Source organism: Paenibacillus sp. J31P13, assembly GCF_056269295.1.
In genome coordinates this window covers 576,715-634,385 of the sequence record NZ_JBWDNR010000003.1, presented here as the reverse complement: position 1 = coordinate 634,385, position 57,671 = coordinate 576,715, and the positions used below count along the sequence as shown (strand labels likewise).

The window sequence follows — 57,671 nt, the reverse complement described above, 5'->3', positions numbered from 1 at the left end:
AAAGGGAACCTTCTGGTTGATCAAAATCGCGAAGATTAGAGAAAGGAACAACGTAATTGGAACACTAATAAAGGTATACTTGAGCGTCACTACAATGGAGTTCCAGAACTGCTCATCATGGAGGAGCTCCTTGAAGTTATCCCCGCCTATAAAGACTGGCGAATTGATAATGTCATAGTCCGTAAAGCTGTAATACAACGATGCTCCCACTGGATACAATGCAAAAACTAGAAAACCAATAATCCAGGGCGAAATAAATAAGTAAAAGTACTTGCTCTCACGCCTTTGCCCTTTGCTGCGCTTCAGTAAAACCGCCCCCTCTTCATTTTCTGAATAAATCCCCATCCCGTTCTTTCGACTCCAAAATGTTTAACCCCTTAAACTTTTACTCCGAGCGACCCCACATTTCGAACTCGCCAGTCCTATGTTTAGTATGGTTAAACCTTTTTGTCTTTCGACATAAAGTTAAAGCGGTTAAACTTTAAGAAGATTGTATACCATAATTTGTTTCTGTGCAACCATCTTTTGTATAAAAAAAAGAGATGGAGCCGCCTCACAAGACGGCTCCAAGGCAAGGAAAAAGCAATTGTATAAATCGGTCTTATTTCTCTGTTATTTCTTTCAATTTCAAGAGCATGGTAACCGCTTCAGCACGAGTGGCAACGCCATTTGGTGCAAATACATTACCGCTGCGTCCCTGTATGATGCCAAGCTTCTTCGCTGTTTCGGCTGCTTTCTTAGCCCATGCAGGTATAGCACTGTCATCAGCAAAGCCTGTTTTACCGGTCGCGTCTGCGTCAATACCGGCAACCTTGGCAATCATGACAACCATCTCTGCTCTTGATATGCCTGCATTTGGACGGAAGCTGCCATCCTCATAGCCTGTAATAATACCAGCTTCTACTGCCTGTGCTACTGCCTTGACAGCCCATGAGCCGATTGCAGATTTATCCTTAAATTGCAGCTCACTGCCGTTTGTTTGCGGCTTCAGCATTTGCATCAGCATAACAGCAAACTCCGCACGTGTTACCGAAAGATTCGGCTTAAACGTACCGTCTGTATAGCCGTTCACAAAGCCTTCTGCAGCTGCTTTTTGAATATTTAATTGAGCCCAGTGACCTTCAATATCCTTGAAGCTCACTTGAGACTTACTCACTGCTAGTACAGCAAATTTCGTGAAGTGATCAACCTCAACCTCAATTTTATTGCCGCTCACCTTACCGCCAATGAATACCCATTTCTTCGCTGCCTCATCGAAGTAGAACACACCTGCTGTTTGATTCTCTTTCAACAGCGCTGGATTGAATTCAAAGACAAGAGTAACACGCTTGCTGAACTTGCCGGAAGAATCTTTCAGGACCTCAAATACCGAGCTAAGAGGAAGTTCTTCCTTCGAGAATAGCTTTGTCGTATCCAACAGCTCTTCAATGGTCAGTAGAATCTGCTGCTCCGTTGATCCTGCTGGAATAATGACTTTGATCTTCTCACCTAGGCTTACCTTTGCCGAATAACCAGCAGGTATGGTTGCTTTACCTTCTGTGGATACAACCTCAGTCACGACTGTTCCGCCAGTATTCCCAGTTGGAGCGCTAGGGGTAGTAATGTTTCTCGCATGACTAGCCTTTGAGAAATTATTCGCTTTATCAAATGCGATTATATAATACTGATAAGCTGTTCCCGCACTTAATCCAGCATCACTGTAGGATGTTTGCGTTGTCGTTGCAAGCTCAGTTCCATTGCGGAAAACCTTATAGCCTGCTACTCCCAAATTGTCAGTAGATGGAGACCATGTCAAATTAATTTGAGAGCTGGATACGGCTTCTGCTTTTAGATTAGTAGGATCAGAAGGACCTTCCGCATCAACGATGGTCGGTGTCCACCAGTTGCCAGATACGACAATCATGCTGAGCAAACGAAGATTGTTGCCGAAATAAAGATCCTCTTCCGTCTTAACAGCAGCATTATAGTCCCATAGTTTATTAAGCCACTCTTGATTGGAAGAATCGATCATAGCACTGACCATTAATGGAGCAGAGAAGGTGATATCCTGATAATCAGCTATCGCTTCCGATCCATCCAACTTATAGCCAGCCAACATATTTTCCGGGTCATTATTGGTTGTTTTACGAATCCACGTATTTAATGTAGTTAACTGCTCTTTTGCCCGTTTTTCCCCTGTTATGAGGTAGTCTGTTCCAATCCGCCAAGGTGTACGTGATGAATTATAGCTGTAATCGCCATCCGTATCGGATTCTAAGAAGGACGGTGGCGCAGGAATAAAGCTGCCGCTGTCCGTATCCTTCACGACAAAGTCTGGTAGCAGACCAGCGTTCGGACTGAAGTTCTTATAAAGACTTTCCATCACATTATAGGTTTTGTCGACTACCTTATTCCAGCGGCTATCGCCGGAAACAACAGCAAAATCTTTCATATGCTGCAGCATGAAATCCGAAGGACGCGTAGCATTTTCATACTCACCGCTTGTGGCCCAGTCGGCAATTCGTAGTACCCAATCCTTTTGATTGACTTCACTATCCATAATGGCTTTTATAACTTTTCTAGCCTGAGCCAAATAATCGATTTCCCCGTCATTGCCCCATTGCTCACTCGCAAGAAGAAGCGCATAGGCAATATCCAAATCTCCATCCGTAGCTGAATCCACACCGTTAATGTCAATAATTGCTGTACCATTATCGGCCTGCTGCCAAGCCATCAGGTCTGGATTGATTTCACTTGGATGTGCTCTGAAATAACGATACATGCCGTCAAAATATTTTTTGGCATCCCCATCATGACCCGCCATGAGGGCTGTAATCAGCATGCCGTAGCCATGAGCTTCGGATACTGTAATCTCGTTTTCCTCAAACCAGTCTCCATCCGCATACCACACATAATATTGACCTGGCATATAAGGATTTTCTTTCAAATACTTTGTTTTCCACTCGTCATACAATCTTGATACGGTATTGTCCAGATCAGATTGCGTGACATGGTTTGGCTTAATACTATTATCGATATATGCCGTGTGCTGAGGGAAAGCTTTGAATGGACCTTCGCCCGCAGCGGATGCCTTCGTCTTCACGCTTATCGAATTACTTGCAAGCGATTCGATTCCCTCATGATTGAACGCCTTCATTTCATACGTATAAGTCTTTTCTGGAGCTAATCCAGTATCAGAATAGGATAGCTTCGAGCTTAATGTTGAGCCAACTTTCAAGCCGTCACGATACACATTATAACCTGCGACCACGATGTTCCCTGAAGAAGCTGCCCACGTCAATTCCGTCTGATAAGGCGATACAGCCTTACCGGATAGGCTTGAAGGTGCGGAAGGCGGCTCATTCTCTGCCCCATTTTCAATCGTCGCTACTTCAACTGGATCGGAATTATCTCTCGTTCCAACAGCTTTAACGATAAAATCATATTTTTTATAAGGATTAATGTCTTTAATTTCAAGGCTGTATGCCGTTTGATCCCCTGTTGCTGAAACATATTCGCTCCAGTGCGTGGACACTTTATCGTTCTTCTCATAGATTCTAAATCCTCTAATCGGCTCCGTGCCAGTAGAAGGTTTATTCCAAGATAGAACCGCTTTGTTTCCGTCCAGCTTCACCTTGACATTCTCGACCTTGCTTGGCTTAGTGTCTGTTCTTTTGATTCCATAGTTATCATAAGCCTTTAAACCATTACCAACTGTGTCAGCAGTCTTTTCATCTGAAACAGCTGCTGTGAAGGCTGTAAAAGCAAGCACTTTATCCGAAACAGACACATCCGTAAACATCTTCTTGAATGGCTGCGCATCAATTTCTGCAAAGTAATCATCGTATGGAATAGGATTGCCGTTCTCATCTTTTATTTCTTGCGCATCGCCGTTTTCGTCAATATAATGCTGATTATTTTTCTCGTAAAATTTATTGCCGAATGCATTGGACATCAGATAAACGGTCCCTTTCGGGTCAATCGCATTCCCATCCTCATCCACTTTAAAATCTTTAATGATCTCATCATTCAACATCTGGAATGATCTCATATACATATGATCATGGGCCTCGAATACCATATCGATCCCCATTTCATCAAATGCTGGAATTAGATGTTTTTTGTAAAACTGAACACGATCATCTTCCCATTGCGCTGAATTGTCTCCAGCACCGTAAGGTCCTTTATGGAAAGTTACGAATTTCCATTTCTTGTCGCTTTTCGCTACTGTGTTTTTCATCCATTTCACTTGGTCCCAGAACTCATTGTCAGCCCAATCCACTATCCCATTCTCATCAAGCGCGCCTTCATATTGGGAATTGAATACCATGAAGAGGGCATCACCATATTCGAAGGAATAGACTGAACCTTCATCCGTACCGGCTACCGTTTGCTTTGGCAGGTTGAAATGGTTATAAAAGTTATTATTAGGCGTTGTTACATCTCCGTCATAATCATGTACTTCATGTCCGCCAAGAACAGGAACATAAGGAACTTTAGTCAGAGAATCCTGTGCCAAGCCCAGCATCCACTGCCATTGCTCCTCCAAATCCCCATTGTCTACTAAGTCGCCAGCGCTGATCAGAAACTTAGGATCGCCAATAAAATCAGCTGCTTTTCTAAACGTATCTGCCCAAGGCTCAAAGTCTGACTCCTCAGAGGCCTGTGAATCCGATCCCGCAATAAAGCGAAAAGCTTGGTCGGCTGCTGCATCCGTTGTGAATGAGCCTATCGTGCTCCATCCACTCTCTTCACCGTTGCCAACACGGTATTTATAGGCTGTACCTGGAGTCAATTGGTTTGCAATTGCTTTATGGCTGATAAACGTCGTGAATTCATTAGCATCACGATCATCTTCAGTCACGTAGGTTTCAATTTCTTCTGCCGTTCCTTTATAGGACATGACTCCCTCGGCCGGGAATACATTCCCCTGCACTTTAGAAGCCTCAACGACTTGAATAACGGATTCTGTCATGGTGTCGGTATACCAAGCTAGAGCAATACTCGTCTTCGGATCACCGTTAAATGTCATATTGATCATTTTCGGCATGAAAGGCGAATCTTGCGTTTTAAAGCTCCAAGCTATATCACGGACCAATGACGTATCGTCAGTCCCCTTAATCAATGCTTTCGGTATAGATACCGTATACGTTTTGCCGTATTTAAAACCCGGATGATTGATTTTCAGCGTATTTCCATCCACAATCTCCAATGCAGCATCAGCTAAGGCAGCATTGTCATTATCAACAATGCTCACAGTAGTAGCAGCATCGAGAGTGAACGCCTTATTAAACTTCACAGTCAATGGAGCATCTACGGATACATTCCCAGCGTTATCTTTAGGAGACTTAACCACATCAATAATGGGAGCATTGATAGCAGAGTTGTCTATACGCTCTCCTTGAACCACAATATTTCTGATTCGGCTTGAACCTCCGCCTCCAATCCCCTCATCATTGCCTCTTGTGTTCTGTCCCGAGCTCACAACCCAGCGAATATAGAGAAGCTCTTGATTATTCGCTTCATTTGGCAATGCAACATTTTTTAATTTGCATGCATCGTCAGAGGAGCAGTTATACGATGAAATGATCATTTTTAGAGAAGCATTCGGCACATCCGTCCACTTCGTCCGATCCGTACTTATTTGAACTTTAAAATCACGCGGTCCTGAGCCTGATGAATTTTGCTCAGACGACAAGGTTAGATTTTTGAACCCTTTAGTCGGAATAGTTGCCAGCCAATACTTACTGCTGTAGTCCCCGCTCCAACCTTGATAACTAAGGCCTTTCTCGCTCTTGCTGTATTCTTCCAGAGTTCCACCGACATTTTGGAACAAGGAAGCCTCCCCATAAGCTCCGCCAGTTGCTAAGGAGATACCGTTATCCCCTTCATTCTGGAATATCCATTCCGCAACCTTCTCAGCCCCGACTGCCTTTACTGCCGGTTCATCAGCAGCAGCGGCGAAGCTTGAGAAAGTAGTCGTTAACATCATGAACGTCAGTAACATACAAGTCATTACATGAAATGATTTTTTCCATTTCCTTCTGCTATGCATATACTTAACCTCTTTTCTTTTCCATAATGAAAACCGTAATTTCAATGAATCTTTAAAGTCATCACTTTGAAAACGCTATCATAAATATTTGTTGCCAATAGCACCACAGCTCCCGCATCCAACCTTGGCTTCACCCCCCTCATTCACAAAAATTTGTTTTTCACCTTTTGAAAGTTTAAACGCTTTAATCTTCAAAAAAGAGTTTATCCTGTAAGTCAAACTCTGTCAATCACTTCCAAAGTCGTTTTCTTCAGATTAAAAGAGAAAAACAGCTGCTTATTATAGAGTTTTCTCTGAATCCCTTACTTTTTCCTATGATTATCAGGTGATAGAATATTCGATTATTATTTTAAAGTTTAAGCGTTTAAATTATTGTAAAGGTTGAAAGATGTCGAAAAACTAGCAAATTTCGAATAATGAGCACCTTTTTCACACGAAATAAAAAAGCTTTCAAAGTTGCTGCATAAGCAGCAAGCTTTGAAAGCTTTTTTGATAACACTTTTCTTTTGCCCAACTCTATTAAAGCCCTTGCTAGCACGAATCATACGATTAAGTCTTCCGAGGCGCTGCCGTAGATTCTCTCACAATTAATGTAGGATCGAACTCCATCGTCACATTGCGCTTGGAAGGGTCCTTAATTAATTTCAACAAAATATCAACGCCCTGCCGCCCTATTTTCTCAAACGGCTGGCGAATCGTTGTCAATGTAGGTCGGAATTCCTCCGCATAGATCTGATCATCGAATCCAACAATTGAAACATCTTCAGGAATGCGTATTCTCTCATTTTTAAAGGCATCCATTACACCAAGCGCAATAAAGTCATCCGCCGCGAACACCGCAGTAGGCAAACGACCAGATTGGATCCAGCGCATAGCAATGCTATGGCCAGACGGAATACCAAATGTCCCTTGCTCGATATGGAAAGGCTTTAAACCAGCCTCCTCAAGCGCGAATAAGTACCCCCGCTCACGCTCACGACTGCTTAAGTACGGATCGGGGCCGCTAATATGGGCAATCTCCGTATGTCCTAGGTCAATAAGATGCTTTGTCGCATCATAACCGCCCTTGAAGTTATTGACGACTATAGAAGGAACTGATGGATTTCTTTGCTGATTATCGAGAATCACAAATGGAATCTTTCTTTTCTTAAGCTCCATTACATAGATGTCTGCATTTACAGGCGATAACAGGATTACACCGTCTACACGATCTTCTTGGAACATGGAGCGCTGAAATGAATCCTCATCTCCTTGCGAGATCGATAGCGCTAAGAAATAACCCTGCTCTGCCAAGCAATCATTGATTTCTTTCACAACCGCATCCAAAACCGTATCATGCAACGTGGTCAGCGTTAGTCCGATAATGCCTGTTTTACCGCTTGCAAGGCTTCGGGCTGAAGCATTCGGATGATAATCCAAATCCTTCATAGCCTGCAATACTTTTTCTTTGTTTTTTTGACGTACAGATGTTGAATTATTGAGTACCCTGGATACCGTCACGACCGACAAACCCGATTTTTTGGCAACATCGAAAATACTAACTTTCATTAACGAACCGCTCCTGTTAAACGCTATTTCTACTAACATACCACATTTGACGTAAGATTTCACATAAGTCGTATTCTGAATAACGATAGTGTGCAAAAACAAAAACGCCGCACCTGCAGGTGAGCTGCAAGCATGACGTTTTGGTTAGGTGAAAGCGATAAGAACAGGCTTCTCGCAAAAGTAGATTTAAGGCTTAACAACAGATACTAGAAGCTCATTTGGTCCTGAAATGACAGTCACTTCTGCCGGTAATTCCACATCCTTAACAAGCAAGGACTCACCGATTTCCATACGGCTTATGTCAAATTCAATCGTCGTCGGCAAATGTCTAGGCAGCGCCTCTACCTCAATAAACGAGCTTTGAATTTGCACGATTCCACCCTCTTTGGTGCCAATCGGTGTACCTTTGAGCTTAACAGGAATCTTCGTCAGCACGACTTCATTAGTCTGTACTTGCTGGAAGTCGATATGCAGTAAATCACGCGTTACAGGATCACGCTGCATATCCTCAAGCAACACGGACAAGGATGCTTTCCCTTCGAGCTGCAATTCAATAAAACCAGAAGCCCCTTGTCTCAACCATTTTTGAAAATCTATTGTTGAAATATGAATCATTTCGTTTTCCGTATTTTTCCCAAAAACGATGCCCGGCAAGCGGCCGCCTTTGCGCAAATTTCTAAGTCCTGATGAATTTAAATGTTCCCGTGTCTCTGCTTGTAAACATGTCGTCATGTTCTACTCGCTCCTTTTCAATTATCCATATTTGCGTTCTAGTTTTAGTCGCACAAACTCCCCATAACGGGGATATAAAAAGAAACATAGCATCACCACCTCCATGCTCTGCCGATTGCGGCACAAGACATTTAATGTAAAATTTACCCTTAAATATACGCGAAGGCACCCCACTCGAAATGAGTGGAATGCCTATAGGTTCAATACACCATATCATAGAAACATATCTTTGTCTAATGCCTAATATATTCCAAACTAATTAATGGCAGGAAATTAAAATAACCCCCACCTGAGCCATAAGATGAGGGCTTAAATAAGTTAATTATCGTTATAAATATTTTTGTAAATTGCGGAAGCTAATAGCCAAGCTTTCAAAGGGATCTCTCCTGCAAACGTCCTGCTCCACGACGTACCATTCTACGCCAGTTTCCCTGCAAGCCTCAATAATAGCTTGAAAGTTCAGGTTGCCTTCCCCAATTTCAGCAAATACCGGATTAGAATCAACTATTTCCAAATCTTTTAAGTGAATAACCCCCATGCGGCCCTTCACCTGATGAATCGCTTCTACGGGATTTACTCCACCGACCTGTACCCAATACGTATCTAGCTCGAAGCCTACTGCAGCCGCATCCGTTTCTTCCTGCAAGATTGCCATTCCTGTTCGACCATCATACTTCTGGTATTCAAAATGATGATTATGATAGATAAATTGCAAATCATGCTCTTGAAGCCGTTGTCCAAAATCCGTTGCTATTTGGGCAAACGTTGAATAGCCCTCTGCGCTGCCTCGGAATTCATTCGGTATGCCCCCAATCCCGACATAGGAGCAATCCCACAGCTTATGCTTCTGTACCTCATTGTCAAAATCATTGACTAAAGAATCGTAGCTAACATGTGTCGCGCATATGCGAAGCCCGGCTGCGTCTGCCAATTCCTTTATTTTTTCTGGAGCAATGGGGCCTACTCCCGAAACCTGTATGGCTTGATAACCTATATCCTTAACCTTGCTCAGTGTTTGTTCCAAATCAGCTTCCGTCTGGCAATAATCCCGTAATGTATACAACTGAACGGCAATATTAGATAGTTTCAAAACTTCTTCGCCTTCTTTCCCACTAGGTTTGGAAATCGCTTACCTTTTCATAGACTATTGTAGCATCATAGATGAAAGAGCTGCTTTACTAAGGTTAACTAACTATAGGCAGCTACTTGATTATAATTGATCAATATACGCTCAATCGTACCTATAACCAAAAAAACGTACCCCTACCTTCACCTTTCTTTCCCATCAAAATCTTATTAATTGACTCAATATCCTCTGATACACCCAATATCTCTTTTGATTTCATTTTGTACAACACATAAAAAAAGTCGGCATTCAACTTTATTCTCTCATCCGGCAGGTTATAGGACATGAGATGAACTCTGTCTTTGGGGTCCTCAAGGCCCTCCACAGGCCTTCCTCGATTGTCCCCTAGTCCATTATGTATGACTAATAGTAAGTCACCTTTTTCTCTTTCCAAGTACCCTTTTACAATGACGCCTAAAATAAATAGGAGCAGTAAGCTCACACCGAGATAAAATAATTTTTGGTTAAGTGATTTAGTCATAGCCTGGCTCCTTTGTCTTCTACTCATGCTGGCTGTTATTCTTATATGAAGGTTTTTATGTATTACGTTTTTTATTCGTAATTTTGAATACCAGCATCAGCATCAAGCTTAAAAAGAGGAAGAATACGACCATCCCAATTAATGTGCTGGTCATACTTTTTGGATAATTGATTGGCGTATCCGAGAGAAAGAGATCATACGAAAACATAAGAATACCCCATATCACTGCTGCAATTGCGCTCCTAATCATAATATTCGATTTTCTCATTATTCTACCTCCCCGAATATGGTACAAATGCAGCCAGAGCAGTCTCTCATGTTGAAAGATTATACTAATAATAAAGGCTTATCAGATTCATATCAATGTATTTTATTCTATATTTTACCTTTTTCCTTTTAACCATTTTTGTTTGATTGATATAAAAAAGGACTGCAACAGGTCACTTGCTCTATACCTGTTACAGCCCTAATCGCTAAATTAATAACTCTATTTCTTACTCTTGTACCTCAAGCACTGCAGCATAGGCTGCACGATCATCGCCTGACCATTCCCCGCTTACAACCAAGACATAGGCTCCTTGCTTAGATGGAAGAATGAACTGGTTCTTCTCTTCAACTAAAGGGGTGAGTATGTCGTTCTCCCAAGTGCCTACCTTTATTGTTTGAGGTTCTTTGCCCTTAAACTTCAAGGCTAAAGCTGCATGTGGTTTTACGATATTTACCGTAGCGTTCTTTACTAAATCGGTCGGGCCAGGGGCATCCGCTATCGCATGATCCCATTGGTAAGACCCTGTTAAAAATAAAATTTCGATTCCTTCTACGACTCCCATTGCATTCGGTGGTTCACTGAATTGTTCTGTGAAATTAGAAGGTGTCTTAGCACATCCCACTACAATAGCAACTATCAGCATTAGACTTGTAACGAGTATCACTCGCTTGCTCATAAGCTCACCTCGCTACTAGTAACGAAATATAATTACCAATTGTTGCTAAAACGAGAGTCGAATTAATCATTAATTACACTTTTTAGCTGCTAAACTGAGCTTTGTGCAATCGGCTATAGACACCACCGGCAGCGACGAGCTCCTGATGGCGCCCTTGCTCCGTAATACCTTGTTCTGTAACCACAATGATACGATCTGCATTCTTAATCGTAGCCAGTCTATGAGCGATAACTAGCGTTGTACGTCCCTTAGAGAGCTCAGTGAGCGACTGCTGAATAATGGCCTCTGTCTCCGTATCTAGTGCAGATGTTGCTTCATCGAGTATTAGGATCGGCGGATTCTTAAGGAACATTCTTGCGATTGAAAGCCGCTGCTTCTGTCCACCTGACAATTTCACACCGCGTTCGCCGATAACCGTATCCATGCCATTTGGCTGTGACCGAATCAATTCTTCAAGCCTCGCACGACGAGCTGCTTCCCATATTTCTTCCTCAGAAGCTCCAAGCTTGCCGTATAGAATGTTCTCCCGAATGGTTCCTGAGAACAAGAATACATCCTGCTGAACGATACCAATCTGCTTGCGAAGAGCTTCCAATTTGATATTGCGTATATCAACACCATCGATCATGATCGCACCGGCTTGCACATCATAGAACCTTGGAAGCAGACTGCATAATGTGGTCTTGCCTGATCCCGAGGGACCAACAAAGGCAACCGTCTCGCCCTTCATAACGGTCATGTCGATATTATGAAGCACGCGGGAGTCATTCTCATATCCAAAGGAAACATTTTCAAACCGAATTTCTTGCTTTAGCTCTCCAATATCTACTGCATTTGGAGCATCTGCGACATCAGGCTCGGTTTCAAGAAGCTCAACATAACGCTTAAATCCGGCAAAGCCTTGCGGATAGCTCTCTATAATGGCATTGATTTTCTCGATCGGTCGGAAGAATACATTTGTTAATAGAAGAAAACCAATAAATTGACCATAGCTCAGTTCACCCCGAATGACGAACCAAGTACCGCATACCATAACAAACAGCGTAACGAAACGCATCATCATGTAGCTGATCGAACCATTTTTGGCAATGAGCTTATAAGAAATCAGCTTTGACAAACGGAATCGACCGTTATTAACTGCAAATTGAGCCTTCTCATGATCTTCATTTGAAAACGCCTGTACAACACGAATACCACCTACATTATCCTCCACTCGAGCATTAAAATCTCCGATATCTGTATACAATTGATCAATTGCCTTCGTCATCCTCTTATTAAAATAGACGACTAACCAGATGATTACCGGAACAACAACAAAAGTAAGGACAGCAAGCTTCCAATTAATGAACATCATGAGTGTAAAAGAACCTGCTAATGTCATTACCGCAATGAATAAATCCTCTGGTCCATGATGGGCCATCTCACCGATCTGCATCATATCGTTAGTAAGTCTCGACATCAAATGCCCTGTTTTGGTATTGTCAAAAAAACGAAACGACAGCTTCTGGATATGGTCGAACAGCTTCTTGCGCATATCCGTTTCAATATTAATGCCCAGCATATGCCCCCAATAATTAACGACATACAATAAAAAGGTGTTCAGAATATACAGGAGCAACAGCCCTGCCGAAGCCCAGATAATGATTGACCACTTTTCACCTGGCAGCAGGTCATCAATAAATCGATTAACAACCAATGGAAAAGCAAGTTCCATCAGACCAGCAAATACAGCACAGCCGAAGTCCAGTAGAAATAGCTTTTTATATGGTAGGTAATATGTAAAAAAACGACGAACCATCTTACATTCAACTTCCTTCCTTTATTTCAATTATGATAGTGATTCTCATTTGCATATTTGAATTGTAGGCTACTGCTATACGTTTGACAATGGATATACGTAAATATTTTTTTGTACAAAAAAAAAGGAACACCTTCATTTTGTCCATTGAGTACAAAAATAAAATCATATATTATGGGTTCAACTGATAATGATTTTCATTATCTAAATAATACCCATCATACTGGAGGAAGAAAATAAATGAAGCAAGCAAAAAAAATATCCAAGATTTTATTCGTATTGACCTTAATGGGAGTCCTTTTATTAGCATGCAGCAGCACCAACTCCCCTTCTGAGCAAACGACTGAAAATACGAAAGAGAACGAATCTGCTACTCGCAAGTACACAGACTATATGGGACATGAGGTCGAAATTCCAAAGTCACCGCAGCGCATCGTTTTTTCCGGGGAGACAGTGAGTGATTTACTCGCCCTTGGTGTAGATGCTGTTGGTGTAGCAAAAAGCTGGGTCGATGATATGGTTTATGAAGAGCAATTTAAAAATATTGATGATGTCGGTTTCCCTATCAGTTTGGAGAAAACGTTGGAATTGAAGCCAGATTTAATTATTGTGGGAAATACGGACGAGAAAGAATTTGAGCAGCTTTCTAAAATTGCACCCACGATCATGTTCGATACCTTCGCACCACTAGACGAGCGATTGCCGCATCTAGGAGATTTGGTAGATAAGAAATCAGAAGCTGAGAGCTGGGTTGCTGAGTATAAGGTTAAAGAAGAGGAAATGTGGGGCAAGCTTAAGGCTGCAGGTGTGAAGCCTAATGAAACGGTTTCTGTCTTCACTTATTATCCTGGCGATCGATTGTTTATCATGGCTCGGACGGGACTCTCTCAAGTGTTGTATCAACCTAACGGCTTCTCAGCTCCCCCGTTGATACAAAAAGTATTAGATGCAAATACCGGTTTTGAACAGATCTCCTTAGAGCTACTCAATGAATATGCTGGAGATAGAATCTTCCTTCTTACTCCTGTCGCTGAGGAAGCTAAAAAATCCACAGAAGAAATGTTAAAAAGCAAGATCTGGCTTGATCTGCCTGCAGTAAAAAATGGTCATGTTTATACCATTGATATTTTGAAATCCGGCAGTGATGCCCTTACAAGAGAATGGTTGTTGAATGAATTGCCTTCCCTGATTACAAAATAACAATTCGCATTACAATAGAAAAACGAAAGAAAAACGATAGAAGCTTTTCAATTCATTGTTGAAAAGCTTCTTTTCTTTGTATACAATAGATGAAAATGATAGTCATTCTCAATTGATTAGGAGGATATGTATAGATGAGTCAGCATGCACCAGCTTCTACTCCACTTCGTTCCCTGCTTTTTCATATGTTAGATATTGAGTTAATAGCAAGACCGATGGATTGGAACGCTGAGGAACATACGTTTACTTCCGATACTCACTCGCTGTTTCTTTTTACAAAAGGAATGGGGAGTTTGCACATAGACGACAGTACCTGCCATTTTACTGCTGATAAATGTTATATGATTCCCCCCGGTCGATCACTGATGATCGAAAATGAGTATGGGGCAGCTATCAGCTTCTACCGGATCACATTTTCAGCCATTCAAATAGGCAAAAATCAGCATGAAAGCTATATCGGAAATATACTTTCCGACCGCTATGAAATGACCGCTTACCCCTTCTCGCGCTTGATCCGTCAAACGGAAGAGTTATATGCGAGCAGGCAGATAAGCTGTGATATTGATGCGTTCAAGCAGCATATTCGCTTTCAGGAGCTGCTTGCTTTTCTAATTGAGCATAATCTGCATTCCGATCATTCCTTTAACTCAACGCAGTCCGTCGAGAACACCGTTCAATATATTCAAAATAATTATACACATAACATTACAGTCAAAAAGCTTGCCCATTTAGCCAATGTATCTTACTGGCAGTACACTCCGATCTTTCAAGAATTGACTGGCAAAAAGCCGTTGGATTACTTAACCGAGCTTCGTATCAATCGTTCCAAAGAGCTGCTTATTCACTCGAATGAAACGTTGCGAGAGATTGCCCATCGCGTTGGTTTCTCAGATGAGTACTATTTCAATCGTCGTTTTCGTCAAACGACCGGTGTGACACCAAAGCAATATGCACGTTACATGCGAGATAAAACACAAGTGAGAGATTGGACTGGCCATGATGTTGAAATACCAGCTCAGCCAAAACGGATTATTTACTACGGAGAAACATTCGGTGATCTGGTTGCTCTTGGCATTGAAGTCGTTGGCGGCGGTGTCTCTTGTCTGGATCATTCGCTATTAAAGGATCGGGTAAAGGATGTACAGGATATTGGTCATCCAATTAATCCTGAGTTATTAATAGCATTAAAACCCGATTTAATAATATTCGCGAGTGCTGACGAGAAGCAATATAATAGGATCTCAAAAATAGCTCCTACCGTAACGTTTAATTCCTTTGCACCGCTGGACCAGCGTTTGCTCACGCTAGGCCATATGCTGGGCAGAAAACAAGAAGCTGATAAATGGTTGGACGTATTTAACGCCAAAGCTGATGTGACGTGGAAACAGCTGCAGTCCGCTATTGCACCGGGTGAAACAGCTTCTGTCTTCATCTATGATCATGGTAATCGTCTATTTGTGATGGGAACGTCAGGGTTCTCTTCCGCGCTTTATCACCCATCTGGCTTCCAGCCAGTAGATAAGATCCAAGAAGTTCTTGACGCGGGTGAAGGATTTATGGAAATCTCGGCCTCGGGCTTGCCTGCCTACGCAGGAGACCGTATTTTCATGCTGGTGCCCGAAAGAGATGATTCGAGGAAAGCAATGGAGGAAATGATGAGCAGCTCTCTCTGGCAAAGTCTCCCTGCTGTCCAGAATGATCGCGTATATGTGATAGAAGCAGAAAAATGGAATTTTGGAGATGCGTTAACCCGCGAGAAGCTGCTCGATGTGCTGCCTGACTTACTTGTTTCTGTATAGCATGACAGACTACTAAATCTTCTATTCTTCCACCACGCCGAGCGCCCGGTTTTTTTCCTTAAATCGATCATTATGAGAAGAAACATATGCCACTCGGGGCGCTTCCGGGTCCATATACAATTTGGCACTATTGACCGCCAGCGCTGCATCTGTGAACGCACCCGCAATAAGATTTACTTTACTTGTATAATCCGCAATGTCTCCTGCAACTAATATCCCTGGCAAGTTGGTCTCCAGTTTTCCGCTTGCGAATATACTCCAATCGTCCATTTGAAGTCCCCACTCGGTAATCCCGGAGAAATCAGACATTAAGCCATGATTGACAATAATCGCATCGACTTCCAGCTGCTCCGTTTCATTCGTATCGACATGACAAAGCGTAACTTTACCAATCGTCTCTCCATCATTGCTATGCAATTGAGTCAGCGCATAAGGAGTTAGCACATTTACGGAGGACGTCTTCATGCGCTCAATATTTTTCTCATGTCCGCCAAACCTATCGCGTCGATGTACGACCGTTACGCTTGCCGCAATCGGTTCAAGCTCATTTGCCCAATCCACAGCCGAATTTCCCCCACCGGATATAAGCACATGCTTACCGCGATATGGCTCTAATTCCTGCACCGTATAATGCAGATTCGTAATTTCGTAGCGCTCGGCCCCCTCGATCTCCAGCTTCGCCATCTTAAGGATGCCTCTGCCTAGAGCAAGAATGATTGTACGGGTCCAGTGCCTTTCCCCTGATGCCGCCACTAAAATATAGGTGCCGTCCTCTTGCCGTTCCAGCCCGGTTATTTGTTGCCCGAAAACGAGTGTGGGATCAAAAACCTTTGCCTGCTGTACTAGCTGTTCAATAAGCTGTTCACATATAATAGGAGCGAATCCCCCAACATCCCAAATCATCTTCTCTGGATAAATCAGCATGCGGCCGCCCAGTTCATCCTTTGCTTCAATCAGCTTGGTCTTTAAATCACGCATCCCGCTATAAAAAGAAGCATACATCCCCGCAGGGCCGCCCCCTATAATCGTTACATCATACAATTCCAATGGCTCTGCCATAATAGATTCCTCCAGTATATCGCTCAATTAATGATGCAATTGATATTCATTCTCAATCACTTATGGGCAATTGTATACCGTTAGATCTCAATTGGCAATGGACAAACAAAAGCATTTCTTTGTACATAATGGATAGAAAACGATCAGCAGCGATACACTTAGAGTATAAACAGGCTACATTCTTCTTTGATAGAACACGATCGAAATTCCATTACTTCCAAACACGAAAGCCATCCATATCGCAATCATGGATTGCAGTTGCTCTACCGTCGGACTTGCCAATTGAAAATACAAGATTTGAAACACAAATCCTATCAGCAGAAAAATAAATGAAATTTGACTTGCCATGGAAAGAATCGCTCTTCCTCGTTCATCTTTCCCTTCATTCTTCACAAATCCAATATAAATTCCCAAACTAGTTACTACAATTAACATGGCTATAATATAAATTGCCAACATCATTTACCACCCCTACTTTTCTTCTCATAAATAAAAATTTCATCAATTCTTTTCTCGAATAATTGGGCAATGTCAAAAGCGAGTATAAGAGAAGGATTATATTTGTTTGATTCAAGCGAGTGAATCGTTTGCCTTGTTACATCTAGCTGCTCGGCTACATACTTTTGCGTCCACTTTTTCTCAGCCCGCAGTAGAAATAAATTGTTGCTCAATACTCCTTTACTATCCAAGAATCCGTCTCCTCCAATGTTAAAAATATATTACAATTGTAGTATATTCCTTACACGCAATTGATGTCAACATTATTTTCCAATCCATGATTATAGCCAAAAAAAGAGCTGCCCTAGGTCAATGACCCTTTAGGACAGCACTTCTTCCTTCATCTCTGATTTAATTTATGATTTTATTTTTCATTTGATTTCTAATATGATTTCTTATTTCTTCGCTACATATTTACGAATATCGAATGCGACAGCAACAACAATGATCAGACCTTTAATGATCAACTGCCAGTTCGGATTAATACCGATGTAAGTCAAACCATAGTTAATTACAGTGAAGATGAGAACACCTGCGATGATTCCTTTCACTCTGCCTACGCCACCGGTTGTCGATACACCGCCGACCACACATGCTGCAATAGCATCGAGCTCATACATATTACCGTAGTTATTCGAAGCGCCGCCTGTACGCGCTGCTTCAAGAACACCAGCCAAGCCATACAAAGCGCCGGCAATCGCATAAATCCACATCAAGTTGCGTGCAACATTAATACCGGATACATTAGCAGCTTGAATATTGCCGCCGATTGCGTACATGTTTTTACCAAGACGAGTTTTATTAAATACAACCCATACGATAAAGGCTACAAATATTGCGATAAGAACGATATAAGGAATTGAAAATTGTGAGCTGCCGATAGCTCCTGAACCCAGCTCCGTAAAATCTTTGCGCAAGCCGCCGATTGGCTGCGAGTTGTTTGGCTCCATGTCAAAATACAAGGAGTTCGCACCGTAGACCGCTACCATCGTACCGAGAGTGGCAATGAACGGCGGTACTTTAAATTTTGAAACAATTATCCCGTTAAGCAATCCTACTAATAAGCCGACCGTAATCGCAATCGCAATGGGAACGACCATCCATAGCTCAGGCATATTAGGGAAAAACTTGCTGCCGTAATCAGGCATTTGCAGCATAGATGCGGATACGACCGCACTCAGTCCAACTACGCGTCCAGCTGACAAGTCAGTTCCTGCAGTGATGAGTACAAAAGCAGCACCAAGCGCAATAATTAAACGCGTCGAGGATTGTACCAGCATATCTCTCAGTGTAGTAATAGACAAAAAGTTAGCATCGATAATAGCAATTCCTAATATTAATGCGATAAGTACAATCCAAATTGCGTTTTGCGAAAATGCATTTTTTAATTTCAAGCCTTTAGCTGTATCCATTGTCGTAAACCTCCTTAAATCCTCATCATTTTCCCGTCTGTGCTGCCAATCGCATAATACTTTGTTCCGTCGCCGCTTCGCTGTCCAAAATACCAGTCGCGCGACCTTCTGACATAACCATAATGCGATCTGACATACCAATCAGCTCCGGCATTTCCGACGAAATCATAATGATGCTTTTCCCTTGCTTCGCAAGCTCAATAATAATGTTATAAATCTCATACTTAGCACCGATATCAATGCCGCGCGTCGGCTCATCCAGCAATAGAATATCTGGGTTAGTGAGCAGCCAACGTGCAAGCAGAACCTTCTGTTGATTGCCGCCTGACAAGTTGCGAATCAATTGATCGACAGATGGTGTTTTGGTTTTGAATTTCTCAACACCCTTAACGGCTTCTTTCCTCATCTTCGATTCATTTAGGAATCCAAAGCGGCTCTGATACATACCGAGATTAGCGATTGCTGTATTCTCTGTAACCGACAATACCGGGAAAATGCCCGTTACCCGACGCTCTTCCGTTAGTAGCGCAATCTTATGCTTCTTCGCATCAATCGGCGACTTGATAGAAACCAGCTTTCCTTCTTTATGAATCGTGCCGGATTTCACAGCACGCAGACCGAATAATGCTTCGATTAACTCCGTACGCTGGGCTCCAACAAGTCCGCCTACTCCCAGTATTTCTCCCTTGCGAAGATCAAATGTTACGTCCTTGAAGGAATGGGAGTGCGGTGAGGTTAGACCTTCTACCCGCAGCATGACATCGCCAGGTACGTTCGACCGTTCAGGAAAACGATCCGATAGATCACGGCCAACCATACGTGTAATTATCGTATCGATTGTAAGCTCAGGTGCTGGCCATGTGCCGATGTATTTACCATCGCGCATAATGGTTACATCATCCGATATTCGCAAAATCTCTTCCATTTTGTGCGAGATATAAATAATAGACACGCCGCGCGCGCGCAGCTTATTAATAATAGCGAACAGATGCTCAACCTCATTGCCTGTTAACGATGAAGTTGGCTCATCCATCACGATGATTTTCGAGTTAAAGGATACCGCTTTGGCAATTTCGAGCGATTGAATTTTCGAGACCGACAATTCACCAACAAGCTGATGTGGATCAATCGTCATATTCAAATCATTAAACAGCTCTACCGTGTCACGATACATTTTTTTATGGTCAATAAACCTGAAGGGCGCTATGCCCTTTAGTGGAAATCTGCCAAGCCAAATGTTTTCCATCACGCTGCGCTGGGGCACCGGATGAAGCTCCTGGTGGATCATGGAAACACCATAATTCAATGCATCTTTCGAGCTATCAATCGTTACCTGCTGTTCGTCCAAAAAGATTTCACCGTTGTCCGGCTTGTAAATTCCAAATAAGCATTTCATCAATGTAGATTTGCCTGCACCATTCTCACCCATTAGAGCATGAACCGTGCCGGGACGCACTTTAAGCGTTACATTATCTAGCGCTTTAACACCCGGAAACGTCTTCGTAATCCCATTCATTTCAAGCAAATAAGGATGCTGCTTTGCCATCTTATAGCCTCCTATTCTCCAGCCCACCCGTAAATTGGGCGAAAAAAAACAGGGCAACGTATTTGCCGTTATTCCCTGTTTTTAATCTTCCAGCTCTCTCTCGTACTATTTCGCTTCTTGCGTTACTTTTTGATAAGGAATCCAAACATATTTGCCGTCCGTAATTTCAAAGCCGGTGTTCTCTTTCGTCGGTGTTTCACCTGCAGCTAGGACACGCATAAGCTCAATCGTTGCTTTACCTTGGTTATCCGCATCGTTTAGCACCGTACCAAGCATCGTGCCTTCTTTAAGAGCTTGCTGAGCTGCATCTGTTGCATCTACACCAACAACCGGCATAAATTTATCGTTTTTGAAGTAGCCTGCAGATTTCAATGCTTCGATTGCACCGAGCGCCATGTCATCATTGTTTGCTAGAACAGCTTCGATTTTATCGCCTTTGGAAGATAGGAAAGCCGCCATTTTCTCTTGGCCCTTTACCCGATCCCACATTGCTGTATCTTCTGCTACCTTCTCAACCTTAATGCCTGCTTCTTCAATCGCCATAATGGAGTATTTCGTACGAAGCTCAGCATCCTGATGTCCTGGTTCGCCTTTCAGCATGACGTATTGCAGTACACCGTCACCGTTTTTATCAGCTTCCGGATGCGATTTCCAGTACTCAGCGATAATTTCGCCTTCCATTGTGCCGGATTCTTCCGCTTTAGCGCCTACAAAAAACGCTTTATCCCATTTCGCCAAATCAGCAGCTAAAGGCTCACGGTTAATGAAAACAACAGGTATATTTGCCTTTTGCGCTTTGTCTATAATCGTTCCAGCAGCTGTGCGGTCAACTGGGTTAACTGCCATTGCTTTTACTTTTTTCGTAATAAACAAATCTACTTTATCATTTTGTGTTGGTTGGGAGTTTTGGCTATCAACAATATCCACTGACAATTTATCTACTGCAGCTGATTTGATAGAACTGCGAACACCGCTCATAAAGGTATCATCAAATTTATAAATAGCGACTCCTGCTTTTGGCAAGCTGCCTGTGCTTCCCTCTCCGTTCGAGCTTCCGCACCCCGCAGCTGTAACTACTAGTGCCCCGATAATAAGAGCTGCCGTTAATTTTTTCATATTGTCATCCCCCTGATGAATGAATTATTTATAGGCTTATTATGTCCTAATTAATAAGGGATTCACATGTAATATCCTCATCACTTTTATTAAAATCCTCATATCTTTATCCTTATTGAACGATAGGAAACAATAATTTCTGATTTTTTAACCAAAACATATTCTCCTTCGTGATGCTTTCTGTGCTCAATTCTACTAGACTCTGAATCTCATCGCCCTTAACAACCTCAATCGCATGCTTGATACCGAGATAACCCATACTGAATGGATTTTGCACAATCAATGTCTGCAACTGATTCTCCTGCAGCATTTCCAGCAGCTCAGATGAGCTATCAAAGCCAACCAGCTTAATCTTCTCGCCAGCTTCCCGCTCCTTAAGCTCCAATGCAGCTCCAACTGTCGTTTCGATATTAAGAGAAAGAATTCCGTCTATCTTACCCTTGTCCAATAGAATACTAACCGTTTCCTGACATTCGCCGTACTCATCTGAGCAAATATAACGATCCGCAAGACGAAGACCTTCATATTCTGAGATGGCATCACGTATGCCCTGTTCCCTCAGTTTGCCGTTAATGCTCCCCTTGGTATAGGCAACGATAGCAACATTACCGACGCCCCCAAGCTGGTCGGCCATCTCGCGCAGCGCTTCCTTCCCAGCTGAGTAATTATCAATACCTATATAGGTGCGTGTTTTGCCTGATGTCAAAATACTATCAATCGCTATCACCGGAACATTTCGTTTTGCAGCTTCCTTCAAAAACGGCTCAAATTCCGAATCCGCATTCGCTCCCAGCACGATTACATCCGGCTTTGCATCCAGAGCTTCCATCGCTAGTTTCAACTGACCCTCAATATCTCCTTCATCCTTTGGAGCAGAGACATAAAGATCTACACCATATTCCTTAACAGCAGCGCCTGCCCCCTTAGCCACATTCTGCCAGTAATCGCCCTTGCTTGTTCGTAAAATAAGCTGAATCGATTTTCCAGCATTCTCTTGCGTCTGTTCCCCAGTATTGGGAGATAGTGCGGCATAGATTAGAAGTCCAGCCAAAAGCAGAAGCAACCAGTTCAATATTCGCCAATTCGGTTTAGACATTATGGCCGCTCCTCTTCTTCTATTTGCTTAGGTAAAAGAGCGGGGAATGTAATCGTTATTGTCGTGCCTTCCTCCAGCTCACTTTCAAAATGAAGTCCATACGCCTCTCCGAAATAAAGGCGGATTCTTTCTTGAACGTTCATTACACCTACCCCTGATCCTTTTGAGCTAATAATGGTTCCATACCGAATGCTGTTTAACTGCTCTTCTGACATGCCTAGTCCATTGTCACTCACTACGATCACCATATTGTTGCCGTCGCGTTTCAAGGAAATAGCAATATGTCCTTTGTCGACAGATGGCTCTATACCATGCTCCAGCGCATTTTCGACTAACGGCTGTAGAATCAGCTTTAACGTTACATTAGACAAGGCTTCTTCCTCTATATCAAATGAAAAGTCGAACTTATTTTTAAAGCGCATCTGCTGAATAATCATGTAATTGCGTACATGCTCCATCTCATCCTGGAGCAGGATCAAGCTTTTCCCTTTGCCTAAGCTGATACGAAATAGCTTGGATAACGAGGTGATCGTCTTGATTACTTCTTCATTTTTGTTCATACCGACCATCCGCACGACTATATTTAATGTGTTATAAAGAAAATGCGGATTGATTTGGGCTTGCAAGGCTTCCAATTCGTACTTTCTCTTACTCTCCTGCTCCGTTACAATTCGATTCATCAGTTGTTTTATCGTGCGAATCATGATATTAAATCGATTAGCGAGATGCTCGATCTCAAGCGGACCCTCATCGCTCACAGTTAGATCGAAATCACCGCGCTCCACACTTTTCATGGAAAGCTCCAGTTGCTTGATCGGTTTCGAGATACGACGTGATACGAGATTCGACAATAAGAAAACAATAATTCCAAATGCGATAAGCAGCAGTATCATTGAACGATTGAACCCAGAGCTGATCATCATGACCTCATCCATATACGATACGCCTACCACTTTCCAGCCGACGTTGCCGATCGTTTGAACACTGATCATTTTCGCCTCATTATTGGATTCATCAATAAAGCTGCCGTAGGTATGCTTGAGCGCAAGCTCAACATTCTCATTTTTCAAGTTCGCGTATATGAGCTCCAGTTGTGGATGATAAACAATGTTTCCTGCAGACTCGTCCAAAATATAGACGTACCCCTTCTGTCCCAAGCTAATACGCTCGGATAACTCGTCAATACGATTGAAATTAACATCCATCATCAGGACACCTTGAATCTCCTTACCATCATGCTGTACGGTAATGCTTTTGCTCATTGTAACGACCCAGCGGAATTGCTGCTTGTACAGATTTTGAACATGAGGCAGTGAGATGGATAAATGACCCGGCGAAGCAATCGCTCCCCGAAACCACCCCTCCTCCTTAACTCGCAGCGACTCCTTCAGTTTAACGTTCGGCAAATCAAGCAATAGCTGTCCCTTTGTATCAAATAAAGCTAACGTTACCGTATCTGTACGCGTAGACATCATCGACGCCAACTGACGGCTCATCGCATCAGATTTCACTTCATCGCTCTGTCCGATAGCATGATGCATCATATTAAACAGGTCGGATGATATCTGTATATAGTTTTCAAGATTGTAGCTCGCTTGATCGACGATTTGCTGTGAATTGCGGAATGCGTTCTCCTTCGCGGTTGTTGAGAAACGGCTGTACAGCACAATACCTACGATCAATATAATAAATACAGAAAAAAGCGTGAACGACACCGTTAAAATAAACTGAATGCTCCTGCGCTGCATTACTTATCCTGCTGAGACAAGCCATGGCGATATTCTTTGGCAGACAGTCCCGCGTACTTTTTAAAGCTGAGGCTAAAATAGTTCGGATCGGCAAAGCCGACTTTATCTGCAACTTCAAATGCTTTAAGCTCAGTCGTGCGCAGCAGTTCTTTGGCAACTTCCATCCGAAGCTGCAGTAAATAGGCTCCGAACGTCATCTTGAGCTCTTTTTTGAACAATCCGCTAAAATAACCTGCGCTAATATGAAGCTGAGCACATACGCTTGAAATTGAAAGATCACTCTCATGATAATGGCTCTTCGTATAGCTGATAGCATCCTCTACGATTTGCTTGTACGTATGATGTCTGGTGCTTGCAATTAGGGTACGCGCCTTGGAACACAGCTCGCCAAACCATATTTTCGTTTCTTGAAGACTATTCAGCTTTTGATATTGCTTCAAGATCCCCCAGCCGCCAGTGAGAATATCATCCGACTCGTTTTCATGCATCTTGGTCAATTTGATAACCGTCGTTACCATTTCGAGCAAATAATGCTGGTACTCATGTACAGGTGCTTGAACGCGGCTAATTTCATCAAAGAGTCCATTTACGACCTCTTCAAGCTCCTTCTCCGTACCTAGCTTGATCGTCCGAACCAAGCTTTGTTCCTTCAACTCATCGAACAGCAGTTTCTCATGAACGCGTTTTTCCATATCATCAATACAAATAATCATGTTATTGCCGAAGATACGCCGATAATCAAGAGCAACAGTCGCAGCCTCATATGCATACTTCAGGTTGCCAATATCTCGCGTAAATGTTCCCACGCCAATCATGACCGGAAATCGTAAAAACCTTTCAATACTTTGCAATATTTCTTTCAGAGCATCCTGCGTTTGCTCCATAATAGGCTCGGAATCCACCCCTGCGCTAACGGAGAACAATACAACCTGATCTTGATGAATAAACACTTTACCTAGTCCTTGTCTTGACCATATTTCACTCGCAATATTGCTAACAGAAAAGAGCTTTAGATCCAGATCAGGAGACGTCGAAAGTGAATAATAGGCTGGCCCCATAGACTCCTCATCTTCATTATCCGAATGATTCACCGCTATGATGGAAACAACATAACCTTCTCCCTCCAGCTGCAAACCATACTTCTTCGCTTTCACAAAAATATTGTTATGCGTTTGCTTGCGAGTAATCAATGAGGAGAGAAATTTCTCACGCAAAATGGGTAAGCTTGTTCGGTAATGCTCCTCCAGCAGCTGGATATTACTACGCTCCTCCCGCTCCTCATCCATTCTTTTTGCGACTTCCCTAATAGTGCTCGTAATTTGCTCAGCTGAGAAAGGCTTCAGTACATATGATTCCACTTGCAGTTGTATCGCTTGTTTAGCATAATCAAATTCATCATATCCAGATAAAATAACGATACGTGTAAGGGGGTACATCTTTCTCGTCCATTCTGAAAGATCAAGTCCATTCATGTAAGGCATACTTATATCCGTAATGAGCACATCAGGCTCCATTTTCTCCATGATCTCTATCGCTTCTTTACCGTTGCTAGCCGTTCTAACCTCCGTGAATCCGCAGCTTGCCCAATCCACCTCTACCATTAATCCTTCCGTCACTTCCGGCTCGTCGTCGACGAGTAACAGCTTGTACATATGGCTCCCCCTATTTAAAGCGACACTTTTCAAAAAAACAGTGAATCGCATTTAACCATTTTGCCATAAAAAACGTCATTGTAAATAATAGATGAATGTATTCGATTATGTTTTGTCATTCCATTGGTTAATTATTCAGGTTAAGGAGGAGTGTTTGAAACAACTTTAACCCGAATGTTGATTGAAAGTGTTAAGCTTATCTGTACATAAAAAAAGCCGGGCTCTTTGAAAGGAGTTCCCAGCTTTATTCGATGCTTTTTATAAAGTTATCTAATAAAAGTATTTTTAACTCTTTTGGATCTTATAAAATAAGAAATCCATATTGCACAGGTTATAATCGAACGAATAAGATCACTAATCGAGCTGCCATCCTCAGTCTCACGCAGCAAAGGTATCTGATACAACAATATAAAATCAATAATACCGAACAACAAACTGATGCTATAAAAAATAATCATTAAGCGTGGTAAAATTGATCTTTTTTGATAAAACTGCATCAATATGTATCCAATGAATAACACATTTAAAATCCCAAATAACGATTCAAAGACGATAATGGGTCCCCATAAAACATGATAATATTCTGAGCTTTTTGAAGTAAATTCTCCACCATTCAACGTACCAAGTGCTGGCAATGAGTACTGAAAAAAATTAATTAATCCCATCACGACTGTAAAGTATAAGCCGATTTGCACAAGAACTAGCCAGCCTCCTAGTCCAGAAATACCTAATGGAGGAGAGTATTCGATATTAATTGTTTTTTCCGTTTCACTATTTTCCAACGTGCTACAACTCCCCAGTTCTATACTATTCCTTATCCGCTAAACCCTATTGCAAACATGACTCGCAAACCGTTCATTTAAGTTGTTTTAGTATATGAAATATTTCCCATATTACAGATTCGTCTTCAGACTGCTTTATCCTGCACGGTATGCTGACTCGCTATAAAAAAAGCTGAGCTTTCTCGTTAGAGTAAGCTCAGCTTTCGGTATTAATGTGCTATTTTATGATCATACCCTTTACCATATTCATGAACTGTTCGGATGTCAGTTGACCTTCGCCTGAAGCATTAATGGTATAAAATATATCCTGCGATTCATCATACCACGCTGCTTTTTGATCGAAGTAATGGTCCTTGCTTGTATGAGCATAAATGACTTCTGCTTTACCAATCAATCGCTTTTCTTGTTTATATTCGGGTGAGAATGCCAGCTCCATCTCCAGCACACTATGCGCAGCCTTGAACGCAATTGTCATTTCTCCGCTCTTGTACACTAGATTTGTAGCATTCGCATTCGACCACAAAACAGGCTCAATGAACAATTTCTGAGTCTCGGCAGCACCTTCATTCGCTTGGAACACCCCCAGTAATCTTGCGTATTCTGCTGAGGTTTTCGCATCATAAGGATTTGGCAGAATCGGCTCAACATTCCCATAGCTGAATTGGAATCCTTCAGGCAAAATGGCAGGCTCCTTCAGAATAGGTGCAGATTTTTGCTCCATTAGTTCTAATAACGCGCTATACGAGGCGCTTATATTCGTATCGTATATGAATTTTATTTCTGGGTTTCTTGTGTTCTCGTTATAATAATAAGCAAGCACGTTTCCTGGTCGCAGCTCCTCAAGCACTTGTTCCCTATTTCTATCTTCCAAGCTCTTGCTGCCCTGCACCGATTGTGGATTCGCCTCCAGCACGCTTGATTCCAATTTAATCTCTCCAGCTTGGTTACGGATTTGTATGATTTCATTTGCCGCATACACGGATACGGTTGTTAACAATATGAAAGACAACATCGCTACGGCAACCGATAATCGGTTCGCAGACTTAAGCCTATTTAGCGGATTGAGGCTTCTCGAAAGGCTAAAAATTTTGAGAAGGTTAAGACTTTTAAGTCTGCTGACTCCGGTAACTTGTTCGGTCCTGCCTGCATAGATTTTACTCATTACATGCTCTGTTATAGCAATTTGGGGTAATTGTTCATCAGGTACAGCATATTGTTTTATATATTCATATTCACGATTTGATCCTGCTCGTCCCATTCCTCTTCCTCCTGCCATTTTCGCATAACTCGCTTAATTTTCTCCTTCACTCTGCTCATCTTCTTCTTCAGTGCGTCTGGATCTTTGCCTATAATATCACTCAATTCCTTAAATGATTTTTCTTCAAAAATACGCAGTATGAGCAGAGAGCGATCTTCCGGTGATAGTGCTGCTAGTGCAGCTGATAATTGTGGACTAAATAGATTTTTATCCATGAGCTGCTCTGGGCTTTCTGATTCAGAAGCAAAGGGTTTAAATAACCGAAGCAGCAATTGATTCTGAGATCGCCGTCGGCGCAGCACATTCAAACTATGATGATAGGCAATTTTATATAACCATGCTGAAAAGCTCACCGTTGGCTTGTAGCTTTTGATCGACTCATAGGCTTTGACAAAAATATCTTGAGTCGCATCCTCCGCGTCCTGCCGATTCCCTAACAAACGCAAACAATACCGAAAAATAGATTGCTGATACGTATTGACGACAGTAGTGTATTTGTTTGTTTGACCGTTCTGTACGTCAATAATCATGTCCTCTATGGATTGCGTGTCGATTCGATCACCTCCCTAATGTGTTGAGTTACTTCTATAACACGCCATGAAGATGAAAAGGGACAGATAGTCTCATGTTTTTTTAAAATTGCATATTTTAAACTAAATGACTTACCGTATATGAATGAGTTTGAGCTAGAAGTTCATGGATTAAGTTGAGTCAGCTCATGAGGTCTGGGGGGAGATAAGAAGATTAATCTATTATCATACCTTCAATCATTTATATAGAAAAACAAACAAAATCAAAATGATAATTACTACTTTTTCATGTATTTTATGTTCATTATTAGCTTACTTTATCGCTTAGCATCCGTTTACCTCTATGGCGCCATATGCAAGGAAATAGAGCTAATATCTAGCTCTATTTCCCCCAAACCAACCAAAATCGCACCAATAGAGCTAGAAACTAGCTCTATTCAAACCGCTTTTGCCGCATACTGACCCAAATCGCGCCATATGCAAGGAAATAGAGCTAATTTCTAGCTCTATTTCCCCCAAACCAACCAAAACCGAACCAATAGAGCTAATTTCTAGCTCTATTCAAGCCCCTTATGCCGCATACTGACCCATATCGCGCCATATACAAGGAAATAGAGCTAATTACTAGCTCTATTTCCCCCAAACCAACCAAAACCGAACCAATAGAGCTAATTTCTAGCTCTATTCAAGCCCCTTATGCCGCTCACTATGCGGCATCCCATTTTAACTCAGCGCACATAGAGCCTCTTATACTCAGAATATGCATGCAGATGTATTTCCTTAGCCCGCTTCTGAGTCATTTCTCTCACAGCCGGTACGTTTTCCGATTCTACGTAGTCAGCAAGGATATCAATCACATCATCAAGCAGTTTAGCTCTCAAATAGAGATCCATGCGTTCATATACTTCTTCGCCCGCCAACGCAATCACTTGGTCCCGAAGCATAGGCCATGCTTCGGTATGATACAACGGATAGAGCAGCACAGAATAATCCATTGCAGCATCGCCATTAACCTTTAGATCATCCCAATCAATGATCCAAAACTCATCACTATCCTTCACTAAAATATTTTGCCAGTTTAGATCATTATGAACGACATCCATCGCCGGCTTTTCAAAACACGTCTTATTATTCGCAAGCTGTCTTAATGAAACAACCTCAGTATGAAACCATTCTAGAGTCTCGTCAGATACAAAATCGAGCAAGTTTTTTTCAGATTCAATAATAATCAAATCTTCTTCAAATCGATGGACATACTCTTCGATAAAAGCCTCCGCATATGACTGAGCCTTATCACTTGCAATTACCTTCAGAATTTCTTTATCTTGATGCAGTTGGCTTAGCGTTCTCAGTACCTTAGATACGACTGGTATTGGATCAGCAACCGAGCTTAATGGCTTTCCTTCTATAAACTCAAAAACCAATCCATATGGAAACTTGGGAAGCACCTCTTGTTTAACCTCATAAACGAGCAGTGGTGCAAGATATTTATCTCTGAGATATTCGTCAATAAGGGACCATTGTTTTAAATGCGGAACTTTTTGTTCTTGCGCAAATTTCACATGCCGAACCGTTTCTCCATCCGTTATGCGATAGGATTGATTGACGAAACCACCTGGATTCCAAATGTAAGAAGCCTCTATCTCCGTACCTTTTAATGCTAGTTCATTCGAATGCTCCATGCCCCACTTTGCAACCTGATCTTGAGCTGCTTTTATGTCCATGCAAGTCTCTCCCCTATATTATAATCACTGCCGAATCTCTCTTTAGTGAATGACCTGAATTGTAAGCTTATATAGTTAATGGTACATGATATCTTTTCTCTAGCCTAGGTAAGGCTGTTGATGGATTACTACAATTCTTCCTCCCTAGTAAAATCGTCAACTAAACATCTGCTCCCTAAAAAGAGAAGCATTACGAAAACTTCCAATCTAATTGTAAATACATGATATATTTCCTGTTTTATGCTATTATTTTATTTTATTTTATTTATATAAAAAAATACATATATTAAATTTCTGTACAGTCAATGGCTTTATATTTATGAAAGAGTACAATATACAATCCTAAGGAGGAGGAGTCACATTGCTGCATCCCTATCACGCCTATCCCTTGTTGGATCAGCTAACTGAAGAAGAACTACAGCAATTGGACCAAGAAATACAAGAGCATCGCTATGAAGCTGGTCAGCTTATCTTGCAGCAAGGCTCGATTAGTAAAAGCGTTCAAATCATAGTATCAGGCCAAACACGAGTATTCATTACCCATGAGACTAAAGTTGAGTTAGCTTTATTGCAAAGAGGACTTTTTTTCGGTGAAATGTCATGCCTGACAGGTGATCCGATAAGCGCTTATGTTGAAGCAGTTGACGAGGTTTGTACGATAAAATTGTCGCGTGAAGGTATGCTGTTCTTAATGGATAAAAATACAGAGTTCCGCAGACAAGTTATCGACACCATGATCAAGCGGCTTCAAGGTTCCAACGACCGTGTTATGGAGGAGCATGCCAAAAGCTTATTAATTATGAAGCAGCATGAGTCCGGGGAGCAAGAACGATATGGCGAGCTGATCGGAGCAAGCCCCGCGATGCGGGAATTGCTAGAGCAGATAGATCGCATCGCTGCTAAACATGGGCATGTTGCCATTGTGGGTGAAGCTGGTACAGGAAAGATGAATGTCGCAAGAAAGCTTCATTTTACTGCAACACAAGGTCATTATCCACTGCTCACAATCGATGCAAATGATTTTGACCTAATGGCTTGGGATACAAAAGTACGAGCGGCCAAAGGCGGTACAATCGTCGTTGAACATGCTGATCAGCTGCCTCCTACTGTGCTGAGAGAACTCATAGAAACAGATACTGGGACGCGAATTGTCATGACCGCATTACAGCCTATACTAATAAACAACCTAACAACCCTTCATGTACCTGCCCTAAGGGAAAGAGCAGAGGATATTCCGATGCTGGCTCAGTATTTTTTAGAAAAAAGAGGAGCCGAGCATATGGATGCAGCCATCTCTCCCGATGCGCTTCGCATGCTTAGTCTTTTCCCCTACTTAACTAATAATGTTGATGAATTACAGGCCATTGTTCAGGAAGCTCTTATTCTAAGTCAGGGTCGTACGATCTATAGCAATCATTTGCGTTTTGGCAGAACTCGCAAGGCTGGTGATAGACCGACTATCGGATTAGCGCTAGGGAGCGGCTCTATCAGGGGAATGGCTCATCTTGGCGTATTGCAAGTGCTGGAGGAAGAGGGCATTCCCATTGATATGATTGCAGGCACGAGTGTTGGCTCATTAGTCGGTGGCGCTTATGCGGCCGGGATGTCGGTGGAGGATTGTGCTGGTGTTCTCACAACCCTTCGCTGGGGGCAATTGGTTAGGCCAACCCTCCCTAAACGCTCCTTTGTGCATAATACACCGATGATTGGATTTATCGAGCAGCACCTTGGAAAAAAACAGATTGAAAATCTGCCTATTCCATTTGCCGCCGTAGCCTCAGATGCTTCAACGGGTGATGCGCATATAATGAGAAGCGGATCATTAGCTCATGCAATCAGTGCTAGTACAGCAATACCTGCTATCATGCGTCCCGTGTACTATCAAGGAAAGACACTTGTGGACGGGGCCGTCGTTCATCCGGTGCCAGCAGCATTGGTACGAAGTATGGGTGCGGATATTGTTATTGCTGTGAATGTATGTGCAGAGTCTTTCGCTAAGGGTACAGCTAGACATTTTGTAGACTCCCTTATGAATACCATTGATATGATGAGTGCGAAGATGGTGAAAGAGGAACTGCAGCTTGCTGATATCGTATTGCGTCCAGACCTTGGTTTCAATCAAATCGGCTTCAAAGATTCAAAAATTTGTATAGCAGCTGGCGAGGCTGTCACACGAGAAGCCATTATTCGAATTAAAAAGAAACTTTCGCAGTCTTAACGACTTCCTGCCTCCTAAGGGATAAGGCAATGTTACTATTACAAGCAAGTAAGCAGATTAGTAAAGGGGTGAATCAGGGGGCTTCCTGCGGCAACCTGATTCATCCCTGCTTTTGTAAACCTTTTTGCCAATCTACCTTCCATTGCTATTACATTTTCAATAGGAATAATCAATTGCCACTCAATAAAAGTATGCTCCATTTCATCCGACATCAATTATAGATCTTGCGCTAGACGAATCATATCGATGACTTGTATCCCATTTTCAAAAATCTCTTCCGAGTAGTGTCTAATAAAGAAATCTCTATCCACTCCTGTTATTCGGAAGCCGCATTTCTGATAGAGAGCAAGCTGACCTACACTAGAATTCCCCGTGCCGACTTCAATCGTTTTAAAACCGAGCAGTTTAGCATTGGCAATGGCATGGTTAATCAGCTCTCTCCCTAACCCTTTCCCTTGGCAGTTTTCATCTACCGCTATATTTACCAACTCAATGGTATCAGGCCTTGTCGGCAGTAAAACATAGACCCCTATTATGCCATCGTCTATTTCCGCTACAAAGCATTGTCCTCTTTTCACATAGGCTTGCACAAGCTCTTGGGAAGGGTCTGCTAATAGCAGCAGCTCCATTGGGGGTTGCTCATCCGTATTCAACAAGCGTATATTCATTCGTATCCCTCCTTTTTAAAATCAAACTATCCTTGAAATTTCAAATCTCTCTATAAATAATAGCATCCATTTCATTATCATACCCATCCCTTCTGAGATTCTATTTGAAAAACAGGCAAAGCGATTGGTACGAAGGCAGTTACCGAGGATAAAGGAAGAGTATTCTGCTTCCTGTTCGAGGATATTCTTTCATCTAGAGCCTATATCAAAACAAAGCAATTGAGCAGAATACAGGTATTCAAATCTCATTTCGTCAAAAAAGCACCTGCCGTATGGAGTTTGGACGATCCTCTTCCAGCTTTTCACTTCTCCTATATGGTTCTCAAAAAAATAAAAAGACAGCTCATAAACTAGTCGCTTATGCATGTATCCAAAGCCAAGCCCCGCGATGTGTTCATCACGGGGCTTGGCTTTATTTATTATTGAGCAGGCGGTGCCTCTGGCGGTATCTCTGGATTAATTTCTGGTATGGTATCTGGCTTAATTTCTGGATCAGGAGGTGGGATAATTTCTGGAACTGGCCCATTAGGCTGTATCTCTGGTGAAGCCGGGGGTTTAATTTCCGGTTCATTATTGGGATAACGTTCAGGAATCTCTTGCTGCTTATCAGCGTTATTAGGCATACTTCAACATCTCCCTTCGCTTATATGCATTAGTACCCCAAAACAGCCCATTCTTAACGCTTGATCTTATTTCCATATCTATGTAACGCTCTCGCTAGTCTATTCCGCAAGCAGAGATAGATTCTGTTATTTAATAGACATCAAAAATAATACAACACATCTACTAAATAACCATAATAAGGGTATATTAACAAACGAACTCTGTTTCATTTGTTATTCCATTTGACACGAAACCAAAAGGTGTCATATAATAGCGATGCGAAACCAAAAGGTTTCATATTATGCAAAATCGAAATAACCACGATTCCTATAATTATTGGAGGCCATCAAATGGAAAATAACAATACAAACGGTGCTTTGCCGGATATTAGACAAACAATTATACTGAATGCGCCAATTCAGAAGGTATGGCATGCAGTAGCAACAGCTGAAGGAATTTCAGCATGGTTTATGCCAAATGATTTTCAACCTGAGTTGGGTTACGAGTTTCATTTGGAAGCAGGACCATTCGGAAAGTCTCCTTGTAAGGTAACCGAGCTTGATCCACCTAAGCGCCTTTCTTTCAAATGGGGCAAGGATTGGTCATTGACTTTCGAGCTAGTCGAGCTAGAAGGAAAAACGGAATTTACGCTTATTCATTCGGGCTGGAATACGGACACCGTTACCGAATTCGGTCAAGCGCATGAAGAGATTCGCGGTAAAATGGCAGGCGGCTGGGTAGGTCTCGTACAAAAACTAAGCACTTACGTAGAGGCCTAAGATGAGTGATCCGGCACCGAAGCATGATGTATTTCAGGCGATAGCAGATCCTACACGCCGCAAACTACTGCATGTCATTGGTGATGATGAGCTGCCCGTTACCGTCATTAGCGGACATTTTGAGATGAGCCGTACGGCGGTATCGAAGCATTTGCGCGTTTTGGCAGATGCTGGTCTCGTGAAGGATCGAAAGGTCGGCAGGGAAACACGCTATCGGCTAGATCCAGAGCCACTACTGGAGTTGAAGCGTTGGCTTGCCTATTATGAGCGCTATTGGGATAATAAACTATCATCGCTTAAACGCTTTGTTGAAGCCGATGAGGACGCTCCTGCGGAAACATTCGGTCCGCTCACTGCGGTAAAAAAAGACCTCTAATCTTGGTCGATTAAGAGTTTGATTTAGACAAAAAAAGTTAGACGAGCCTTGTGGCTCCTCTAACTTTTTTTATTGGATACAGACTAAAGTCGAGGAAGGCCCCCTGCTTTAGTTGGTTTCCATTTTAATCCAATACACATGAATTTAAGAGGATGCCTTTCATAAAAGAAGGAAGCTAAGCGATGATAAAGCATGGATGCAAAGCCAGTCAGCCCTTCCCTCTTGGTCCTTATCCGGTAAGCAAATCATCGTGCCCGACAGGCTCTCATTACATTCATAGCTACAAGCCAGACCTTGTCATTATAGATCTGCTGAAGCCGATCGAGCATTAAAGCTCCTTTGGGCATAAATCGGCATCCGACCGCATCTTAATCCGATATTCCTGCGGTGAGATTCCCTCCAGCTCCTTGAACACGCGAGAAAATTGTTTCGTATTCTCAAAGCCTACCGCACTTCCGATTTCCTGCATTTTTTGATTCCCTTCGAGCAGCAGCTCCTTGCCCTTACGAATACGAATCTTCTTCAAAAACAACACAAAATTCTCACCGGTATGGACTTTGAAGGCTTCACTGAAATAGGAATAATTTAAGCCAACATAGTTGCTTACGACAGCCATATTAAGCGGCTTGAAATAATTCATCTCCATATAGGAAACAGCTGCTTTGATCTCCGAATGCTCACTATAGGCAGAACGAATGCCCCTAACATAGTCATTCACACTAGATAGCAGAAGTTCCAGACTCCGGTAATAGTCGTGAAAGTTCCGGAAATTATCCATACTTCCTACTTTGCGATATAATTTCAGTACTTCAATCGATGCTTCGCCGTAGATGCGAAATATCTCGTCCAATACTTGCTCATTAATCATTTTTCCAACAAGCTTCAAGTATTGAATGTCAACATCAGGAATATCCTCTGTATGAAAAATGACCTTAAGCAGTTCTTGCATTTCACGCTCTCGATCAGTCCCCAGCATATTTCCCAGCTTCCGAATGTCCTCGTCAGGTACAGGGTAATACAGTGGTTTCTTTGCAATGTCTTTATAGTGCAGAAGACGGCTATTGGAATAAATAAAGGAATACTGCAGCGCTTCGGAGGCTTGCTTATAGCAGTAGAACAGATCCTCTACTTGGCTTCCCTCCGCGCTTATACCCATCCGCAGTCCGTCCAGTTCTTTTCCTCCAGCATTCTTAAACCACTCTTCGAATTGCAGGGCTGGACTCCCAATCAAGACGAGCTTGCTCTCGCTGTCCAAAAAAGAGACATCTAGAACGCCCTCTACTTGCTGCAGCATCTTCTCTACCAATAGCTTAAACTCTTGCTTATTCATGGAGTCGCCGCTCTCCGATTTGTGGTTCAAGACGGCAATGGTAAACGGACGCTTAAATCCATCGAATCCAATTTTTGATTCAAAATCACTTGTAATATCGGAGTACAGCTCAGGCTCATCCTGTCTAAACCATTCCCTAAGCTGATTTATTTGAAGCTCTTCCCTGTACGTATCACTTACAGCAACTCTTTCTGCTAATTCAGCCTCTGCCCGAAGAGCTTGCTCACTCTTACGCAAGGACTCAAACAGCTCGTCTCTGCGTATTGGCTTTAATAGATAATCTTTAACCTGGTACTCAATAGCCGCCTTAGCGTAGGCAAAGTCGTCATATCCGCTTAGGATAATGAAGATTGGTTTCGGCATTAGCTCGATTTCATTGCTTAGTTTCTTAATTAGTCCGATACCGTCTATTCCAGGCATACGTATATCCGTAATAACGATATCAGCCCGTTCACTCTTATATTGTAATAATGCATCTTCACCATGAATGGCTGTCCGAATTTCATATTGATTTGGAAATTCTCTTTCAATCATCGTTTTTAGCCCTAACCGGATATTTTTCTCATCATCTACGATTAACATTTGTCTCATGCCCGGAATTTCCTCCCATTAACAGCACCTTAGGAAGGGTAATAACCACCTCTGTGAATTGCCCCTCGCTGCTGAACACGTGTAATCCATATTGAATTCCATAATAAAGCCGAATGCGTTGATGAACATTTCGAAGGCCGATCCCGAATACCTGCTTTTCGTTTCTAACCTCTTGAACCGAAGTCGTACCGCTATCATCAGCAGTATGAATCATTTGATTTAATTGATCTAAGCGAAAAGCATCAATGCCCATACCGTTATCTCTCAACGTGATAATAATGGCAGCTTCCTCGTTCTCTGAGACATCAATCAAGATGATACTCTTGCTGCCGTCCATACCGATCCAAGCATGCTTTACAGCATTTTCTATAATAGGCTGGAGTGACATTTTGAGCACTTCAATACCTAGCAGTCTCGGTGGAATCGAAAGCTCAAGCTGGATTGGCTCATCGAATCGAATATTCATAACAGCAATGTAATTCTGGATATGACGAATCTCATCCTGTAAGCTTACATATTCACCCGACCATTTGAAATTATAACGCATCATTCCGCCAAGTGAAGTTAGCGAATCCGAAATGGTTCGCTGGTTTTCCATTTCAGCCAGCATCTTTATATTCTCAAGCGTGTTATATAAAAAATGTGAATCAATCTGACTATGCAGCGTACGCAGCTCAGCCTCTTTCGTTAGTGCCTGCTTTTTCACTCCCTGTGCAATCAATTCATTAATGGTATGAATCAATTTATTAAAGTGATGAGCAAGCTCGCCTATTTCTCCGCCTCCGCCTAAGGGTAGTCCTGTCGGCATTTCCCCTCTTCTAACCTTCTTCATAGCCTCTGTGAGACGTCTTAGATTTTTGAGAATAAAGGAATTCATCATATACGTAATAATAGATAACAAACCGATTAGAATAAGATTAACGGCTATAACCTGCTGCTTTGCTTTGGATACACGTTCATGTACTTTCTGCAAGGATACCACGTTCAGAATATGAGCATCAGCCTGCTCTATTGGTGTAGAGACCAGCAAATAAGGGTGTTTGTTAACCGTGAAGCGCTTCTCCGTATTTCCTTGCTTATTCATTTCAGTAAACTCTCTCTGAATAGCTTCGTGAAGCTCTGGATTGCGAGCTACAAACGGCTGATTATCATCTAGAAAAATAGCCCCATTCCCGTCAGCAATCATCATCTGTGCGCCATCGTCCTTAATATTGGCAAACCCCTTTGGCGAAAACTGCTTCAACAGCATCTCCACTTGTATAATGCCAATGCGCTTTTTCCCAGCATTGATGACACGAATGAGAGAAACCTTTGGCATTTGAGTATTAACATCTGTAACATTTCGATGCATAATATCGGGATCATCATTCTTGAACACCCAGAGCTCCTTGCCCTCCAAATGATCCAGTTGATCGAACCAAGTCTCGTTCTGAATGCGGCGTTCATGAAAGATAATAGGCCAAATCTCTGATATATGGTCATTATTCGCAAATAAACGAAGATGGGCAATATTCGGGTTATTAATCTGAATATTGGTCATGTCAGCAAGCGAACCCCGAGTTAAGTCAAGCAACTGCTCAATAGGCAGCTCTTCTTTTGTAGAGATATAATCGATTATGTCAGACTCTGATATCGTGAGCTGGGCAGCCAGTTCCATCGCTTCAATCTGGTTCAGCACATTCACTTTTTCCATTTCGACTAAGTATTGACCCTGTTTACGAGTATCACTAATATAATTATCCCTTATTTGGCTAAAGAGATAGTTCGATACACCGATACTTGGAATTAACAGAATGACGATATAAGCAGCTACCAGACGAGTCTGCATAGATCGGCGGCCCAGCCAATTGGTAACAGATTGAAGATACAACCGAAATTTCCTACCCATTTCCTTCACACATCCGCTCTAAACATGATTTACTGCTATAACTTCCTAATGCGACAAAAAGCACTCCAAACCGTATCCGGTTCTGGAGTACCTTCGCTGGGGAGTCCCTAGGTGGTCAAAGTTTTCATTTCATTACTTCGTAGCTGCATTCAGCTTTTCTACATTTTCTTCGTATTTCTTCTGTTTGAAGGCTTGTACCTTACTGAAACCGAGCGCTTCGCGTTTCGTCAAATACTCATTCCATATTTTATCGAACTCTGCATCCGATTTGGCAAGCAACAGTTTTGGCAGTACTTTACCAAACTCTTGGCCCATCTTCGTATTCATGATGCCTTCTTCTGAAGTACCTGTTGGATTAAGCTGATCAAATTCGGACAAGCTCTTCGCTTTGCCGCGCGTCCAGTCTTCCAATTGCTTGAATGGCTCAACTGCTGGCGGTGACCAAATAGGTGTTAAATTTGTATCCATCATCATCCAAAACGTATGAGAAGCTCCAATTTTCTTGTCAAAAGCACCGCGATCATTATTGAGCATATCTAATACTTCTGGCAAGAACTGATCCTTACCGTCAATATTGTCGTAGGTTACACCTTTTTCTCCGAAGAATCCATCATGCTGTCCTTCTTCAGAAATCAAGTAGTCTAGGAAACGAATCGCACGAGCTTTGTCTTTCACATCTTTAGAGATCAATGTAACGGTCCAACCAGAAATGGATGGGCCAGCAAGTGTTGGTTGATCAAGGTTCGTATTTGCAGGTCCGTCAACAGCGATATAAATAGAGTTCGGATCATTTGCAAATAGTGCATTTTGTTGGTTTGCTAGGTCAGATCTGGCATACAGCATGGCGAAATAACGGCCTTGTGCAATTTTTTCTTCCATTTGAGGACGCTTATCGATGAAAATATCTTTTGACAATAAGCCGTTCTCGTTCGCTTGGCGCATCGTTTTAAGCCATTTTACATATTCAGCATCTGTATCGCGATCATATAATTGACCATCCTTATCGTAAGGAACGGCAAGGAAGTTCTGAATATAATGCTGAAGCGATGCATTGCCTGTATCGGTGAAATCATACATGCCTAGCGGAATAAGCGGTTGGCCATTAACATCCGGATACATTTTCTTCGCATCCGCAAGTGCTTTCAAGAAGCCTTCTGGCGTACGCATATCCGGGCTTCCTAGCGCTTCGTACATATCTTTACGAACTAAGAAAGTCTGAGTTGATGTAATGTTGTCTCCGAATTTCTCGTAGTCCTTCGGTGATGAGGAAGAGTTAGGATAGCCGTATACATTATTGTCTTCCTGCTTGTACCAAGAGAGCTTAGCTGGATCTGTTACTTTGTAGAAATAAGGGTCATATTTATCAGCAAGCTCGTTCAAAGGAAGAACTAGACCGCCTTCAATCATTTTTTTAACCGCTTCTTCATACCAGCCTAGTGTAATAAAGTCTGGCAATTTGCCAGATGCCATCATCGTATTCATTTTCTCTGCTTCGTTGCCCGCAGGAACGATAAAGTTAACATTAACGCCTGTTTTCTCTGTTATATATTTCGAAGTCGCATCAACGCCCCATTTGTTAGGGAACCAAGAAAAGTTAATATACCAGTCAAATGTAATTGGCGTTTTATCCACTTCCCAGCCTTTATCATCCTGAGTAAGCTTCACTTCTTCTGCCGGTTCTCCATTACCCTCGTTCTTACCGGCATTGTTGTTGCCACCTGTAGAGCAAGCGGTTGTAAATACGAGAACCATCGCGATTGTCAGCATCAACAGATTTTTGAGCTTGAACTTCTTGTTCATGTTTGTTGTCCCCTTCTCTGTATGAATGATTATATATGCAACTTCCTGCTCTATAAAGAGCAGAAGGTACTGCCAAAATTACCCTTTAATCGAACCAATCATCATTCCTTTAACAAAATACTTTTGTAAGAATGGATAAACGAGAACGATCGGAAGCGTTGTGACGACCATTGTAGCCAGCTTGATGGATTGGGTCGTAACCGATTTGCCAATACCTCCGGGGATAGCGGCTAACATCTGACTGGAACTGGACTGAGCTACAACACGGTACAAATAGGTCTGAATCGGCTGCAAGTCCATATTGTTCATGTAGATAACGCCAGCAAAATAATCATTCCATTGATAAACACCGTGGAACAAGGCAATGGTAGCAATAACCGGCATCGATACAGGGAGAACGATTTTTATGAAAATTAACCAGTCGTTGGCCCCGTCAATTTTGGCCGCTTCCTCCAACCCATCCGGGATATCACGGAAAAAGGTCATAAAGATGATGAGATCGAAGAAGCTGAACATAGCAGGAATAATATAGACCATGAAATTATCCAGCAAATGCAAATCCCTCATCAGCAAATAGGTTGGTATGAGTCCGCCTCCGAAAAACAAGGTAACCGTACCGAAGAGCATATATATCTTTCCGCCTATTAGCCCTTTACGAGAGAACGCATAGGCAACCATCGCCGTAAAAAACACATGGATCAAGGTACCTAGCAATGTCTTAGCTATTGTTATGCCCATAGCTGTCATAATTCCTGCGCTTTGGAAAACCGCATCAAAGCTCTCAAAGCTGAATACCCGCGGCCACCAATAGATCCCTCCGCGCATGCCGTCCTGACCTTCATTGAAAGCATTGACCAAAACGTACCAGATCGGATATATCGTTGCGAAGCAAATGAGCAACATACCGAAGTTATTGAAGATGTCGAAGAATGCTTCTCCTTTTGTTTTACGTTTAATACTAAACATGGCTAGTCTCCTCCTTCTCTAGAAAAGTGATGTATCATTCATTTTTTTCGTTACGCGATTTGCAATTAATAAGAGAACCAATGCAATAACAGACTTAAACAACCCTACAGCCGTTGAATAAGAATAGCGTCCTTGCTGCATACCCGTCTGGTAGACATAGATATCAACAACGTTGCTCGCACTCTCATTCAATGAATTTCTCAGTACAAGAATTTGATCAAAGTTGGAGTTAAGCACACCGCTTACTGCAAGAATGAAAAGGATCGAGATCGTCGATTTGATGCTTGGCAGTGTAACATACCACATTTTCTGAAAACGTCCCGCTCCATCAATCGTCGCCGCTTCGTACAATTCAGGAGAAACGCTCGCAATAGCCGCAAGATAAATGATGGCGGACCAACCAAGCTCTTTCCATATATCCGATGTAATGATGATGCTCCAGAAGTAGCTAGGCTCTGCTAAATAGGAGATAGGCTCCTTGATGAGATGAAGACCCATCAACACATTATTGATCACACCTACATCCGCAAGCCAGGTTGTCAAAATACCGCCGAGAATAACCCATGACAGGAAGTGAGGCAAATAGGAAATTGTCTGAATCGCCTTTTTGAAGCCAACAGAGCGAACCTCATTAAGAAACAAGGCAAAAATAATAGGCAATGGAAAACCGATCGCCAGCTTAATGAGACTGATGCCGAGAGTATTTCTCATGACATCCATGAAGCTGTCATCTTGGAAAAACTCTATAAAGTGATCGAAGCCAACCCAAGGCGCTTCACTGATAGATTTGACAATATTGAATTCTTTGAAGGCGATAATAACGCCATACATTGGAACGTAATTGAAAATAATCATCCAAATCACGCCTAGCAGCGCCATAATCTGAATGTGTCTTTGACTGTACAACTTTCTGAACCATTTACTTCTCGCTGCCTTTGCTTCCGAAGCAGGCAGAGAAGCGGATCCTGCGTTGACCTCTGTCTTCACATTAATTACCCCCATGCTGTTGTAAATCTGATGTAAGCCTTTGCATATCTTATATATTTATTGTAGATCGTTGCCTCCTGTCTCGTAAGGCTTGAGATTTCGTATTGAGGTGACCATTTTTCGGTTTTTGACGAAAGATGCTGTTTTTACCCACAAAAAAAATGTGATGCCGGCAGATGCTGCCGATCATCACATTTTCGATTTCATCATTTATTCCGTATAGGTAAATTCAAGCCAATCCACATCTACTCTGCCGCTAATGACACGAATAATAACCCGAACTGGCCCTTTTGCCACCTCTATGTTTCTCACTAACAATCTCTCGTTCCAGCCCTCATCGCTAACCGCACAGGCTACCGGCTCTCGCCCTTCCATTTCAACGGATAATGCAGCTCCCTCAGTCGCAAGCAGTCGAGCACGGAGATCAAACCGCCTTGCATCAACACATAAGGCATCATATGCGAGCCAATCACCCGCCTTTAGCTCAACGCAGACCGTGTTGTCCTCGGCCCATACTTTACCGCCCTCAGAGTGATAGCTTGGCATCTCGGTCTTGCCTGTAATCATCCGCATTGGAACACCATCATTTGCCCGCAACCCGACCTTGCTCTCACTCTTCTGCATAATGCCGAACCCAACTCCCTCACCTTGCCTATAAAACTCAGCAGGAATACGAAGCGGAATATGACGAAGCAGCGACCGAGATATTTCAGGAAAAGCATCACACTGCTCTAATCTGAGATTATCAAGATATTGATTCAATATCTTCTCCGCAGTCTCCGCATCCGGCTTAGCTCCACCTTCCAAATAGGCCGTAAGTAATTCCCAGCCTTCAGGCATGCGAATCGAGTAGGGAGAATTCGAGGTGCTCATCTTCTTCCAAGTCCAGAAATTCCACGATATTTGATGATCCTCGAACATTTGAAAGGCTCCGCTGTACCACTGCGCATTATTTTCTCCACCTTCACCCATGAAGATCGGCACATTCCACTCTTCTCGCTTGTCCAGATACTTCTGAATGCTTTCTGTGTCGGGATTGTTCCAATATTTATGGAATTGCAGCATCAGATTATCATCAAATTTCTCTGTGAAAATACTCCAATCCGTTGACCAATGAACACCTTCAATAATAATCATATGACGCTCATCCACTTCACGTATTGCTGCTGTAATTTCCTTGTACAGCGGCATCACCGCATCATTGTACTTGTTGAACCAGTCCGGAAGCGGCTCATTAAAGAGATCGTAACCCGCGATAATCCAATCATCCTTATAGCGTTCGGCGAACATTCGCCAGATCGCAATCGTCAGCTCTTGATTTCGGCGATCGGTAAATAGCTCGGGCAGATCATTCTCAGAATCATCGATATTGGCTCCCGTTTGACCGCCCGGCGCCCCATGCAGATCCAAAATAACATAAAGCTTATATTTTCTGCACCATTCTATTACTTGGTGTATACGTGCCAGACGTTTTTCATTAAAGACCAGCTCTTCATCCTCCACGAGAATTCCACGAGCATTAATGGGAAGCCGTACAGAATTATAGCCTTGCTCGGCAACCACGCGGACATCCATCTCATCCACATAGCGTTCCACATAAGTATCCCAGAACAGGGATGCTTTCTCTTCCCCGATCAAAGCCTCTACCATGGCTTCAATCTTGCGTGGTCGATCGCCGCCTTCTGGGAACTTCCACATGTATCCTTCCGGCAGCAGCCAGCTTCCGAAGCCAACGCCTCTTAGAACGATTTCTTTGCCATCTCCATTGATAATCCTTTTTCCATCCGCTTTAATGAAACCGCTTACGTCATTACTGTTCCTATGCACACTCATAATCGGATTGCCTCCTTATATGCTTGATTGCGTATCTCATCTTTCATACTCTCAAAATATAGCATAGGATTGTCACCCTCGGTGCACAATCCGAAAAACAGTGCTTATATCCGAAAGCAGCACACTTTCTCTTCTCATTAGGAAATTTTTCTAAAAGAGTGTTGCAAAATGAACCGCGTGTCATTATTATTAATGACACACGGTTCATTTTTCAGAAGGAGGTAGAATTATACAATGTCACCGAAAATTTCAGATGAGCAAAGGGAGCAGCGAAGACAGCAGCTTCTACAAGCTGCAGAGCGTGTATTTATTCGTAAGGGTTATGAGCCTTCCACCATGAAGGATTTTGTTGAGGAAGCCGAAATGAGCCGAGGATGGATTTATCTTTATTTTCAAACGAAGGAAGAGATTTTTGAAGCCATCATGGAACAGCATGATCAGCAATATGATCAAACCGTTCGTGATGCTGTAAGGGATCTCCCTACCATCTGGGCATTTATTGAGCTAGGTCTTAATCAAGTGAAAAATGACCTCATTCATACGACCAACAGCATCTTACCAACCTTTTATGAATATTATCTCACTGGCTGGCGTGATGATCATCGGCGAAAGCGTCTTGTAAAAAGGTACGAGAATGGCACCACGCGCTTCATTCAATTACTTCAGCTTGGAGTTGATCGAGGTGAGTTCACACCAACTATGCCCCTCGATATAATAGGAAAACTTACCGCATCCTATCAGGAAGGAATTATTATCCATACACTCACTGTTGGATTTGAAATGGCCAATACGGAGAAACAGCTAGATGCTCTTTCGACCTATTTGCAACAATTGCTTGGCATTAAGAATGACTAGATAGCTATTAAAATGATGAGGAGTTGGATATAATGGCCGCCTTGTTTCGTAATCCGACATTTGTAAAATTATTTCTTGCCGCATTTGCTTCCCAGCTTGGTACGGTAGTCGGAAATATGGCTTTTGCCTTTTATCTGCTGGACCGTTTCAGTAACCGTCCAGATTTAGCATCCATGGCGGAGTTGATGTATGCTGTGCCAACACTTGCCGTGTTTTGGTTAGTCGGGGTGCTCGCAGATCGGCTGGATCGCAAGCTTATCGCTGCTTATAGCGACTGGATTCGCGCAGGTCTATCCGCCTTGCTCCTACTCATTGTTCATCAAGATTGGCTAGTTGCCGCCTTTGCCATTCTCTTTTTGCGCAGCGCCATCGCGAAGTTCTTCGGGCCTGCAGAAATGGGACTCTTACAGGGAAGCTTGCTGCCTGGTCAGTATGTTCATGCCGCCGGCTTAAACCAAATGCTGATGGGTGTGTTCATGCTCTTCGGTGTTAGCTTAGGCGCCACAGCTTATCATCTTGTAGGTATTGAAGGAGCGATTATCATTGACGGGATCAGCTTTCTTCTCTCAGGCGTGCTAATCTCACTTTGTCGCTTTCCAGAAGAAGTCCGATTGCCGAACGGAAAAGCTCAAATCCGAGATCTTCGGCTGCGTCTTATCTTTGCAGATTTTCGTCAGGGATTCCAATACATCACCAAGCGAAAGCTGCTTCTAAACCTCATATCTGGATTCCTTGTCTTTGGTGTAATAAATGGGGTCTTCGCTGTACTTCCTATCTTTACGATGAAATATAAGCTAAGCCCAGATAATTACGAGCTCCATTCCTCTTTCATCACTATTTTTCTTGGCGTAGGCGTATTACTCGGTAGTCTCGCAGGCCCTATGCTCATCAAAAGATTTTCAAAAACGACTGTTCTGATCGCCGGTCTTCTTCTAAATAGCATCCTCATCATCGTCTTAGGCTCCGTTGTTCATATTTGGATTTTCTTCCCGATTGTCTTTATTACCGGAATCATATTGGCGCCCGTTAATATTGTACTTGGCGGTTGGCTGCCTGAGCTTGTGGAGCCCCAAAGCATGGGGCGCGTCAATGCATGGATCGAACCTATTATGATGGTCGGTTACTCCGCAGCGCTTGGTATGATTACTATTGCTTTTCCCGCCTGGATTTCTATCACATGGCTATACTACTTGCTTGGTCTTTGCTTAATTGTCGTCAGTGTTTACTACTGGTTGACTCTTCCTGCTTTGACAACTCGCGCTGCCCTCGATCAAAACCAAACTGTACAAGTAGAACAATAAATCGCAATGGATTCCCGCTATGCCGTTAGGATCAACTATTTCAATTATTCATGAAATCGGCTGCGAAAGCTGCTTGGCGATTCTCCTGTCCAACGCTTAAATTGCCTACTGAAATGAGCAATATTATGATAGCCAAGCTTTGTTGATACGGATTCAATTGTTGTTTCTGGATCCATTAGCAGCAGCTTGGCTTTTTTCAGCATCAGAGCAGACAAATACTGCCGTGGGGATATCCCGTACACATGGGAAAACATACGATTAACCGATGACATGCTGTAGCCTACCGCAGCAGCAATTGATTTTACCGTCTCCATCTCGCTCTGCTTCACATCCCCGTCCGCTGCATGATCGACAACCTGCTCCAGCATAGCTGCAATCTGTGAAGCTGCCGCAGACTTTCGTACTCCAGCAGCATCTCGGTTGCGCTCGGATAATGTACCGCTTAAGCCAGCAAACAGTTCAAATAAAGCCGATAAAACGCTCATTCTAGACTCCATGCGTACAACTGCCTCTTCCGATGTTAATGCCATTAATTTATCCAATGCAGGCCTAATGGCAACGGCAAGTTCACTCCCGAATTCGTGAAAGCAGCTGCTATTACGAATAAGAAGCTCACGAAAAGGCCGTTCATCCACTTCAAAATGCAAGCAATAATACGTCATTTCCTCGTCGCCAATGACTATGCTTTGATGATTGTCCCCCGGATTGAGCAATATAAGATCACCTGGACCTTGCCTGTAGGCTACCCCGTTGACCTTCATCTCCTGAATACCTGATAATACGAGATTCACTTCAAATAGAGGATGCCTATGAAGCGGATATTTCCAATCCTGATCAACCGTACGCCAATGTGCTGCAAATACACGGAAGGTGGAATCCATATCAGGAAGCATAAATTCCTTTCGAACGGGTTCAGTTTTACTCAACATAAGCAAGCTCCCTCCTTCTTCTTCGATTACGAGTATTATCAGTCATTAAAAAGATGATTGATTTGGGTAAATATCAACATGGTATGGATATGTGAACGAGATACATTCCTTGCTATGATATAGCTATTATAGCTTTAAATTCTTATCCTAGTAGATAATCTAGATGGGTAACTGACAAAGGAGAATGGAAATGACCAACATACAAAATCCGATTTTACCCGGCTTTAATCCGGACCCCAGTATTTGCCGTGCAGGAGAAGACTATTACATTGCGGTCTCGACCTTCGAATGGTTTCCCGGCGTTGGGATTTACCACTCTAAGGATCTAAAAAACTGGAGGCTTGCAGCAAGACCTCTGAATAAACTCAGTCAATTGAACATGATGGGTAATCCAGACTCCGGCGGTGTTTGGGCTCCTGCGCTTTCTTACAGTGACAATAAATTTTGGCTGATCTATACCGATGTTAAAGTAACCGAAGGACAATGGAAAGACTGCCATAACTATTTGGTTACATGTGACACGATTGACGGTGAATGGTCTGAGCCTATTCATATGAACAGCTCCGGCTTCGATCCTTCGTTGTTCCATGAGGAGGATGGTAGAAAATATTTTGTAAACATGATGTGGGATCAACGGGTCGGCCATCATAACTTCTATGGCATTGTGCTTCAAGAATACAGTGTGAGTGAACAGAAGCTTATCGGTAAGCCGGAAATCATATTCCAAGGTACGGACATTAAGTTGACAGAAGCTCCTCATCTATACAAAATCAACGATTACTACTATTTGCTTACAGCTGAGGGCGGCACGAAATATGAACACCAGGCTACCATCGCTAGGTCCAAGCAGCTTCGTGGTCCCTACGAGGTGCATCCGCATAATCCATTAATTACGTCATTCCATGCGCCGCGTATTCCATTGCAAAAGGCCGGTCATGCTTCCATTGTTCAAACACATACCAACGAATGGTTCTTGGTGCATTTGACAGGAAGACCGCTGTCCAGAGAAGGCCAGCCACTGCTTGATCCGCGCGGATACTGTCCGCTGGGCAGAGAAACTGCGATTCAGCGACTAGAGTGGAGAAACGAATGGCCATATGTCATCGGCGGCAACCAGCCTTCACTCGTCATTGAAGGTCCGAACATTCCAGAACAGCAATGGGAGCCGGACTATCTGGTGAAGGATGATTTTGATAACGATACGCTTAATCTGCATTTCCAAAGCCTGCGCATTCCTTTAGGAAATCAAATCGTATCGCTGTCCGATAATCCTGGGCATCTTCGTCTTTACGGCAAAGAGTCTTTGACATCTAAATTTACGCAATCGTTTATTGCAAGACGCTGGCAGCATTTCAACTTTACAGCAGAAACGAAGATTGATTTCCATCCAACGACTTTCCAACAATCAGCTGGACTCGTGAACTATTACAATACGCAAAACTGGACATCCTGCCAAATTTCGTGGAATGAAGAAAAAGGTAGAATCCTTCAGCTTGTCGCTTGCGATAACTTCTCGTTCTCGGAGCCTCTTCAAGGCAAAGAAATCGCTATTCCGGATGATATAGATTATGTGTACATTCGAGTGGATGTGGAAAACACATTGTATTATTACTCCTACTCCTTAGACGGAGAAAGCTGGACTCGTCTTCCTGTAGACTTTGAATCCTACAAGCTTTCAGATGATTATATTCAAGGCGGCGGCTTCTTTACAGGCGCATTTGTCGGCATGCAGTGCCAAGATACATCGGGACGCAGTCAGCATGCAGACTTTGACTATTTCATTTATGATATCCACTAATTAAACAAGAAAGTTCTCTTGAACGCTTAGACGTTTTCGAGAACTTTCTTTTTTTGTCTAATGTATCAATAGAGCTAATAATTAGCTCTATTTCCGTTAAAACAAATAAAATCAACCCCATAGAGCTAGTTTCTAGCTCTATTTTGTTCCGGCACACACTCCTAGCACCCTTGGAACGCTTCAGCCGTTACTACATTACCGCTACTTTTTCCATTTCATCTAATAAAACATATTCAGACAAGAAAAAACCTCCATCATCTTAATCGTGATCGAAGGTTCTTCTTCTATTAATATAGGACTCAAGTTAAACAGCCTAGCCTTTGACCGAGCCCGCTGCGATCCCTTCCACTATACGATCGCTTAGGAACAGGAATGCAATCAAGATCGGCAAGATGCTGATCATCAGAGTAGCGCCGATTGCGCCCCAATCTGTTGTGTATTGACCAATAAAGTTTTGCACGCCAACTGTAAGCGTCTTATAAGAGTCTGAGCTAATGAAGGTGTTGACGAAAATAAATTCATTCCAGTTGTAAATCATATTAATAATGCCCGTTGTTGCTATAACAGAGCCTGTCATCGGCAGCACAATCCGGAAAAACACGCGGTTCACGGAGCAGCCATCGATAACCGCCGCTTCTTCTACTTCACGCGGTAGGGCGTAGTAGAAGCCAAGCAAGATCATAATCGTGATCGGCATATTGAACGCTACATAAGATAAAATAAGTGATAACGGATGATCGATCAAATGTATTTTATTAAAAATACTGAACAGCGGAATCAGCGTCGAGTGAACCGGAATCATCATCGCCACCATGAACAGACCCAGCACCAAAGAGCTGCCCTTCCACTTCATCCGCGTAATCGCGTAGGTGACCAAACTTCCCAAAACAATGGTAAGCAATGTCGCTGCAACCGTAATCCAAACACTGTTGAAAAAATAAACATCGATATTTCCTGCGCTCCATACCTTCTCGTAATTTTCCCATCTCGGATTCATAGGCAATGAAAGCGGAGGAAGATTGAACACTTCCTGATTGTTCTTTAGTGAGAAAAACAGCAGCCATACGAGCGGGAAAATTTGCAATACGGCAACAGCGCTCAGTACGATATACAACACGGCATAGCCCAGCTTGCTTGCTATTCCCGTACCGGAGCTTTTGGCCCCGCCTCCCAATTGTCCTACAGTTCCGGACATCATGAAGCGTCCCTCCTTACGAATATTGAATCGTATCTTTTGTAGCAGTTAATTTACGAATGATCCAAGTTACGATTAGACAAATTATTAGCAGGAAGAAGCCAATCGCACTGCCATAGCCAAAATCATATGCCCGGAAAGCTTGGTGATACATATAGGATGCCATTACTTCGCTGGATCCGTTCGGCCCGCCATCTGTCATGACGTAGATGAGATCAAAGTATTTGAGCGATCCGACAATCGCAAGCACGATCGTTACTTTAATAACTTCCATCGCTAGCGGGAGCTTAATTTTGTATGCGATCTGAAAAGCGTTCGCACCGTCGATCTTTGCCGCTTCCTCTAGTGAATTCGGGATGTTCTTAAGCGCTGCGTAATAGATTAAAATATAGAAGCCCGCATACTGCCACAGGATTGGGATAAATAAAGCAAACAACACAATCGAAGGCTCAGCTAGCCATGCGGGAGGATTTGCAACCCCTACGGATTCTAGAAGACTGTTCAGAATCCCATTCGTTGGATGAAAAATTTTCAGCCATAGCTGTGCAATCGCCACGGACGATAACAGCATCGGAATCAAATAAATTTTACGGAAAAAGTTCACGCCTTTTAGCTTAGCAGATAACACCATTGCAATAACTAAGTAGAGTATGAGACTAAGAGCTGAAAATACAGCTAATAGAAGCGAATGACCCGCACTGTTCCAAAACATTTTGTCCTTAATCAGCGCCTGATAATTATCCAAACCAATAAATTTCATTGCTCCGATCCCGTTCCACTGGTTTAATCCATAATAGCCTGTCAGAACGATCGGAATGTATACAATAGCCAAAATTAGTAGCAAAGAGGGCAGCACATAAAGTGCGATTATCTTTTTATTCGACATTACCTTATCCAAAATAGCCGACTCCTTTCTCATTTTCGAGGAGTAAAAGCTTACCCGGCATGTTCTGCCGGGTAAACAACTTCCCGCGCTCCCTATTTTAGAAGCTGTCAGTTTCCTTTGGAAATAGCTGCATCATGCTCTTCTGAGAATTTCTCAGGCGTAACAGCTTTGCCGAATAGTGATTGAATCAGGTTTAGATGTGACTCAGCAGCATTTGCTTGCATTTGAACATCTGCGAATAGAGTGATGCTGCTTGCTTGATTCATTTCATTGAACAGATCTACATACAGTTGAGGAAGCTCAAGCTTGGAAGTATCCACCTTCGTTGCTGGAATAACACCTGCTCCAGTAACGGCTTGCTCTCCCCATTTTTCAACGAAATATTCTACGAAAGCTTTCGCTTCTGCTTTTACCTTTGAGTTTTCCGAAACGAATAGTCCAACACCCGGTCCGCCTACCCAGCTATTAATATCTCCTTTTCCGCCTTCAACCGTAGGGAATTTGAAGAAGCCAACGCTGTCGCGGAACTCTTTAGGTATATCTTCATTGGTTGTGAAGTTAGGAAGCTCCCATGTGCCCATCATATACATAGCAGCTTTGCTGTTCAGGAACTCTGACTTCGCTTCTTCATTGGACAGACCGTTAAAGCCTTTAACGAATGCATTGCTTTCAACTAACGATTGAACCTCTGTTGCAGCCTTAACCAGATTTTCATCCTTGAATGACCCAGAACCACTAATCGCTTTCGACAATGCTTCTTGTCCTGCAAAGCGGTCAGCCAAGTACATGTACCATAGTGATCCCGTCCAGCGATCCTTATTGCCAAGAGTAATTGGCGCGATGCCATTCTCAGAGAGCGTTTTCACAACTTGCTTAAATTGCTCGTAAGTTTGCGGTACTTCCAGGTTATATTTCTCAAAGATTGCTTTGTTGTAGTATATCGGCGAAATGTTGAACTCCAGCGGCAATCCATATGTTTTACCATCTACAGCGTACGCTTCCGTTGTGCCGCTGACGAATTTCCCATTCAGATTTCCGCTCAGCAGATCATCAAGCGGCGTGAATAGTTTGCCCTCTACATAAGGTTGGAGAAAGCCAGCAGCCCAAGTAACGCCTACATCCGGCAGTTGGTTTGAAGCTGAAAGCACTTTCAATTTATTTTTATATTGTTCATTATCAAGCACTTCTTGTTTGATCGTAACGTTAGGATGATCTTTTTGATATTCAGCAATAATTTGATTAACGATTTTGTTCTGACCGGCTGATACACCTTCTGGCCATAAGTGCATGAAGTTTACGGTCACTTTTTCGGAACCGCTTTCATTTGATCCGTTACTAGAGTCTTTACTGCCGTCGTTATTCGATTTCCCACTGCAACCTGCTGCGACGAGTGCCAGGCAAAGCGTTAATAGCAGAATCGTCCATTTCTTTTTGAACACGTTTACAACCCCTTTTCTGCTTGTGATAGATTTGATCTTTACAAATCTATATTATCAACAAGACGGCAGCATCGTAAGGACATATGAATTGGGGAAAATACTACTTTCATTGGATTCTCTCCTCGGCATGAGCGTTGCTTTTACGATATTGACCCGGACTAGTTCCTTCTAGAGAGCGAAAAACCTTCACAAAATATTTTGACGTTTGATAGCCGACTTGATCTGCAATATCAGCTATTGAAAGCCTTGTGCTGGACAGTAATTCCTTAGCCCTTTGCACTCTTTTCCTCGTCAAATAATCACTAAAAGTCAGGCCGGTTTGCTCCTTGAACAACACACTGAGGTAGCTCGCGTTCATATGCAAATGTTCTGCCGTATCTCGCATCGTAAGCGGCTTCTGCAAATGAGCATTCAAATATTGAATAGCTTCTTGTACTTGGGGGCTATAGTTATTCTCTTCCTGCATCGTATCCAGCAGCTTCGGGTCAACAAGCTTCTCCATCCGCTCAATGCGATGCTTGCTTTCTTCCCTTTTCATAGCGTTCTCTACCGCATTAATGAGTTTAGTTTTTTCCAACGGCTTTAGTAAATATTCAACAACTCCGAATTGAAGCGCTCTCTGTGCATAATCAAATTCGGGATGCCCCGAAATAATGATGACAACGGGGGGATTTGGCAGCTGCTCATTTATTCGTTCAACCAAATCCAATCCCCCAATCTCAGGCATACGAATGTCAGTCACGAGTAAGTTAGCATCGTTATGTGTCAGCCACTCTAGCGCCTCTATTCCATTTGATGCTGTTTCAATTCGATATTGACCAGCTGACCATGCCTCCAACACTTTTCGAACGCCTTCTCTTGTTCTCGGTTCATCATCCACGATTAGTATGGTTTTCAATTTGTATCACTCCCATGCTCATTCGGTATTTCAAAGGTAACCGTTGTTCCACAGCCTATTTCACTCTGAATCTCCAAGCCATTATTGTCGGAAATGTAATAAAGCTTCAATCTTCTCTCCACATTGCTTATACCTACCCCGGTGCTTTTGGAGGAAGCATGGGTATGCCCTTTGTCCATCGCAGTGTATAAAGCACGAATTTTCTCCTCATCCATGCCAGGGCCATTATCCTCCACTGCAATTCGAGTGTAACCCGGCCGCTTAGATGGTCCGACTCGCACAATAACGGTTCCTGTACTGATACGCTGCTCCACACCATGAAGAATGGCATTTTCAACTAGTGGTTGAATCAACAGCTTCGGAATCGGAACACTGCGAAAATTCTCTTCGGCTTCTACCTTCCATGTCAGTCTATCAACCATACGCATATCCATGATTTTCAAATACCTTTCCGCATGATCGAGCTCATCCCCGACTGTAACCCACTCATCCTCGTCTGCGCGTGAAATGACGTATCTGAACAAACCAGACATCGCAATGACGACTTGGGACAATTCCTCTTCCCCTTTCTCTTCAAGCGCCCAATAGAATGCTTCGAGCGTGTTGAACAAAAAGTGAGGATTTATTTGCGCCTGCAGTGCCTTCAGCTCTGTCCTGCTTTGAATAATCTCTTTCTGATACACGACATCAATCAATTCATTCAGGGAGACTACCATTTGATTATACGTATTATTTAGTTCATTAATTTCCATGGTCTTAGACGTAACCGGTATCGGCTTGAGCGTCCCGAACTTGGCATTTCGCATCACTTTTATCAAATTTAGTATTGGGCGCGTGATCATCGTTGATAAAATAAACGTTAAAAAGAGAAATAATAAACCGCCTACCATGATGGAAACAACTAAAACCGTACGCAAAATCAAAATTCCTTCTGTTGCGTACTTTACGGGAGTTAAAATAATAATTTTCCAGCCTGTAGCCTCTGATTGTTTATCAATGGCCATATATTTCTCTCCGTCTAGCGTTACCGTCTCATTTCCTTGCTTCAACATTTTCTCCACGTCTACTTCCTTAGAGAAATCGGAAGCAATCGTCTGATTTGCAGCGTCAAATAACCCCATCATTTCGCTGGTATTGTTGCCAGCACTTGTCTCTTGCTCCGTAAGCTCAAAGTAGTTTTTATCAATGCGCACCATCAAATACCCTGCCGTAGAAAAAGAATGATCAATAAGCCTAACATGACGAATAGCAATAATGGAATCCGGATAACGCGGGTCCACACCGAACCAGACAAGCGTTCCGTTCCCTTCATCCGCCTGACTAATCCATTCCTTAGGCACTCGGCTGTCCAAGCTTATATCTGTTAATGGAAACAACATCCGATAGTCCGTCGTATACAGCTCCAATGATCGGATTCCTGTTGCATACGCTTCCTGCTTACGCACCTCCTGCTGCAGCGATTGCCGCTCCTCAAAGCTGATCTTTCGACCTTCCACCTCTTGGTTCATAAGCCTTTGGATCGTAGCATTGGTCGCCACCTGCATCGTAAACGTATCAATCTGCCGCAGCAGCACATCCAGCTTGCCCGTTGCCTGTACAGCCGTCTGCTGAATGTGTTTCTCTGCATTATTGCGCAGCAAAACCGAAACCTGACCATACGTGAAATAGCCGACCGCCCCCAACACAATGACCATAACGAGCATGAAGCCTAGGAAAATTTGATTCCGCAATGTATTCATTTGTCCAAACCGGTTCATGCCGACACCCCTTGTCCGATTCTTGTAGCTATTAATATACACAATAACGGCAAAAAAAAGAAAGCCCTATCATTTTGGCATAATTCATACTATTAATTTAGATATATAATCCATTATCCAATCTAATCAGATATAATAGTCATAAGCTTATTCCTTAGATATGGATTAAATTATAGCGACACCTCAGAGAGGGGATTTCCGATGACTATAGACTTCCTAGTACGAAATAACGTAAAGGTGTTTGGCAAGGGAAAACAACCAATTGTATTCGCGCATGGCTTTGGCTGTGATCAAGATATGTGGCGGTACATCGTCCCTGACTTTGAGGATGACTATCGTATCATCTTGTTTGATTATGTTGGCTCCGGTGAATCTCAAAGGGGTTATTATAATGCAGACAAATACAGCAGCTTACAAGGTTATGCGCAAGACGTACTTGAGATCATGGTTTCATTGGATTTAAGAAATGCAATATTCGTAGGACACTCCGTTAGCAGCATGATTGGTATGCTTGCTTCAATACGTGATCCGAAATATTTTGAACATATTATTATGCTTGGACCTTCTCCTCGCTATGTGAATGATCTTCCCGATTACTATGGAGGGTTCAATAGAAATGATATAGATGAATTACTCAATATGATGCAAATGAATTTTATTGGTTGGGCAAGCTATCTTGCGCCAATCGTCATGAACAATCCCGAACGTCAGGAATTAACCAATGAGTTGGAAAAAAGCTTTTGCTCAAGAGATCCTTACATTGCACGGCAATTTGCAGAGGTCACTTTTTTATCCGATTGTCGTAATGATCTTGCACATGCATCAGTCCCTTCCCTCATTCTCCAATGCTCTGAAGATAGTATTGCTCCGATCGAGGTAGGCGACTATTTACATGCCCATCTTAAGAACAGTACGCTGCAACAAATGACCGCAAGGGGGCATTATCCTCACCTCAGTCATCCGGAAGAGACAACGCATTTGATCAAACAATATCTTGCCAGCAAGTAGAGCTTGGAGGAACACACTAATAAAATGGATACCCAATTAAATTATGCTCCCTGTGGATATTTCTCTATTTCGAGCTCAGGGATCATACAGTCCGTTAATCAAACACTATTAAATATGCTCGTCTATGAACGACAGGAATTACTGGATCGACATATCGAATCTTTTATGTCTGTCACGAACAAATTGTTTTTTCATACGTATTTTTATCCATTCATTCAGTTGTATGGTCATGTGAATGAGATGTACCTATCCTTTCGAACAAGCGATTATCAGGATGTGCCTGTGCTTCTAAATGGGATTCGGCAGGAGCGTGACGGGGAAATGTTTATTGATTGCGTCGTCGTTGAGATGCGTAAACGATTAGAGCATGAGAAGGATATTCTCCAAACCAAAACCAAGCTTGAGGAACTGTACCAAGCAACAAATGAAGCAAATAAAAAGCTTGAGCGATTACACGAAGAATACGAAATCAAGCAGCAGGAATTAATAAGTTTGAATCATCAGTTGGAAGCCTTAGTATCCATAGATGCTTTAACCGGACTCAAAAACCGCAGATTCTTTCAACAACGATTACTTGAGAACCTCGCATTATTTCAGCGAACTCAGCAGACTTTTTCACTGCTTATCATTGATATCGATCATTTCAAGCGCATTAATGACACATATGGGCATCCTGTCGGTGATTTCGTGCTCACTAACCTAGCACAATTACTCCAGTCTCTATCAAGGGAAATAGACATCGCAGCTCGGTATGGCGGAGAGGAATTTGTTATTATTCTTCCGTATACAGACCAAGAGAACGCCTTACTTGCAGCTGAGAGGTACCGCTCAAAAATTGAGACTGCTTCTTGGGGCGAATACAAAGTTACGGTTAGTATTGGTGCAGCGACTGTTTCACAAGAGGACACGGATCAATCCTTGCTTAATAAAGCCGATCAGGCACTCTACTCCTCAAAAAAGAACGGAAGAAATCGGATTACCCATTCGGCTAACTTAGCGATGAGCTAGTGACTTGTTTTCAATAAAGAAAAACAGAGCATGGAGGGGTTTAGCCCAGCATGCTCTGTTTTCACATTCAATAGTCTGCTATGATGATTTTCCAGGTAAAAACTCTGTCGTAAAGATTTCCGTAGCATCGAACTTATTCTTCAGCAGCCCAAGATCAGCAAGTTGATTGATAAGTGTCGTCCAACGCTCCTCTGTCATATAGCCAAAACCATGCTCCGCAGCATCCCCGCCATAGACAAACTCCTTCTGTGATTGATCTTCGAATTCGATGGCATCAAGTGCAATATTCGGATTAGCTTTGAAGATAGCAGCATTTACTTCACTGGATGTGTCCTTATAGGACATCCACCCCTCCGAGAATGCAGCTACAAAATTTCCTACTGTCTCTTTGTTTTTCTCCAAATATTCTTTGGTAACAAACAACACGACATTATATGGATTGTAGCCAGAATCTGAAACAAGCAGCGTCTTTACC

General features: G+C 42.6%; 49 protein-coding genes (2 of these 49 only partly in view). 11 read left to right on the top strand and 38 right to left on the bottom strand.

Translation table 11 applies throughout. The features are described from left to right. The 9 genes from AC0YOD_RS13630 to AC0YOD_RS13590 form a co-directional block, all read right to left on the bottom strand. Window positions 1-345: the beginning of a carbohydrate ABC transporter permease gene (locus AC0YOD_RS13630; protein WP_475799840.1), read on the bottom strand. 591 nt of this gene lie to the left of the window's left edge; only the first 345 of its 936 coding nucleotides appear in the window; its start codon is at window positions 343-345; the stop codon falls past the left edge of the window. Window positions 346-601: 256 nt separating this feature from the next. Continuing rightward, window positions 602-5,995, bottom strand: a complete 5,394-nt coding sequence (locus tag AC0YOD_RS13625) for a glycosyl hydrolase family 8 (RefSeq protein WP_475799839.1) — start codon at window positions 5,993-5,995, stop codon at window positions 602-604. Between the two features lie 588 nt (window positions 5,996-6,583). Then, window positions 6,584-7,582: a LacI family DNA-binding transcriptional regulator gene (locus AC0YOD_RS13620; protein ID WP_475799838.1), complete on the bottom strand. Its 999-nt coding sequence runs from the start codon at window positions 7,580-7,582 to the stop codon at window positions 6,584-6,586. A 186-nt stretch (window positions 7,583-7,768) separates the two neighbouring features. After that, a complete protein-coding gene (locus AC0YOD_RS13615) occupies window positions 7,769-8,314 on the bottom strand; it encodes a 50S ribosomal protein L25 (RefSeq protein WP_475799837.1) in 546 nt (181 codons plus the stop codon). A 328-nt stretch (window positions 8,315-8,642) separates the two neighbouring features. Further along, the gene (locus tag AC0YOD_RS13610) at window positions 8,643-9,404 is read right to left on the bottom strand and encodes a sugar phosphate isomerase/epimerase family protein (RefSeq protein WP_475799836.1); all 762 of its coding nucleotides are present in this window, start codon (window positions 9,402-9,404) and stop codon (window positions 8,643-8,645) included. A gap of 151 nt (window positions 9,405-9,555) precedes the next feature. After that, complete coding sequence (locus AC0YOD_RS13605) at window positions 9,556-9,921, bottom strand: hypothetical protein (protein ID WP_475799835.1); 366 nt, start codon at window positions 9,919-9,921, stop codon at window positions 9,556-9,558. A 55-nt stretch (window positions 9,922-9,976) separates the two neighbouring features. Beyond that, window positions 9,977-10,189: a hypothetical protein gene (locus AC0YOD_RS13600; protein ID WP_475799834.1), complete on the bottom strand. Its 213-nt coding sequence runs from the start codon at window positions 10,187-10,189 to the stop codon at window positions 9,977-9,979. A gap of 226 nt (window positions 10,190-10,415) precedes the next feature. Next, on the bottom strand, window positions 10,416-10,865 hold the full coding sequence (locus tag AC0YOD_RS13595) for a hypothetical protein (protein WP_475799833.1): 450 nt from the start codon (window positions 10,863-10,865) through the stop codon (window positions 10,416-10,418). 82 nt (window positions 10,866-10,947) lie between these two features. Continuing rightward, window positions 10,948-12,663, bottom strand: coding sequence for an ABC transporter ATP-binding protein (locus AC0YOD_RS13590; RefSeq protein WP_475799832.1), 1,716 nt, complete (start codon window positions 12,661-12,663; stop codon window positions 10,948-10,950). Between the two features lie 240 nt (window positions 12,664-12,903). Here AC0YOD_RS13590 and AC0YOD_RS13585 point away from each other — a divergent pair, with 240 nt between their 5' ends. Further along, window positions 12,904-13,863 (top strand): ABC transporter substrate-binding protein, encoded by a 960-nt coding sequence (locus AC0YOD_RS13585; protein ID WP_475799831.1) that lies wholly within the window; start codon window positions 12,904-12,906, stop codon window positions 13,861-13,863. A 134-nt stretch (window positions 13,864-13,997) separates the two neighbouring features. Continuing rightward, on the top strand, window positions 13,998-15,662 hold the full coding sequence (locus tag AC0YOD_RS13580) for an ABC transporter substrate-binding protein (protein ID WP_475799830.1): 1,665 nt from the start codon (window positions 13,998-14,000) through the stop codon (window positions 15,660-15,662). 21 nt (window positions 15,663-15,683) lie between these two features. Here the strand turns inward: AC0YOD_RS13580 and AC0YOD_RS13575 are convergent, their stop codons facing one another. The 13 genes from AC0YOD_RS13575 to AC0YOD_RS13515 form a co-directional block, all read right to left on the bottom strand. Continuing rightward, the gene (locus AC0YOD_RS13575) at window positions 15,684-16,721 is read right to left on the bottom strand and encodes an NAD(P)/FAD-dependent oxidoreductase (protein WP_475799829.1); all 1,038 of its coding nucleotides are present in this window, start codon (window positions 16,719-16,721) and stop codon (window positions 15,684-15,686) included. 174 nt (window positions 16,722-16,895) lie between these two features. Continuing rightward, window positions 16,896-17,180 carry a hypothetical protein gene (locus AC0YOD_RS13570; protein ID WP_475799828.1) on the bottom strand — a complete coding sequence of 95 codons (285 nt, stop codon included), beginning with the start codon at window positions 17,178-17,180 and terminating at the stop codon, window positions 16,896-16,898. Continuing rightward, window positions 17,180-17,410, bottom strand: coding sequence for a helix-turn-helix transcriptional regulator (locus tag AC0YOD_RS13565; RefSeq protein ID WP_475799827.1), 231 nt, complete (start codon window positions 17,408-17,410; stop codon window positions 17,180-17,182). The genes AC0YOD_RS13570 and AC0YOD_RS13565 overlap by 1 nt, the downstream gene beginning before the upstream one ends. A 204-nt stretch (window positions 17,411-17,614) precedes the next feature. Then, window positions 17,615-18,631: a galactose/methyl galactoside ABC transporter permease MglC gene (gene mglC, locus AC0YOD_RS13560; RefSeq protein ID WP_475799826.1), complete on the bottom strand. Its 1,017-nt coding sequence runs from the start codon at window positions 18,629-18,631 to the stop codon at window positions 17,615-17,617. Between the two features lie 25 nt (window positions 18,632-18,656). Further along, a complete protein-coding gene (locus AC0YOD_RS13555) occupies window positions 18,657-20,177 on the bottom strand; it encodes a sugar ABC transporter ATP-binding protein (RefSeq protein ID WP_475799825.1) in 1,521 nt (506 codons plus the stop codon). Between the two features lie 105 nt (window positions 20,178-20,282). Next, window positions 20,283-21,293 (bottom strand): galactose ABC transporter substrate-binding protein, encoded by a 1,011-nt coding sequence (locus AC0YOD_RS13550; protein WP_475799824.1) that lies wholly within the window; start codon window positions 21,291-21,293, stop codon window positions 20,283-20,285. A 112-nt stretch (window positions 21,294-21,405) separates the two neighbouring features. Further along, window positions 21,406-22,389 carry a substrate-binding domain-containing protein gene (locus AC0YOD_RS13545; protein ID WP_475799823.1) on the bottom strand — a complete coding sequence of 328 codons (984 nt, stop codon included), beginning with the start codon at window positions 22,387-22,389 and terminating at the stop codon, window positions 21,406-21,408. Continuing rightward, window positions 22,389-24,137, bottom strand: coding sequence for a cache domain-containing sensor histidine kinase (locus tag AC0YOD_RS13540; RefSeq protein WP_475799822.1), 1,749 nt, complete (start codon window positions 24,135-24,137; stop codon window positions 22,389-22,391). The genes AC0YOD_RS13545 and AC0YOD_RS13540 overlap by 1 nt, the downstream gene beginning before the upstream one ends. Beyond that, entirely contained in the window at window positions 24,137-25,789 is a 1,653-nt protein-coding gene (locus tag AC0YOD_RS13535; protein ID WP_475799821.1) for a response regulator, read from the bottom strand. The genes AC0YOD_RS13540 and AC0YOD_RS13535 overlap by 1 nt, the downstream gene beginning before the upstream one ends. A 266-nt stretch (window positions 25,790-26,055) precedes the next feature. Beyond that, complete coding sequence (locus AC0YOD_RS13530) at window positions 26,056-26,571, bottom strand: DUF2569 domain-containing protein (RefSeq protein WP_475799820.1); 516 nt, start codon at window positions 26,569-26,571, stop codon at window positions 26,056-26,058. Between the two features lie 217 nt (window positions 26,572-26,788). After that, on the bottom strand, window positions 26,789-27,829 hold the full coding sequence (locus AC0YOD_RS13525) for a hypothetical protein (protein WP_475799819.1): 1,041 nt from the start codon (window positions 27,827-27,829) through the stop codon (window positions 26,789-26,791). Beyond that, the gene (locus AC0YOD_RS13520) at window positions 27,790-28,359 is read right to left on the bottom strand and encodes an RNA polymerase sigma factor (protein WP_475799818.1); all 570 of its coding nucleotides are present in this window, start codon (window positions 28,357-28,359) and stop codon (window positions 27,790-27,792) included. Before AC0YOD_RS13520 ends, AC0YOD_RS13525 begins: the two co-directional genes overlap by 40 nt. A 728-nt stretch (window positions 28,360-29,087) precedes the next feature. Continuing rightward, entirely contained in the window at window positions 29,088-30,083 is a 996-nt protein-coding gene (locus tag AC0YOD_RS13515; RefSeq protein WP_475799817.1) for an aminoglycoside phosphotransferase family protein, read from the bottom strand. A 361-nt stretch (window positions 30,084-30,444) separates the two neighbouring features. Here AC0YOD_RS13515 and AC0YOD_RS13510 point away from each other — a divergent pair, with 361 nt between their 5' ends. Then, window positions 30,445-32,301, top strand: coding sequence for a patatin-like phospholipase family protein (locus AC0YOD_RS13510; protein WP_475799816.1), 1,857 nt, complete (start codon window positions 30,445-30,447; stop codon window positions 32,299-32,301). A 38-nt stretch (window positions 32,302-32,339) separates the two neighbouring features. On the opposite strand, the gene AC0YOD_RS13505 is transcribed toward AC0YOD_RS13510, so the two are convergent. From AC0YOD_RS13505 to AC0YOD_RS13495, 3 genes are all read right to left on the bottom strand, one after another. Beyond that, entirely contained in the window at window positions 32,340-32,513 is a 174-nt protein-coding gene (locus AC0YOD_RS13505) for a hypothetical protein (RefSeq protein WP_475799815.1), read from the bottom strand. A 3-nt stretch (window positions 32,514-32,516) separates the two neighbouring features. Further along, a complete protein-coding gene (locus tag AC0YOD_RS13500; RefSeq protein WP_475799814.1) occupies window positions 32,517-32,969 on the bottom strand; it encodes a GNAT family N-acetyltransferase in 453 nt (150 codons plus the stop codon). Window positions 32,970-33,388: 419 nt separating this feature from the next. Then, window positions 33,389-33,592: a hypothetical protein gene (locus AC0YOD_RS13495; RefSeq protein WP_475799813.1), complete on the bottom strand. Its 204-nt coding sequence runs from the start codon at window positions 33,590-33,592 to the stop codon at window positions 33,389-33,391. A 330-nt stretch (window positions 33,593-33,922) separates the two neighbouring features. Here AC0YOD_RS13495 and AC0YOD_RS13490 point away from each other — a divergent pair, with 330 nt between their 5' ends. From AC0YOD_RS13490 to AC0YOD_RS13480, 3 genes are all read left to right on the top strand, one after another. Beyond that, window positions 33,923-34,351 carry an SRPBCC family protein gene (locus tag AC0YOD_RS13490; RefSeq protein ID WP_475799812.1) on the top strand — a complete coding sequence of 143 codons (429 nt, stop codon included), beginning with the start codon at window positions 33,923-33,925 and terminating at the stop codon, window positions 34,349-34,351. A 1-nt stretch (window position 34,352) separates the two neighbouring features. Further along, window positions 34,353-34,727, top strand: a complete 375-nt coding sequence (locus AC0YOD_RS13485; RefSeq protein WP_475799811.1) for an ArsR/SmtB family transcription factor — start codon at window positions 34,353-34,355, stop codon at window positions 34,725-34,727. A 182-nt stretch (window positions 34,728-34,909) separates the two neighbouring features. Then, complete coding sequence (locus AC0YOD_RS13480) at window positions 34,910-35,059, top strand: hypothetical protein (protein ID WP_475799810.1); 150 nt, start codon at window positions 34,910-34,912, stop codon at window positions 35,057-35,059. Here AC0YOD_RS13480 and AC0YOD_RS13475 read toward each other — a convergent pair. The 6 genes from AC0YOD_RS13475 to AC0YOD_RS13450 all read right to left on the bottom strand — a co-directional run bounded on the left by AC0YOD_RS13475 (window position 35,056) and on the right by AC0YOD_RS13450 (window position 44,122). Beyond that, window positions 35,056-36,648 (bottom strand): response regulator transcription factor, encoded by a 1,593-nt coding sequence (locus AC0YOD_RS13475; protein ID WP_475799809.1) that lies wholly within the window; start codon window positions 36,646-36,648, stop codon window positions 35,056-35,058. The two genes, AC0YOD_RS13480 and AC0YOD_RS13475, sit on opposite strands and share 4 nt — an antisense overlap. Continuing rightward, window positions 36,623-38,536: a cache domain-containing sensor histidine kinase gene (locus AC0YOD_RS13470; protein ID WP_475799808.1), complete on the bottom strand. Its 1,914-nt coding sequence runs from the start codon at window positions 38,534-38,536 to the stop codon at window positions 36,623-36,625. The genes AC0YOD_RS13475 and AC0YOD_RS13470 overlap by 26 nt, the downstream gene beginning before the upstream one ends. A 132-nt stretch (window positions 38,537-38,668) precedes the next feature. Then, window positions 38,669-40,336: an extracellular solute-binding protein gene (locus AC0YOD_RS13465; protein ID WP_475799807.1), complete on the bottom strand. Its 1,668-nt coding sequence runs from the start codon at window positions 40,334-40,336 to the stop codon at window positions 38,669-38,671. 78 nt (window positions 40,337-40,414) lie between these two features. Next, on the bottom strand, window positions 40,415-41,302 hold the full coding sequence (locus AC0YOD_RS13460) for a carbohydrate ABC transporter permease (protein ID WP_475799806.1): 888 nt from the start codon (window positions 41,300-41,302) through the stop codon (window positions 40,415-40,417). Between the two features lie 18 nt (window positions 41,303-41,320). Further along, window positions 41,321-42,304, bottom strand: coding sequence for an ABC transporter permease (locus tag AC0YOD_RS13455; RefSeq protein WP_475799805.1), 984 nt, complete (start codon window positions 42,302-42,304; stop codon window positions 41,321-41,323). Between the two features lie 195 nt (window positions 42,305-42,499). Further along, complete coding sequence (locus AC0YOD_RS13450) at window positions 42,500-44,122, bottom strand: cellulase family glycosylhydrolase (protein WP_475799804.1); 1,623 nt, start codon at window positions 44,120-44,122, stop codon at window positions 42,500-42,502. Window positions 44,123-44,356: 234 nt separating this feature from the next. Between AC0YOD_RS13450 and AC0YOD_RS13445 the strand changes: the two genes are divergently transcribed. Together AC0YOD_RS13445 and AC0YOD_RS13440 are read left to right on the top strand one after the other, a co-directional pair. Beyond that, a complete protein-coding gene (locus AC0YOD_RS13445; protein WP_475799803.1) occupies window positions 44,357-44,977 on the top strand; it encodes a TetR/AcrR family transcriptional regulator in 621 nt (206 codons plus the stop codon). Window positions 44,978-45,009: 32 nt separating this feature from the next. Further along, window positions 45,010-46,278: an MFS transporter gene (locus AC0YOD_RS13440; RefSeq protein ID WP_475799802.1), complete on the top strand. Its 1,269-nt coding sequence runs from the start codon at window positions 45,010-45,012 to the stop codon at window positions 46,276-46,278. 44 nt (window positions 46,279-46,322) lie between these two features. On the opposite strand, the gene AC0YOD_RS13435 is transcribed toward AC0YOD_RS13440, so the two are convergent. Continuing rightward, window positions 46,323-47,207 (bottom strand): helix-turn-helix domain-containing protein, encoded by an 885-nt coding sequence (locus AC0YOD_RS13435; RefSeq protein WP_475799801.1) that lies wholly within the window; start codon window positions 47,205-47,207, stop codon window positions 46,323-46,325. Window positions 47,208-47,397: 190 nt separating this feature from the next. Here AC0YOD_RS13435 and AC0YOD_RS13430 point away from each other — a divergent pair, with 190 nt between their 5' ends. Then, the gene (locus AC0YOD_RS13430) at window positions 47,398-49,005 is read left to right on the top strand and encodes a glycoside hydrolase family 43 protein (RefSeq protein ID WP_475799800.1); all 1,608 of its coding nucleotides are present in this window, start codon (window positions 47,398-47,400) and stop codon (window positions 49,003-49,005) included. A gap of 313 nt (window positions 49,006-49,318) precedes the next feature. Here AC0YOD_RS13430 and AC0YOD_RS13425 read toward each other — a convergent pair whose 3' ends face one another. The 5 genes from AC0YOD_RS13425 to AC0YOD_RS13405 form a co-directional block, all read right to left on the bottom strand. Next, window positions 49,319-50,203, bottom strand: a complete 885-nt coding sequence (locus AC0YOD_RS13425) for a carbohydrate ABC transporter permease (RefSeq protein WP_475799799.1) — start codon at window positions 50,201-50,203, stop codon at window positions 49,319-49,321. A 13-nt stretch (window positions 50,204-50,216) separates the two neighbouring features. After that, a complete protein-coding gene (locus AC0YOD_RS13420) occupies window positions 50,217-51,098 on the bottom strand; it encodes a carbohydrate ABC transporter permease (protein ID WP_475799798.1) in 882 nt (293 codons plus the stop codon). A 95-nt stretch (window positions 51,099-51,193) separates the two neighbouring features. Beyond that, window positions 51,194-52,525, bottom strand: a complete 1,332-nt coding sequence (locus tag AC0YOD_RS13415) for an extracellular solute-binding protein (protein ID WP_475799797.1) — start codon at window positions 52,523-52,525, stop codon at window positions 51,194-51,196. A 106-nt stretch (window positions 52,526-52,631) separates the two neighbouring features. Continuing rightward, window positions 52,632-53,423, bottom strand: a complete 792-nt coding sequence (locus AC0YOD_RS13410; RefSeq protein WP_475799796.1) for a response regulator transcription factor — start codon at window positions 53,421-53,423, stop codon at window positions 52,632-52,634. Next, the gene (locus tag AC0YOD_RS13405; RefSeq protein WP_475799795.1) at window positions 53,420-55,180 is read right to left on the bottom strand and encodes a cache domain-containing sensor histidine kinase; all 1,761 of its coding nucleotides are present in this window, start codon (window positions 55,178-55,180) and stop codon (window positions 53,420-53,422) included. Before AC0YOD_RS13405 ends, AC0YOD_RS13410 begins: the two co-directional genes overlap by 4 nt. A 201-nt stretch (window positions 55,181-55,381) precedes the next feature. On the opposite strand from AC0YOD_RS13405, the gene AC0YOD_RS13400 reads away from it, so the two are divergent. Together AC0YOD_RS13400 and AC0YOD_RS13395 are read left to right on the top strand one after the other, a co-directional pair. Continuing rightward, the gene (locus AC0YOD_RS13400; protein ID WP_475799794.1) at window positions 55,382-56,188 is read left to right on the top strand and encodes an alpha/beta fold hydrolase; all 807 of its coding nucleotides are present in this window, start codon (window positions 55,382-55,384) and stop codon (window positions 56,186-56,188) included. Between the two features lie 24 nt (window positions 56,189-56,212). Then, a complete protein-coding gene (locus AC0YOD_RS13395) occupies window positions 56,213-57,196 on the top strand; it encodes a GGDEF domain-containing protein (protein ID WP_475799793.1) in 984 nt (327 codons plus the stop codon). Between the two features lie 78 nt (window positions 57,197-57,274). On the opposite strand, the gene AC0YOD_RS13390 is transcribed toward AC0YOD_RS13395, so the two are convergent. Then, a protein-coding gene (locus AC0YOD_RS13390; RefSeq protein ID WP_475799792.1) for an ABC transporter substrate-binding protein crosses the window boundary here: on the bottom strand, window positions 57,275-57,671 show its 3' end. It continues 671 nt past the right edge of the window; the window shows 397 of its 1,068 coding nt (coding positions 672-1,068); the start codon falls outside the window, past its right edge — the gene reads right to left on this strand; it ends in the stop codon at window positions 57,275-57,277.

Excerpts from the sequence above, each read along its gene's own strand:
- AC0YOD_RS13625 (WP_475799839.1), bottom strand. The coding sequence starts at position 5,995 with ATGACTTGTATGTTACTGACGTTCATGATGTTAACGACTACTTTCTCA.
- AC0YOD_RS13620 (WP_475799838.1), bottom strand. The coding sequence starts at position 7,582 with ATGAAAGTTAGTATTTTCGATGTTGCCAAAAAATCGGGTTTGTCGGTC.
- AC0YOD_RS13615 (WP_475799837.1), bottom strand. The coding sequence starts at position 8,314 with ATGACGACATGTTTACAAGCAGAGACACGGGAACATTTAAATTCATCA.
- AC0YOD_RS13605 (WP_475799835.1), bottom strand. The coding sequence starts at position 9,921 with ATGACTAAATCACTTAACCAAAAATTATTTTATCTCGGTGTGAGCTTA.
- AC0YOD_RS13600 (WP_475799834.1), bottom strand. The coding sequence starts at position 10,189 with ATGAGAAAATCGAATATTATGATTAGGAGCGCAATTGCAGCAGTGATA.
- AC0YOD_RS13595 (WP_475799833.1), bottom strand. The coding sequence starts at position 10,865 with ATGAGCAAGCGAGTGATACTCGTTACAAGTCTAATGCTGATAGTTGCT.
- AC0YOD_RS13590 (WP_475799832.1), bottom strand. The coding sequence starts at position 12,663 with ATGGTTCGTCGTTTTTTTACATATTACCTACCATATAAAAAGCTATTT.
- AC0YOD_RS13585 (WP_475799831.1), top strand. The coding sequence starts at position 12,904 with ATGAAGCAAGCAAAAAAAATATCCAAGATTTTATTCGTATTGACCTTA.
- AC0YOD_RS13580 (WP_475799830.1), top strand. The coding sequence starts at position 13,998 with ATGAGTCAGCATGCACCAGCTTCTACTCCACTTCGTTCCCTGCTTTTT.
- AC0YOD_RS13575 (WP_475799829.1), bottom strand. The coding sequence starts at position 16,721 with ATGGCAGAGCCATTGGAATTGTATGATGTAACGATTATAGGGGGCGGC.
- AC0YOD_RS13570 (WP_475799828.1), bottom strand. The coding sequence starts at position 17,180 with ATGTTGGCAATTTATATTATAGCCATGTTAATTGTAGTAACTAGTTTG.
- mglC (WP_475799826.1), bottom strand. The coding sequence starts at position 18,631 with ATGGATACAGCTAAAGGCTTGAAATTAAAAAATGCATTTTCGCAAAAC.
- AC0YOD_RS13555 (WP_475799825.1), bottom strand. The coding sequence starts at position 20,177 with ATGGCAAAGCAGCATCCTTATTTGCTTGAAATGAATGGGATTACGAAG.
- AC0YOD_RS13550 (WP_475799824.1), bottom strand. The coding sequence starts at position 21,293 with ATGAAAAAATTAACGGCAGCTCTTATTATCGGGGCACTAGTAGTTACA.
- AC0YOD_RS13545 (WP_475799823.1), bottom strand. The coding sequence starts at position 22,389 with ATGTCTAAACCGAATTGGCGAATATTGAACTGGTTGCTTCTGCTTTTG.
- AC0YOD_RS13540 (WP_475799822.1), bottom strand. The coding sequence starts at position 24,137 with ATGCAGCGCAGGAGCATTCAGTTTATTTTAACGGTGTCGTTCACGCTT.
- AC0YOD_RS13535 (WP_475799821.1), bottom strand. The coding sequence starts at position 25,789 with ATGTACAAGCTGTTACTCGTCGACGACGAGCCGGAAGTGACGGAAGGA.
- AC0YOD_RS13525 (WP_475799819.1), bottom strand. The coding sequence starts at position 27,829 with ATGGGACGAGCAGGATCAAATCGTGAATATGAATATATAAAACAATAT.
- AC0YOD_RS13520 (WP_475799818.1), bottom strand. The coding sequence starts at position 28,359 with ATGATTATTGACGTACAGAACGGTCAAACAAACAAATACACTACTGTC.
- AC0YOD_RS13515 (WP_475799817.1), bottom strand. The coding sequence starts at position 30,083 with ATGGACATAAAAGCAGCTCAAGATCAGGTTGCAAAGTGGGGCATGGAG.
- AC0YOD_RS13505 (WP_475799815.1), bottom strand. The coding sequence starts at position 32,513 with ATGTCGGATGAAATGGAGCATACTTTTATTGAGTGGCAATTGATTATT.
- AC0YOD_RS13500 (WP_475799814.1), bottom strand. The coding sequence starts at position 32,969 with ATGAATATACGCTTGTTGAATACGGATGAGCAACCCCCAATGGAGCTG.
- AC0YOD_RS13495 (WP_475799813.1), bottom strand. The coding sequence starts at position 33,592 with ATGCCTAATAACGCTGATAAGCAGCAAGAGATTCCTGAACGTTATCCC.
- AC0YOD_RS13490 (WP_475799812.1), top strand. The coding sequence starts at position 33,923 with ATGGAAAATAACAATACAAACGGTGCTTTGCCGGATATTAGACAAACA.
- AC0YOD_RS13485 (WP_475799811.1), top strand. The coding sequence starts at position 34,353 with ATGAGTGATCCGGCACCGAAGCATGATGTATTTCAGGCGATAGCAGAT.
- AC0YOD_RS13480 (WP_475799810.1), top strand. The coding sequence starts at position 34,910 with ATGATAAAGCATGGATGCAAAGCCAGTCAGCCCTTCCCTCTTGGTCCT.
- AC0YOD_RS13475 (WP_475799809.1), bottom strand. The coding sequence starts at position 36,648 with ATGAGACAAATGTTAATCGTAGATGATGAGAAAAATATCCGGTTAGGG.
- AC0YOD_RS13470 (WP_475799808.1), bottom strand. The coding sequence starts at position 38,536 with ATGGGTAGGAAATTTCGGTTGTATCTTCAATCTGTTACCAATTGGCTG.
- AC0YOD_RS13465 (WP_475799807.1), bottom strand. The coding sequence starts at position 40,336 with ATGAACAAGAAGTTCAAGCTCAAAAATCTGTTGATGCTGACAATCGCG.
- AC0YOD_RS13460 (WP_475799806.1), bottom strand. The coding sequence starts at position 41,302 with ATGTTTAGTATTAAACGTAAAACAAAAGGAGAAGCATTCTTCGACATC.
- AC0YOD_RS13455 (WP_475799805.1), bottom strand. The coding sequence starts at position 42,304 with ATGGGGGTAATTAATGTGAAGACAGAGGTCAACGCAGGATCCGCTTCT.
- AC0YOD_RS13450 (WP_475799804.1), bottom strand. The coding sequence starts at position 44,122 with ATGAGTGTGCATAGGAACAGTAATGACGTAAGCGGTTTCATTAAAGCG.
- AC0YOD_RS13445 (WP_475799803.1), top strand. The coding sequence starts at position 44,357 with ATGTCACCGAAAATTTCAGATGAGCAAAGGGAGCAGCGAAGACAGCAG.
- AC0YOD_RS13440 (WP_475799802.1), top strand. The coding sequence starts at position 45,010 with ATGGCCGCCTTGTTTCGTAATCCGACATTTGTAAAATTATTTCTTGCC.
- AC0YOD_RS13435 (WP_475799801.1), bottom strand. The coding sequence starts at position 47,207 with ATGTTGAGTAAAACTGAACCCGTTCGAAAGGAATTTATGCTTCCTGAT.
- AC0YOD_RS13430 (WP_475799800.1), top strand. The coding sequence starts at position 47,398 with ATGACCAACATACAAAATCCGATTTTACCCGGCTTTAATCCGGACCCC.
- AC0YOD_RS13425 (WP_475799799.1), bottom strand. The coding sequence starts at position 50,203 with ATGATGTCCGGAACTGTAGGACAATTGGGAGGCGGGGCCAAAAGCTCC.
- AC0YOD_RS13405 (WP_475799795.1), bottom strand. The coding sequence starts at position 55,180 with ATGAACCGGTTTGGACAAATGAATACATTGCGGAATCAAATTTTCCTA.
- AC0YOD_RS13400 (WP_475799794.1), top strand. The coding sequence starts at position 55,382 with ATGACTATAGACTTCCTAGTACGAAATAACGTAAAGGTGTTTGGCAAG.
- AC0YOD_RS13395 (WP_475799793.1), top strand. The coding sequence starts at position 56,213 with ATGGATACCCAATTAAATTATGCTCCCTGTGGATATTTCTCTATTTCG.